We start from the raw sequence: 47,892 nt of genomic DNA, 5'->3' as shown, positions 1-47,892 counted from the left end.
TCGCCGATTTCGACGACAAAGGTGACCGCCGTCATGAACGCGACGCCCCGCATCGCCTGGTAGGCGGCCACAACCGGGGCCATTGACCAGGATGCTGCGGTCTCGACGACCAGCTTGGTCAGCCGATCCAGGCGCACGCTGGCATCCGCGACAGCCTGGCTATATTCCGCCAGCAGGATTTGGTGAGCGGGATGATCGAAGGCCTGGCACGTTAGCCATTTTCGATGGGCACGCGTCCATGGTTCGCGGCCGGCATAGATCCGGCCATGACGCAACAAGAAGGACTGAAGTTGCTGACGGGCCTGCTTCAGCGCGTCGCTGGCCGCCTCGCGCGCCCGCACCAAATCGCGGATCGCCTCGTGGCCTTCATCTGGGACCCAGACCGCGGTCAGTTCTCCCGCCCGGTGCAGGCGCGCCAGACTCATGGCATCCCGGCGGTTTGTCTTCACCCGATCGCCCGCACGCTTGGGTACCAGTGACGGCGCCACGACCACGCAATCATGCCCCAGTTCGACAATCTGGCGGTAAAGACCGTAACCAGTGGGGCCGGCTTCATAGCAAAAGTGAAGCTTAGCTCCGCGCTCGGAAAGCTTGCTGACCATCGATGCTACTGATGTCGGCTCCGAGGAAATGTCGCCGAAAAACCGCACCTCGCCGTTGCGGCTTCCATCGGCTATCGCCACAGAAATCTTCAGCTTCGACGTATCCAGGCCGATGAAAATTACGCTATCTTCTTTCATGGTTCGCCCTCGCTAAGCATGGGGCAAGGCTCCGGCCTATCCAGAGCAACCCCCGATTTAGCTTACCGCGGGGGCGGGCCACCTTCACCCCGCGAACATACAGTCTAATCTCTCCCTCACTCGCGCTCGTCGAGGTCGATCTGGCCTTTCTCAGCCAGGATCGGCAGGGCGATGTTGTGCTGCTGCTCGTTCACCTGCACGGTCACCAGCGTTCCGCCGCGTTCGAGAGCTGTGGCATAGGCGGCGCGCTGCTCCTCATGGAAGAAAATTCCCGTCAATGCGTCGAGAAAGCCGAGATGGTCGATAGGGTCCGTGTCAGGGCGGTTGCCCGGCGTCATGGTGACGGCATCCTTAGGTATGCCGGCATCCATCAATGCTTCGGCCGCAGCCTCCGCATCATATTCATCGTCGAAGAACGCGGTCAGCGTGTAGGAGCCGGTCTTGCCTTCGCTGCTCATGATATCTCCTCCATGTGCATGATTTCTTCGTCATAACGAAGATCGGAGGTGAGGGTTCCCGAGTGAGGAAATCGGCCGGCATGGAACAAAAAGAACCTCGATCAGTTCGTCTTGCGATAGCTTTTAAAACCGTTGCGAGCCCCCAATGCTCGAAAAACTTCCTTTGTCCATCACTGGCCCGTCGCTCGCGCGTGCTCATGCCGAAGCGGCGACGCTCGATGATCTGCGCCGCGATGCAGATGCCTGCATGCGCTGCGATCTCTATCGCGATGCGACGCATCTTGTCTTCGGCGAGGGGCCGCAGAATGCGGAGATCGTACTTGTCGGCGAACAGCCCGGCGACAAAGAGGATCTGGCAGGCAAACCGTTCGTCGGGCCGGCTGGCCGTCTTTTGGATCAATGTCTGGAAGAGGCTGATGTCGATCGGGGCCGCTGCTACGTCACCAACGCCGTCAAGCATTTCAAATACCAGATGCGCGGCAAGAAGCGTCTTCATGCAAGGCCCAATGCCGGGGAGGTGCAGCGTTGCGCCTGGTGGCTGGGGGCTGAACTTGAGCTCCTGAAGCCGAGGCTGGTAGTGGCGCTCGGTGCAACAGCGGTATCCTCGCTGCTCGGCTCGAAGATCAAGGTCATGCGCGACCGCGGTCACATTATTCGCCCAGCAGGGGAGGTTGATATTCTGGTGACCATTCATCCCTCGGCGCTCTTGCGGATCAGGGAGCCGGACGAGAAGGAAAGAAGCCGGCTCGCCTTCATTCGAGATCTGAAGAAGATCCGAAGTTTTCTGCGGCATTGACCACCGCCATCTGGAACCGAACCGTGCAGGACAACAATCAAAGGTCATGTTATGGCTGACAATCAACCCAATATCATGGAAACCAAGCCAAATCGGCCCAAGCAGAAGATCCCCGCGAATGCGGATAGTCCAACCCCTGCGCCGGAAACGAAGCGGCCGTCTTTCATCCGTCGCCACCCCTTCTGGGTTTTGTTCGGCATTGTGGTGCTGGCGGCCTCGATCGTTGCCTCGTGGTTTGCCTGGCGGGTCTATTTCTATCCCTACGAATCGACGGATGACGCGTTCGTCGATGCACGCAGTTTTTCGGTTGCCGCCAAGGTCTCCGGCTATGTGGCGGATGTTCCGGTGACCGATAACCAGCATATGCAAGCTGGCGACGTCATCCTGAAGATCGATCCGCGCGATTACCAGATCGCACTCGATCAGGCGAATGGGCAGATTGAAGTCGCCAATGCCTCGGTCCAAAGCACCAGCGCACAAATCGACGCGGCCGACGCTGCTATCGACGTGGCAAGAGCGCAACAAAATTCGGCAACCGCCGCCCTTCAATATGCGCAGCAGGAAGCCAATCGTCAGCAGCAGCTGGTCAAGAGTGGATCAGGCAGCGTGCAGTCGGTGCAACAGGCAACCGCGACTTTGCAGCAGGATCAGGCGAGCCTCGCACAGATGCAGGCGAACGTCACGTCGGCGCTGAAGAACAAGGCGGTCTCGGAGGCCCAGAAATCCAGTGCACTTGCCAGCCTCAAGCAAGCCCAGTCGCAGGCCGAGGAGGCGCAACAAAACCTGAGCTATACGACGATCACCGCAGCCCAGCCGGGTCGCGTCGTTCGCCTCACCGGCGCCAAGGGTCAATATGTCGAGGCGGGGCAGGCGATCTCGATGTTCGTTCCTGACGAAATCTGGATCACCGCGAACTTCAAGGAGACACAGCTGACGGACATGCGGCCGGGCCAGCCGGTGGATGTGACGCTCGACGCCTATCCCGATCACATGCTGCACGGCAAGGTCGCCTCCGTCCAGCCCGGTTCCGGCACGGCGTTCTCGCTGCTACCCGCTGAAAACGCCACCGGCAACTATGTGAAGGTTACCCAGCGCGTGCCGGTCAAGATCATCGTCGACACATGGCCTGCCGATGTCGCCATCGGTCCCGGCATGTCCGTGGTCCCGACGGTTACGGTTCGCCCGAGGAACTGAGATGAGCGGGGCAAGCTCAGCCGCCGGCGGGACAGGAGTTGCCGCCCACGCCACCAATCCGTGGCTGATCGCGATCGTGGTGTCGCTTGCGACCTTCATGGAGGTGCTGGACACCACGATTGCCAATGTCGCGCTGCGCTATATCTCCGGCGGTCTTGCGGTTAGCTCCGACGAGGCATCCTGGGTGGTGACGACCTATCTGGTGTCCAACGCCATCGTGCTTGTTGCCAGCAGCTATCTTTCCGAGCGGTTCGGGCGGCGACGGTTCTACCTCCTGTGTCTCGCGACATTCACGATCGCCTCTATCCTGTGCGGTCTTTCCTGGAACCTGCAGACATTGCTGATTTTCCGGGTCATCCAGGGGTTTGCCGGTGGCGGTATGATCCCGACCTCGCAGGCCATCCTCGCCGATGCCTTTCCGCCGGCAAAGCGCGGCCAGGCCTTCGCGCTTTTCGGCGTGGCCGTCGTGGTCGCACCGGTCGTGGGTCCGACGCTTGGCGGCTATCTGTCGGACAACTTCTCCTGGCACTGGTGCTTCCTTATCAACGGTCCTGTCGGCGTTTTCGCCTTCGCCCTTGTCTATATTTTGTTGAAGGAGAGCCCCGAGACGGCGCAGAAACGTCAGGAGTTCCGAAAGAAGGGAGTCCGTTTCGATCTCGTCGGCTTTTTGCTGGTCGCGACCTTTCTAGGCTCGCTCGAACTTACCCTCGATCGTGGGCAGACGGAGGATTGGTTCGGTTCCGGCTTCATCATTGCGACGACGGCGATATGTATTTTGGCGTTTGCTCTCGCAATTCCCTGGGTGCTGACGAAGGCCAACCCGATCGTCGATGGATGGCTGCTTGGCACCCGGCAATTTGGATCCTGTTTCATCGTGATGATGGCAACCGGCGCGATCCTGATCGCTACCACACAGTTCATTCCGCAGGTCGTGCAGCAGAACTATGGATACACGGCAACCTGGGCCGGTTTGGCGCTGTCGCCCGGTGGCCTCGTCACCATGGTGATGATGTTCGTCACAGGTCGCCTGAATTCGTTGATCCAGCCGAAATATCTGATCGCCGTCGGCGCGGCGATTATCGCGGTGTCGATGTGGCAGCTGACGCGGCTTTGTCCCGGCCTGAACTTCGGTTTCTTCGTCTGGTCTCGCCTCTATATCGGCCTCGGACTGCCGCTGATCTTCATCCCGATCACCTCGGCCTCCTACTATGGCCTGAGACGGGATCAGACCAATCAGGCGTCTGCCATGATCAATGCTGCCCGCAACATCGGCGGCTCTATCGGCGTCTGTATCGCTTCCAACGTGCTGGCGCATCGCCAGCAATGGCATCAAAGCCGGCTGGTGGAACATATCGTGCCGTCCTCGCCCGCCTACCACGAAACGCTGCAGACAATGTCGCGCTATTTCGCGGAAAGAGGAGCAACGACGGCGAATGCCACAGCCCAGGCGACTGCCTGGATCGGCCAGCAAGTGCAAACCCAGGCAAGCTTCCTGGCCTATATTGATGTGTTTCACGTGCTGATGCTGGTAGTACTCTGCGCCATCCCGCTCGCTCTGATCCTCAGCAACGTCAACCTGAAGGAAGGCGGCGGTGGAGGAATGCATTGAGGCTGTAAGCTCACCTTTGTGCGCCGAGAAGCGGCCGCAGCGCGTCCACCAACTCAATCTTGCCACGGCGGATCTCGCCTACATCGCTTTCCGCATCTATCCTGCCGGCATTGTGGGCGACATAAAGTTCTATCAGCAGCCTTGCATAGTCCTCGGAAAGACCCGCTCGTATCAGCACGGTCCGCCATTCCGTTTCGGGCAGCGGCTGGGCGACGACGCTGCGGCCGGCCAGAAGGCCAATGGCGGCGGCGACGTCATTTGGCGTGTAGCGTCTCGGACCCTCAGCGTGGACGATTCTGAGTTTTGCGTTACTGTTATCCAGCAGCAGTTCGGCTGATATCGCCCCCACGTCGAAGGCAGAGACGGTGGGGAGCAGCTTGGTCAGCGGATGATAGAAGCTCGGCAATCGGCCGCTCTCGGCGGCGGCTTTCGCAAGACGTGACCAATTCTCCATATGTTCGGCCGATCGCAGGAGGATAAGCCTGGAAGGCAGCTTTCGCAGCCGCGCCTCCAACGCGTGAAAGATCAAGGTGACGCCTGTGCCGGAGCTTTGCTCCGCGCCGTAGTCGGAGATGGCGAGGACGAGCTGAGGGTTGGCTGCCGCCAAAGCCTCGCCCAGTGAATCGATCAGTTGCGACATTCGCGAATGCGCATGCTCCGCGCGAATATCGACCGGACAGATGACTTGGACGGCGCGGGCGCCATTCATTGCCGTGGCCAGGGCCCGGCGATCATGCAGGTCGGCAATGGCGATCTCGCAGCCGAGGTCGGAAAACTCCCGCGCTTGCGAGGGGTCGCGCAGCACGGCGCGGATCGGCGCCCCGGCTTTGCGCAGGGCGGCAATAGTCGTGCGGCCGATTTTCCCGGTGGCGCCTAGAATGACGTGCATCGTGTCTTCCTCTTCTCCTGTTCGTCTGCCAGCAAACCTATCCATTGGCGCACGCTGGTTCGCGCAGGTTCGGACAGCCTATTGCAGGTTCGGACGACAATCGATGTCAGGAATGCATTCGGGTTATCATGCCGGGCGTGAGCCCGAGAATGCGCCGCATCCAGTGCGCCATGTGGCTTTGGTGGGCAAAGCCAGTCTCCAATGCGACCTGAGCGACGGGCATGTTTGCAGCCATAAGAAGCAATCTGGCGCGCTCGACCCGGCGCGTCAGGACATATCTATGGACCGGCATGCCGAAGGTGGCGCGAAACAGTGGTTTCAAATGCGATACACTGAGCCCTGCGACCGCGGCGAGATCGGCAAGAGACAATGATTGATCGATATGATCCTCGATGAATTCCGTAAGACGTCGTTGTTGTCGGCTGGTCAATGTCGCGCGTGCGTCGGCCGGCTCGAACCGCTTTTGCCCGTCGCTTTCCACCAGTCGGATTGCGAGTGCCATGCCCAGCATGTGCGCATAAGTCCTGTCGGACGGTATGATCGCCTCGATCTCCGCCTTGATGGCCCAGGCTATCGACTCGATCCGTGGATCACGAAGCTGGAATTTAGGTGCCAGCGAAACGGTTTCCGGATCCCGGCCGAGCTCGCGGGCGGCGGCATTGAGGAGTTCCGGCCGGATGTTCAGCCGCAGAATGGTGCAATCGCGATCATCTTCCCACCAGCCATCCAGTCCCGCGGGAACGACGTCGATATCGCCGTGTTTCTGCGGTCGGCGATAATACCGGCCATCGCACTGGCAGTGGGCATTCACGGCGCGTCCAAAATGAATGCCCAGCCGGTGCGTTCGCGATCCGGGCACATGTGTGCGGCCGGCCTGAATATGCAGGAACTCTGCCTCCAGACCTGTCCAGCCGCGATCCCTGCTGGAAAGAAGGGTACTGGCGGCATTGGCGTTGCTGAGCCGATCCATGATGTCGTCTTCCGGCTAGATCCGACGCCCACAGTCTGGGGCGACCTTATTCCCCGAATATAGGGACGCCCGCGCATCCGGTCGAGCCGTGTTCTAGCTCCTATAGATCTTGGAGAGGTTGCCGATCGGATGGGTGAGAAGCTCGCCTGCCATTTCGTTGGCTATGGAGAGAAAGCGGAAAAATCTCCATATTCTTCGGTGCCATCGCGTCCGCTTGGCACGACCCGCAACCTCATGAGGCTAACGTCGGACTGAGCGCGATGTTCCGATTTGAGCATGTAGGGATCGGTGAGCTCATCCTTGGTGACGATCCAGGGCCCGAGCACATTGACACCGCCGAAGCTCTTGCCCTTGGAGCCGCGCCTTTACGAGGTAACGCGGGCACTCGGGTTTTCACGCGCAAAACCGCGGCCGCGAGCGAAGTTCAGCCCTCGAAGCCAAATCTTTCGCTGTCGAATTTATCCTCGGCAACCGCGGAAGCACTGTGCCCGGCGTCTGTTGCATCTGCTTCCATGGGGAGCGGCGCACCGACCAGATCGGGAAGCGTCATTTCCATCGCAGTGCCCGGAGGCTGCAAGGCCCATGCGACAAGGGCCCCTGTGGATATGGCACCGACCCCGGCCGATACCTCCTGTGCGGCGGTGGTCGGCAGATCCGCCATGGGCTGCATCCTCGCCATGGCATCGTTCAGCGAAGCTCCCGAGCGATCCGCAACGAGCAGATTGCCCGCATCGTTGCGTCCCACCACCAGGCTCGCAAGGGCCGTGGGGACGGTTCTTTCAGGGGCAGATGTCGGGATCACCACGATGCTGTTCGGTCGCGAAGCCGGCAGTGGGACGGTATAGGATGCGAGGTCGGCGAAGGGTCGAATTTCATTCTCTTCCGCTATCCGTTTGCCGAGTTGAAGCTCCAGTCCGTTGCCGGCCCGGCTTCGAGGCGTCGGCAGCATGGCGGTGACAAGGCTTCTGCCGGCCAGAGGGTCGGAGGAGGTCGCCGGGGTTTCGGCGTCATCGTCTTCATCCGCAACGGCCGCAATCCTGCTTCCCGCCAGGCGGACGCGTTTCTTTGATTCCGCGACCGCGACTTCGTAACCCGGCAGCGGCCTTCCATCTGCTGGCAGATGCATGGTCTGCCCCGTTGGAAAGAGCCGCGCGAGCTCCTGGCGCGACATTCTGGGCCAGGCACGGACATTGCCGACGTCCAGATGCACGAACGGCGATCCGGATGTCGGATAGAAGCCGACGCCGCCGACCTGCATCTGCATAGCCACTGCGCGCAGGGTCGCAAGCTTCACGCCCGGTATGTAGAAGTCCATCGCCTTGCCAAGCGTGTGCTGGCTGTGTTTCGCGACACCGGAACTCCGCGACCGGTTTCGCAGCATGCTGTTTGTCGAAGGCGAGCGATAGGCCGAGACGACGTGAATGGGTTCCCTTGCGCCACTGCGGCGATAGACTTCCCAGACCAGATCGAGCAAGTCCGGATCGATCCTGGTCGGCTCGTTCTTCCGCCAATCGCGCAGGAAGCGGTTGATCTGCGCCAAGCCCTTCGGATCGAATTTGCCACCCCGCTTGAAGACGATGGTCGCGCGTTCGCCGGTATGCGTGAAGAAGAGCTTGAGCACTCGGTCGTCGGCCGCTGCCTGCGCAGTTCCGGCTAAAGCGCCCAGCACCAGCACTGCAATCAGCGCCACTCTGCAAGCGACGAAGGACAGGGCCATTGCTAAAGTTGTCGTCGGAATGGAAAGGATCGCTAGGTGCACGGATACGACTTTCGCCCTTGGTAAAAGACACAGGAAATCAGAGGCGCCGCATCTGCGACATCGCTTTCGCTCCAATTATGGTCAACAAATGCCTAACGGATGGTTTATGGCGCATAGACGCGACGTGAACCGTCGGCCTGGCGCTGCGGAAGCAGGCTGGTTCCGGCCCGAGCAGCATCGGCCTGCGCGGCTAATCGGGCCTAAAGGTGACTGCGCTTACTCGGCGGGCAGCCGCGCGTCAGGCCGGCGGGCGGCCGATATCAGGAGCCGCCTTGCGCGGATTGCGGTCCATTGCTGGTCGATCAGCACCCCGATCAGGATAACGCCGCCCATGACCGCGAAGTTGAGCGAGGAGGGGATGCCGAGAAGATTGACGAGGTTCTGCAACTCCTGCAGCAGGATCGTGCCCAAGACCACGCCGATCAGAGATCCTTCGCCGCCGCGCAGCGAAAAGCCGCCCAGCACCGCCGCTGCAATGGCGTAGAGCTCGTAGAACTGCCCATGGCTCGCCGGCGAGATCGAACGGGTGTACATCGCGAAATAGATCGCGGAGAGCGCCGTCAGCACGCCGCATATGACATAGGCGATCATCACCATCTTGGCGGTGCGAATGCCGGAATATTTCGCGGCTTCCTCGTTCTTGCCGATGGCATAGAGATAGCGTCCATACACGGAGCGATGAAGGACGATCCACATGACGGCCGCGATAATCACCAGCGCGATGAAGGTGTTTGGCACGCCGTAAAATCGGCCGGCGGTCAGGAATTCCAAGTCGGGAAAGTTTTGGCCGAAGGCGAAACCTGCCGTGCCATCAGCCGTATAGAAACGCGCCGCCCCGCGATAGATCAACAAGCCGCAAAGAGTGACGACGAAGGGCTGGAGGTTGAGCCGCGTAATGAGCCAGCCGTGGATTGCACCGAAAATGCCACCGAGGATCAGGATCACCGGCAGCGCGATGGGCCAGGGCATGTTCTGGACGGCGACGAAATCGATGAAGAGTACGCCGAGGAAGGCAACGAGGGAGCCAACGGAGAGTTCGATCCCGCCGGTGATGATCACGAAGGCTTGCCCGATCGATAATATCCCGAAAAGGCCGATGAGATTTGACGTATTGGCCAGGTTGATCGGCAGAAGGAAGCGCGGATTGATGATCGCGACGACAATGCCGACGGCGATGATCAACAGGAGCAAGCCCAGATCTTTCTTACTCATCGTATATCCATTCGATTTGGCCGCAGCCGTTAGTGTATCGCCTTGCCGACGGCCAGCAAAAGCACGTTTTCCTGACTGAACTTATCTTTCTCGAGGATCCCGGCGATTTGCCCCTCATGCATGACCGCGATACGGTCGGAGACGCCGATGACCTCCTCCATGTCGCTTGAGATCATCAGGATCGCTACGCCGGCGTCGGCGAGTTTGCGCATCAGGCCGTAGATTTCATTCTTCGCCCCGATATCGATGCCGCGGGTCGGTTCGTCGAAGATCATCACCTTCGGGTTCATCGATAGCCACTTGGCCAGGACGACCTTTTGCTGGTTGCCGCCCGAAAGCGTACCGGTGCGGGCCGACACGGAAGGCGCCTTGATACCAAGCCGCTTGCCCTGGATTTCCGCGGCGGCATTTTCCCGCTCCGACGAAACCATGAACCGAGGCGCGTGAACGGGAAGATTGGGCAGGGATATGTTCTGCGAGATCGGCAGATCGAGAAGGATGCCGTTGAGCTTGCGGTCCTCCGGCACCAGGAAAATGCCATTGGCGACCGCTTTCGTCGAAGAGGTAAGCTTGACGTCTTTGCCATCAAGCGCCGTGGAGCCGCCATAGTTTTTGTCGATCCCGAAGAGCACACGAGCGAGCTCCGTTCGGCCCGATCCGACGAGGCCGGCCAACCCAAGGATCTCCCCATAGTTGATGGCGAGATCGACCGGCCGGGTCGGATAAGCGGCGGTGCGAATGGCCGTGACCTTCAGCGCGACATTGCCCGGCGGCCGGTGGGCTTCCGCAACACGCGCGGTCAGTGCCCGACCGATCATCAGCTTTACCATCCGGTCGTGATCGATCAGGTTTTTGGGGAGCGTCCCCGCGAGCGTTCCATCTCTCAGAACGACGACGCGATCGGCGACGCGCTCGACCTCATGCAGGCGGTGGGAAATGAAGATGACGCTGATGCCATCTGCCTTGAGCGCGGAGATGACGGCAAGAAGCTTTTCGGTCTCGGCAAGCGGCAAGCTGGATGTCGGCTCGTCAAGGATCACAAGGCGAGCGTTGATGGACAGCGCCTTTGCGATCTCGACCATCTGCTGTTGAGCAAGCGACAGCGAGGCCACCGGCGTGTCCGCCGAAAAATTCGCGCCGACGCGCTTCAAGAGCGGCGCGACCATCATGCGCAGGCGGCGTCGGTCGACAAGCTTCAGGGCGCCGCCGCGCAGCGGCTCGCGGCCGAGGAAAATATTGGCTGCAACGTCGAGATTTTCGAACAGGTTGAGCTCTTGATGCACAAAGGCAATTCCAGACGCGATGCTGCTTTCAACGCTAAGGGCAGCATGTTCCGCTCCGTCGAGCAGAATGGTTCCGCGGTCGGGCTTTACGACGCCACCCAGGATCTTCATCAGCGTCGATTTGCCGGCGCCGTTCTCGCCGACGAGCCCGATCACTTCGCCGGGGCTGACATCCATCGAGAAGTCATCAAGCGCAACGACGCCAGGATAGGTCTTGCCGATGCCCGAGAGGCTGAGAAAGGGCGCCGTCGTTTCTGTTGATACCAGTGTGTCTGATCGTTGGTTCATAACGGATATAGAGCCTGCAGGATATGCGATGCGGCTTGAATGCCGATCTCAGCTTCGCGCGCGATCAAGGTGTAACAGCGCCGGATCAATGGCCGGCGCTGTTACAGGAGATGATCTTCAGTTGCCGGCCATCGCCTTCAAATTTGCGGCATAGGCGTCGACGTCATCCTTGCCGATAATCTTCGTCGGGATGATGATCAGCTTTCCAGCAGGAATACCCGATTTGTCGCCCTTCAGATAGGCGGCCATCAGTTTCATGCCCTGATAGGCCCACAGGTAGGGCTGCTGCACCACCGTGGCGGCAATCGTGCCTTCCTTGACACCGCCGAGCGTGATCGGATCGTCATCGAAGCCGACGACGGTGATCTGGCCGAGCTTGCCCGCTTCGCGCAGCGCCTCGTAGATGCGTGGCGTATTGTAGGAATAGAAGCCGACCATGCAGGTGACGTCAGGGCTGGCAACAAGTGCATCCTCGACGTTCTTCTTGGCTCTGGTCTGGTCGATATCGTCGCCGCGCACGTCTGTCAGCTCGATCTTCGTGCCGGCGATACCGTCCTTCATGCCCTTGATACGCTCCTTGGCATTGTCGGCACCGAGCAGGCCGACGAAGCCGATGCACTTGCCACCGTTCGGCATGGCCTTTTTGGCGATTTCGGCAGCTTGCTTGCCGGCATCGACATTCGACGAGCCGATATAAGCGACGCGGTTCGTATCCGGCGCATCGCTATCAGTCGTAAACAGGGCGGTCTGCGAGCCGATCTTGTTCAGGCCATCCGTCGAGGTCTTGGGATCGACAGCCGAAACCATGATGCCCTTGACGCCAGCTGAAACCAGGTCTTCCATCAGTCGCTGCTGAATCGCGACGGAAGACTGCTCGGGATATTTCAGTTCCAAGTTGAAATCCGGCAGCTCCGCCTGTGCCTTCTTGACGCCGGCTTCGGCGGCCTTCCAGAAGTCGGACGCGCCGTTGACGACGAATGCCAGCGTCGGCTTGTCGGCAGCATAGGCGACCGTGGCCGTTGCATAGCTCAGCATCAGCCCTGCCGCAAAGGCGGCAGCACCACGTGTTACGTATTTCATGATAATCCTCCCATAGACCCGTTAGCAGGATCCAGTTGCAACTCGCGGCAGACCGGTCCTGAACCCCCTCCTAGGGCCTCTCGCAAGCGAGACACGGCACGTCCAACCACGCGGTCAACGGTATACAACTAATTTCAATTAGTAAATAGTATTACCTTAATGACCATGGGGCATTTCCTCCGACGTTGCGACACAAGTGTCGTTTTCCATCAAGCTTTTGGGCAAAGGACGGCTTTGATACGTTGACAATTCGCTATTCTACCCTTCGACAGTTGCCGAAATCCTCTCAACAGTGCTAATAAAAATTAGCGCGGGGCAAGGCGGTGGGGAAATGTCCGCCAGTTTCGCTTCAGGGGAGACGAGATATCGCTATGAAAAGAACAATCGCCGCAGACGGTGGGCAAGCGGCCGACGGCAACACGGCGCCGAAGCGGAAGGGCCGCCGTCTGGGCAGCAGGGTTACGATGACAGACATAGCCAAGGCTGCCGGATGTTCGCAGGCTGCCGTCTCTTTCGTCCTCAACAATACGCCCGGCATGCGCCTGTCACAACAGACCCGCGACAGGGTCATCGAAGCGGCCCGTCAGCTCGGCTATGTCGCCCCGGTGTTTACCACGCCGCCGGCGCTTGCATCCCAGTCGAAACTGGATGGCGTCATCGGCTTTGCGGTCGACCAGCTTGCAACCAGCCCGGAGGCGGTCGTTGCCATAGAAGGCGCGCGTCAGGCGTCGTGGAATGCCGGCAATGTCCTGCTCGTCGCCCAGACGATGAGCGATCCGGTCATGGAGCCGCGGGCAATAAAGGCGCTTACCAATAGCGGGATTTCGGCCCTTATCTACATGACGATATTCACCCGCGAGGTGGAACTCCCCGACTATTTGTACGACCTCAATATTCCGCTTGTTCTCCTTAATTGCTACACCTCGGACTATGCGTTTCCGGCGGTCATCCCGAGCGAAATCGCGGGCGGCCAGACGGCCACCCGGCATTTGATCTCGCACGGCCATCATCGGATCGCGACGATCACCGGCGAGCCATGGATGCAGGCGGCTCAGGACCGGCTGACGGGCTATCGCAGGGCTCTGGCAACGGCCGACATTCCATTCGACCCCGAACTGGTGATCGAGGGCGACTGGTCGGCGAGTGCCGGCTATTCCGCGACGATGAAGTTGCTCTCGCTTGCCGAGCGCCCGACTGCAATCTTCTGCCAGAACGACCGCACCGCCATCGGATGTTATGAGGCTCTCAAAGAGGCGGGGCTGCATATCCCGAAGGATATGTCAGTGATAGGTTACGATGACGAAGACATTTCCCGTCATCTCGTGCCTCCTCTGACGACCTCCGTCCTTCCGCACATGGCAATGGGCCAATGGGCGATCGAACATCTTGAGACAGCGATATTGCCGCGGGAGCGCCGTTACCAGATTACCAAGCTGGAATGTTCGCTTGTAAAACGGGCGTCCGTCGCTGCCCCCGCCGGTGTGCATGCGATTGCTGGCGCAAGGGCGGCCAATCGCAGAGCGCGAAAAGTCTGATGCGTGGCGCGGCTTCGCGGAAAGACGAGATCGCTCTCCACATCGGTAGATTGTCTAGGGGCTAAGCCCATTGGCCGCCAAGCCACAGCATCGCTTCATCGGCAATCCTGAACTGCACGGCGACTTCTTCAGCATATGCCATCGGTCGAAAACGGGCTCGAATTGGCAGGAACCGCCCCCTCGGATCGATTGCCGAGGGCGGGTGCCGACTGCCATGTTGCGGCCAACGAGACGGTTCGCCCCGCAGCCTTTTCAGCACCCGGCAACCTCGATCTCGGTATCGTTCAATCTTTCTCAAAGGAACCCATCGATGGCAGACGAACCGAAGATGATCGCGGGCATCGCTATCCCGGACAGCGCAATGACAAGGGCCGCAACCGAGCTGGTACGGGATACGGAAACGGATCTCCTCTACCACCACTCGCGTCGCGTTTTCCTCTTCGGCGCCCTGGCGGGCAATCGAAAGGGGCTCGGTTATGATCCGGAGCTTCTCTATATCGGCGCCATGTTCCATGACATGGGCATCATGGACGAATATGCCAGCGAGACGGACCGCTTCGAGGTCGACGGCGCAAATGCAGCCCGAGCGTTCCTGACCTCCTATGACGTCTCCGAGCGCGATGTCGATGACGTCTGGGATTCGATCGCGCTTCATACCACTCCCGGGATCCCGCAGCACAAGAGACCAACCGTGGCGCTCGTGACCGCCGGCGTGGAAATGGACGTGCTGGGCATCGGCTATCATGACGTCAGCGATGGCCAGCGCGAAGAAGTTTGCCGTTGCCATCCGCGCGGGCTGAAGTTCAAGCACGGCATCCTGACGTCCTTCTGCCTTGGCACGATCCGTAAGCCTGAAACGACGTTCGGCAACGTCAAGGCCGATGTGCTTTCCAAGATGGACCCGACCTACAAGCGCGGAGATTTTGTCGAGATGATCCTCAGCTCTCCGTGGGAAAGTTGATCGGGCTTCACTTCGGAGCCTTGAACTGATCTCGGTATTGCACCGGCGAGATGCCGAGATTTCGTGCGAAGACCTGACGCATGCGCTTCGGGTTGCCGAAGCCGCATTCGTACGCGATCACTTTGAGAGGGTCGTCCGTTCGCTCGAGCATGTTGCGCGCGGCGTCGATGCGGGCCTTTTCGACGAATTCGGCTGGGGGATGTCCCGTGCCGGCAACGAATGCCCGCGCAAAGCTGCGGACGCTCATGGAGGCGGCAGTGGCAAGGTCCGCCACCGAGAGCCGCTCTCTCAGGTTGGACATGACAAACGCAGCCGCAACGGAGATCGGAGATTTCTCGTCCGAGAGCGTTTCCACATAGGGGCTGAACTGCGATTGGCCGCCCTGACGCTGGGCCACGACGACCAGTCGCTTTGCGACAGAAAGCGCCAATGCTGATCCGTGATCGTCGCGGATCAGCGACAGGGCAAGGTCGATGCCGGCCGTCACTCCGGCGGAGGTAATCATCGGCCCGTCGCGCAGATAGATCCGGTCGACTTCAACATCCGCCTTCGGAAAGGTGGATGCAAGACGCCGCGCATTTTGCCAGTGCGTGGTAACCTTGCGCCCATCGAGAAGCCCCGCCGCTCCCAGACAGAATGCCCCGGTGCAAACCGAACCGAAGATCCGACTGGCGGCGGACAGGCGGCGGACGCAATCGATCAGGTTTTGCGGGAACTTGGTATCCGGAAGGGCGGGGCCGCCCGCGATCAGGAACAGGTCGTAGGGCCCGGCTGCTTCGTCATAGGATAGATCCGCGACCAGCGTCATGCCATTCGATGCGCAAAGGGGAGCTCGGTCGGGACCAATCAATGTCACCTGGTATCCATCGTCGCCGGTGAGAAAGACGGTCGCCTCGGCGAAGACATCGAGAGGTCCGGCCACATCCAGCATCTGAACGCCGGGAAAAATCAACATTGCTACCGTACGCATCCGCATCCCCATCACGCCCCTTGGCCACTTTTGGGTGCGTAACGCCAATGTAAAATCGGCCACGGCTAAAATGCCAGCATATTCATGATGATCCGCTCAAGGCAGCCGCTTGCCGCGTACCGGCTCGAACAGATGCGCTTTCTTCACATCGATCTTGAGCGAGACGGACTGGCCTGGCGACACCGAGGGGCGGTCCCTGACGGCCGCGACTCCTGGGATAGAGATGTCAGCATACTCATCGCGCATCATTCCCGTTCGTTTCAGCGTGTTGAAAGCGCTGGCGGTGGTGGCGCAGTGGTCGTGCCGGAGCCGAGCGAGCGCTGGACCATCACGCTGTCGGCCCAGCGGCCGTAACGATAGGCGACCCCTGGCAATAAACCAACGCGCGCGAAGCCGAACCGTTCGTGCAGGGCGAGCGAAGCAACGTTATCGGCATCGATATAACCGATCATCTGCCGGAAACCGGCGGCTGCGCAGGCGTCGATCAGCCCGCGCATGAGCAGGCTCCCGACGCCCTGGCCGATATGGTCGTGATGCACATAGATCGAGTGCTTGACGGTGTAACGATAGGCCGGGCGTTTGCGGAACAACACCACATAGGCGTAGCCTACCACCACTCCGCCTTTGATCGCGACGACATGGGGGAAGCGGCGGTTCTTCAAATTCTTGCGCCGCTCCCGCAGATCGTCCGGTTGCGGCGTGTCGCTATCGTCCACCCCATCCTCGATGCCGCGGCGAATATGGCGGCGATAGATCGCCAACATGGCATCAACGTCGGTTTCTCGGGACGGGCGAATGACGATTGCTTTGTCCTGCTCCATGATCGAACCTGAATTTCCCAGACTATTCGGCAACGACATAGGTATAGAGCCGGACGCGGCCAGATGCATCGGTCTCGCGATAGAGCCCTTGGATCTCTACCTCAAATCCGGGGAAGGTGTTGAAGCTGGTCTCAAACATCTTGAGATAATCGATCATGGGTTGTGCCTTGTCCGTCAACCGTTCGCCCGGTACGATGGTGGCGATGCCCGGGGGATAGACCACGAACGGCGTTGTCGCGATGCGGCCGGCGATGGCGTCGATCGGCAGATACTCCACATCATTGCGCACCAGGCAGCGCGCCGCATCATGGGGCGAGAGGACGATCGGCGGTAGGTGTGCAGCGGAAAACTGCATTGCCTGAAGCGCGCTGACATTGGCTTGGCGGAAGAAGCGGTGCATTTCTCCGCACAGATCGCGTAGCCGCATCCCTGCATAGCGGTCCGGCCGGCGGCGATAGAATTCGGGGATTGCCTCCTCCAGCAGCGCATTGTCGTCGTGGAGTTTTTTGAAGGCGACGAGGCCGCTGATCAATGTACCGGCTTTACTGGCTTCCACGCCGGGGGTGAGGAGGAACAGCAGGGAGTTGAGGTCGTTCTTCTCCGCCACGATACGGTTTTCCCGCAGATATTGCGCGACCACAGGCGCTGGAATGCCATGCTCGGCATAGGTGCCGTTCGCCCGATCAAAGCCCGGGGTGAGCAGGGTGAGCTTGTTGGGATCTGTCATGGCGAAGCCCGGTTCCATCCCGGAAAACCCGTGCCATGCCGCGTCGGGAGTCAGGTGCCAGAAGGCAGGATTGGTGGCGAGTTGGTCGGTGGTGACGCTCTCCCAAGGCACATCATGCACCGCACCGGGGCTGGACACATCCGGGATTGCCACCCGGTCGGGCACGAAAGGTTCGAAGAACCAGCGACGCTCGGGGCGATGCTCCTTTTCCTCGAACTCGCGTCGCACGGCCCGGATCTTCTTGCGCAGCTCGATGCCGAGACGGATCGTGTCGTCCCACAACACCACGCCCGAGCGACCCTTCATCATCTGCGCCCCCACGTCGAGCGAGGCAAACAAGGGGTAGAAGGGCGAGGTCGAGGCGTGCTGCATGAAGCTCTCGTTGAACCGCCGATGCTCCACGCGGCGCTTCTGGCCGGAGATATGCCGATCCTTCATGTGTATCTGGGACGCCTGCGAGAAGCTCGCGAGCTGTTTGTGGGTAGATTGCGTGGCGATGATGCCCGGCGCGTCGGGGCCAAGATCACCAAGGCCCATGGCAAAGCGTCCGGCATATAGCGGGTGAAATTTCATGAAGCCCGCCCATGCCTCGTCGAAGAGGATATAGTCGCACAGGTGCCCGATGCGCTTGAGGATCATCTCGGCATTGTGGATCGTGCCGTCATAGGTGCACTGCTCCACCACCGCGACGCGGAACGGACGTGGCTTCTTATAGGCATCGGGATCTTTCACCAGCGGATGAGTACGGATGCGCTCTCGCAGGGCCTCCTCGTCCAAGGCTGAGAAATCTATCGGACCGATCAGCCCATGGACGTTGCGTTTGGTCGGCAGGTAGACCGGAATGCCGCCGGAGATCATCAGAGCGCCATGATGGGCGGCTTTGTGGTTGTTGCGATCGAACAGCACCAGATCGCCGTCGGTCACGAGTGCGGAGAGCGCAACCTTGTTGGAGGTGGAGGTGCCGTTCAGTACGAAATAGGTCTTCTCGGCGCCGAAGATCTTGGCTGCCTCCTTCTGTGCAGCAAGTGCCGGCCCCTCGTGGGTCAGCAGGTCGCCGAGGTCGAGCACCGAATTGTCGAGATCGTCGCGGAACACCGCTTCGCCCAGATGCTCCATGAACACCCGACCGATGGGGCTGCGGCTGTAGAACACGCCGCCATTGTGCCCAGGGCAGGTCCAAAGCTGGTTGCCTTCCTCGGCATAGTCTACCAGCGCGCCGAAAAACGGTGTCTTCAGCGTCTCGGCATATTGCTTGAGCCGGCTGATAAGGTTCTTGGCGATGAAGGCAGGCGTTTCCTCGGAGAGGAAGACATAGCCGTCGATGAAGTCGAGCACCTCCACCGGCACGTCCTCGAAGCGTTTACGGCGGATAAGCAGGATGATCGGGAATTCGAGGCCGCGGCGGCGCATCAAATTGATGAGAGAGGCAGTCTTGCCCTCGAGCCCCTTCTTGCCCCAGTCGACCATCATGCAGCCGATGGCGGCGTCCGTCTGTACTGCGATCTCGGCGTCTTCCAGATTGCGCGCGCGCACAACCTCGAAACCTGAGCGTTCGATTTCCTCAACGATCTGGTTATAACGGGTTCCTTCCAAATCCTCGTTGTCGAAGGCCGGCGTCGCGAACAAAAAGTTAAAACGTCTGAAATATTCCATCTGGCCACCCGTTCTTGATTCGGCACGAGGTGTCGACGCATTTCATGACATGGTTGTGACAGGGTACCGAATGTCCGAGAGACCGCAACAGTCTTTTCGGAGACAGCTGTGAGGACTGCAAATCTCCGCACTTGGCGCGAAGGGACAGCTATCTCTGTGAAAAAGCATCGAAGAAAGACCCCGTCGAGAGGGCGCTTAAGCTATTGAAATAGATTCGTCTTTCCAGACTGATAGGGATCACGACAGGCGTCGGTCACGATCTCGCAGATGACCTGATTTTGCTGTCAATTTCAAATCGTTGTCGAGATTTTCAACGGGTCGGCGTTCCGAGCCTGTTTACACTGATGTGTGGCGGGCAAGCGCTTTATGCTGGTCCGGGGCTATGAAGGGTCTTGTAAACAATCAATATATATTATATGAAATTATATAATGATTGTTTGGAGCCGTGTTATGAACCTTGTTAACGTCAGCGACCTGGTGACGGTGTCGGATCAACCAGACCCTACTGCCTTCGTTTCCCTTGTCGAACAGGGGTTCGCCGCCGTCATTAACACCAGGCCGGACGGTGAAGAGGCAGGCCAACCGGGGAATGCCTCGGAATCCGCCGCTGCGCGATCGGCCGGCCTTGGCTATGCGTTCGTGCCGGTCACGGGTCGGACCATCACCGAGGCCGATATCCGCGCCTTCCAGAAAGCGATAACCGATGCGAAAGGACCGGTTCTGGCCCATTGCAAGAGCGGGACACGGGCGCTCACGCTCTACGCGCTTGGTGAGGTGCTCGATGGGCGGATGAAGAGCGAGGATATCGAACTTTTCGGCAAAGGCCACGGCTTTGACCTGTCCGGCGCGGCAGGCTGGCTTAAGCGGCAGGCCGGGAAAGCGCCGCGCGTCAAGGGTTTCTACGATGCACGCACCGGCAGCATCCAGTATGTCGTCACCGATCCGGCGACGAGAGCCTGCGCCATTATCGATCCCGTGCTCGACTTCGACGAGAAGTCCGGCACGACCGCGACCGTTCATGCCGATGCGATCCTGGACTATGTGCGGGCCGAGGGGCTTACGGTCGAATGGATTCTCGACACCCACCCCCATGCCGACCACTTCTCGGCTGCACACTATCTGAAGCAGAAGACCGAAGCGCCAACGGCGATCGGCTCCCGCGTGGTCGACGTGCAGAAGCTCTGGAAGGGCATCTACAACTGGCCGGAGTTGGCCACGGACGGCTCGCAATGGGACAGGCTTTTCGCGGATGGCGACACATTCAGTGTCGGTAGCCTTGAAGGCCGCGTGATGTTCTCGCCCGGCCACACACTCGCCTCCGTCACCTATGTCATCGGCGACGCCGCCTTCATCCACGATACGATCTTTATGCCAGATTCGGGTACGGCACGCGCGGATTTCCCAGGCGGCAGCGCCAAGGCTCTTTGGAACTCGATCCAGCGGATTCTGGCGCTTCCCGACGAAACGCGGCTTTTCACCGGCCACGATTACCAGCCGGGCGGGCGAAATGCGAAGTGGGAAAGCACGGTGGGCGAACAGAAGCGCGACAACGCGCATTTGTCTGGCATGACGGAGGACCGATTCGTCGCGCTTCGCGAAGCACGAGACCGGACGTTGCCGATGCCGAAGCTGATCCTCCATGCGCTTCAGGTGAATATTCGCGGCGGTCGGTTGCCGGAACCGGAGGATAACGGTTGGCGCTACCTCAAATTTCCGCTTGACGCGCTGGAGGGGGCCGCATGGTGACGGGAATCGAAAGATCGGCGCCCGCCGCTTTGGCGCCTGAGGAGATGGCAGGCCGGGCAGGCGAGGTCGCGACACTTTTGAAGACGCTGGCGCATCCCGTGCGGCTGATGCTCGCCTGCGCGCTCGCCGAAGGCGAATATTCGGTTAGCGCGCTGGAGGAGAAACTTGGCATCCATCAGCCGACACTCTCCCAGCAACTCGGCGTGCTGCGTGAGGCGGGCATCGTCGAAACACGCCGGGAGGCCAAGCAGATCTTCTATCGTCTGACGGAAGAGAAGGCGGCGCAACTCATCCAAGCGCTCTACGCTATTTTCTGCGGACCGGAGGGGCGGAGATGACGCCTTATCTACCCTCACTTTTCGGCGGGATGCTCCTCGGTGCCTCCGCCGTTCTGCTGCTCGTTGTCAACGGTCGGATCGCCGGCATCAGTGGTATTGTCGGCCGTCTCCTCGGCGGATATCAGGTTCCAGCCAACATCGCGTTCGTCGTCGGTCTCCTGGCCGGCCCGCTCCTTTACGCCGCAGCCTATGGTCGTTATCCGGCAGTGACGATCGCGGCCCCTTGGTACCTTGTGCTTGCCTCCGGGCTGCTTGTCGGCATCGGCACCCGCATGGGCTCAGGTTGCACCTCCGGTCATGGCATTCTCGGCCTCGCCCGTTTCTCGAAGCGCTCCTTCGCGGCGACCGCGACCTTCCTGGCCGCGGGAATCATCACGGCGACCACCATGGGGATACTGAGATGACAGGTCTAACCTACGCGCGCCTCGCTGTTGCCTTCCTTTCGGGGATGATCTTTGGCTTCGGCCTGTCGCTCTCCGGAATGGTCGACCCCGCGCGCGTCCTCGGCTTCCTCAATTTGGCCAGTGGCCATTGGGATCCGAGCCTGATGTTCGTGCTCGGCGGTGCGGTACTCATCGCGGTGCCGGGCGTCATGCTCCAGCGCCGCATGAAAAAGCCCGCCCTGGACACGCGGTTCCACCTGCCTGAAAAGTCCGCCGTCGACACGCGCCTCATCGTGGGCTCTGCGATCTTTGGCATCGGCTGGGGAAGTGCCGGCTTCTGCCCGGGGCCGGCTGTCTCCGCGCTTTCGATCGGGCTGCCGTCCGTCCCGCTGTTCGTTGTCGCCATGGCGGCGGGCATGATCCTCCATGACCGGCTCTTGATGAGGAAGCGGCTGTGACGACCGTTTCCATTCTCGCAGCAATCGGCTCGGCCGGCTTCACCGCTCTTTGAGATCAGGCAAGGACGTCGCGCCGCTTTCTTCCGACCGACTGGACATCGATGAGGTCAGATCGGCATCCGACGCAGAAGGAACTTCTGAATCTTGCCGGTGGACGTCTTCGGTATCTCTGCAAACACGATGCGCGTGGGGCATTTGAAGCGGGCGATGATTGTTTTGCAGTGGTCTATCAGCTCCTGTTCGGTTGCTTGCCCGCCGGGCTTGAGCTCCACATAGGCAACCGGAGTTTCCCCCCATTTCTCGTGAGGCTTGGCCACAACAGCTGCTACCGCTACGGCCGGATGCTTGTAGAGCGCATCCTCGACCTCGATCGACGAGATGTTCTCGCCGCCGGAAATAATGATGTCCTTCGAGCGGTCCTTGATCTGGACGTAGCCGTCCTCGTGCATCACGCCAAGATCGCCCGAGTGGAACCATCCACCGGCAAAGCACTCGTCATTCGCCGCCGGATTTTTGAGGTAGCCCTTCATCACCATGTTGCCGCGAAGCATGACTTCGCCAATGGTCGTTCCATCCGCCGGCACAGGGGTCATGGTTTCGGGATCGATGACATTCAGTTCGGAGAGGGCGATATAGGCAACTCCCTGCCGTGCTTTCTTGGCAGCCTGCTCGGCGCTGCTAAGGTTATCCCAGGCAGTGTTCCATTCATTGACCACGGCCGGACCATACGTTTCAGTCAGTCCGTAAAGGTGTGTCACTTCGAAGCCTGCATTGGCCATTGCTGCCAAAACCGCTTCCGGCGGGGGTGCAGCGGCCGTATTGAAAACGACCTTTTGGGAAAATGCGCGCCTATCGCTGTCCGGCGCGTTGACCAGCGAGGACATGACGATGGGTGCGCCACACAGATGCGTAACGCCGTGATCGGCAATGGCATCGAATATCGGCTTGGCGCGCACCCATCGCAGGCAGATATGCGTGCCGGCCTGCACAGCGACCGTCCAAGTGAAGCACCAGCCATTGGCGTGAAACATCGGCAGCGTCCAGAGATAGACGGGATGCTTGCCCATGCCGGCATGAATGACATTTCCGAGCGATGCGAGTGCGGCACCGCGGTGATGGTAGACTGCGCCTTTGGGGTTTCCGGTGGTGCCGGATGTGTAATTCAGGGAAATGGCATCCCACTCGTCAACGGGCTCGGCCCATTCGAATGCCTCGTCACCACCAGCTCGAAACGCCTGATAATTCATGGTCCCTATTGGCGCACCCTTCTTGAACGGTGCGTCCGCAGGAAATTCGGCATCGTCGAAGCCGATCACCAGCGGGGTGACCGCGGCTTTCTCCAGCGCCTGCCGCATGACGTCGGAAAACTCGGTATCCACGATGACGACCCTGGATTCGGCGTGGTCGAGCTGGAATGCGATTGAGTCCGCATCCAGCCTTGTGTTGATGGAGTGCAGCACGGCGCCGCCTGCCATCGGGACGCCGTAATGCGCTTCCAGCATCGGTGGCGTGTTGGACAGCATCACGGTCACCGTATCGCCTTTTCCAATGCCGTGACGTGAAAGCGCGGAGGCGAGCTTCCGGCAATTCTTCCAGAATTGCGAATAGCTTATTCGCTGGCTTCCGTGAATGACTGCCGTTCGCTCGGGAAATGTGCGGGCCGCCCGCTCCAGATAGGATATAGGCGTCATCGGGCTATGGTTTGCCTCGCGCCGACCCAGATTGTCGTCATACTTGTTCACTGTTGCGCTCCTCCCAGATTGCAATGAGACTAGACGGCCGCTGTACCCCTCATGATATTTTGTGATGGCGACCGTCGCCCCTCCACCCCCAATCATATGCAACATCTTCGCTTCGGGATGATATCTTCCGCAAGCATGTTACGATTGATTGTAGCGTCGATCTTAGTGATCACGCCCGAAGCCTTTTAAATCAAGGTTTTTCGTGAAAGATCGCCAAACGCTTCCGCTGCGGTCAATGCCATTCGAGGCCAGCGTCGAAAGCTCCGGCACGCTTTATCTGGGGGCTTCCGCAATCTCGCTCTAAGCGATGTCGATAGGTGCTGGCATTGCAGGCGCGGTCGGTGGCACCGTCCATTGCCGTAGGAGCGCTCCCGAAGCACCCTTGCTTGATCGCTCTCGATCCGTCGATCATCGATCCCTGCCTCATCCCGATGCGATCGGGATGAAGGCGAGAGGGCCGGACAAGGATAATCAGGCCGCCGCCATTGTCATCAGTGCGTGCTGCTGTTGCCGGCGGCCGGGTGGCTGTCGACGATCCAGCGGCGGTGCGGGCCGAGCGCCAGCAGGAGCACTACGGACAGGAAGCAGCAGCCGGCGAGAATATAGAAGCCGATATCGCCATTGCCGGTCGCGGCATCGACATAGGCCTTGATCTGCGGCGAAGCGAAGCTGCCGAGATTGCCGAGCGAGACGATGAAGGCGATGCCGCTTGCGGCACCGACGCCACCGAGATAGCGGGTCGGCAGGCTCCAGAACACCGGCTGCGATGAGGCGAGCCCCGGCACCGCGATGCAGGCGGCGATTACCATGACCCAGGGGTTCATGGTGAGCCCGATCATACCCAGTGCAATGGTCCCGACCGTCAGCATGGCGATGCAGACGATGCGGTGATTGTCGTGCCGGTCGGCATAAACAGTGAAGAAGCGCGTTGCGATCAGGGCGCAGAGCCACGGCAGACCCAGCAGCACGCCGACCCAGGTATTGACGCCGCCGCCCATGGCCTGCGCCAGCCGCGCCGGCAGGTAGAAGGTGATCGGGCCGACGCCCACCTGAATGAAGAGATAGATGCCGATGAAGGTTAGGACCCGCCAATCCCTAAGCACGCTGAAGACGGAATGCTTCACCTCGGAGAGCTTGCCGCGCTCTTCCGATTCGATAACGGTGACGAGCGCCTTTCTTTCCTCTGTGGTCAGCCATTTCGCTTCGCCGGGGCGGCTCGTCAGGAAGAACAGCGCCAGGATGCCGACGATCGTGGCCGACAGGCCTTCGACCGCAAACATCCATTGCCAGTTGGTAAGACCCAGCACGTCGTGATGGGTGAGAAGCCAGCCGGAAAGGGGCGCGCCGATCACCAGCGCCAGGGGCACGCCGAGATAGAAAAGACCGGTCGCCCGCGCCCGTTGCTTGGCAGGGAACCAGTAGGTCAGATAGAGCAACACGCCCGGATAGAAGCCGGCTTCGCAGACGCCGAGCAGGAAACGGACGATGTAGTAGCTCGTCGCCGTGTGGGCAAAGACCATGCAGGCCGAGACGATACCCCAGGTGATCATGATCCGACTGAGCCAGAGACGGGCGCCGACGCGCTGCATGATCAGGTTGCTCGGTACTTCGAAGGTGGCGTAGCCAAGATAGAGAATACCGGCCCCGAATGCATAGGCCGCATCCGAAAGACCAGTGTCGGCCTGGTAGGCCGTCTTGGCGAAGCCGACATTCGATCGATCGAGAAAATTAAGGATCAGCATCAAGCCCAGGAAGGGCAGAAGACGGATGGTCGCCTTGCGGACGGCGCTCTGCAGCGCCGGATTGTCGTCTGTCATGTCACTCCTCCCGGAACGCGGTGCCTCCTGCCCGAGACCGCTTTCCGTCCTCACACCGGACTTGACAGGTCCGGCACCTCCACATCGGCTCGCCATGGCGGTTTGCCGGTTTGCATATACGCAGACTATATTCATCTGTGAAAAGGTCAATAGGAGTCGTTTCGCGTGATCGAAGCACCGGGGAAAGCCGTGAAACAAGGACGCAGCGCCGTTGCGATGCTCCCAAATCCACCAATGTTGCTTCTCGAGGGGGTGTGATTGACTGGTTTTGATCGTTCACATAGGGCTTGCGACGAGCGACCAGCATCTGCATGCGGGCAGGGTCAAAGTCCTTGGGTATGTCATCCGTCCTGCCGGAATCGAACGCCCGCTTGATGAAGGCGACGGTCGCCGACTAGCCTATCGGCCACCAAAACAGCGTCCCGAATACACAAATGTACAACGCGATGCGGACGAGACCCTCGTTCACGTTGCCTTTTCCAACGATGAATGTGGACCAGTCTTCTTGCATAATTGTCCCGCCTTGCTTGACAACGCTCTAACGAAATTTCCGTCGTGGCGGTCGCGCCTCAGTCGGCGTCTAGTGCGGCGAAATGCGATAAGCGCAACGGCGAGCGCCGTGAAGAATGTGCTCCTCACGTTCTACCGTGCAGCCGTCGCCAAGGACATCGCGAAACACCGCCAGTTCCGATCTGCAGAAGCCCTGGCAGGTCGTTGCGGCCGCGCATATCGGACAGTGGTTCTCGATCAGGAGCCATGCGTCGCCTTCATTCGTCCGACGCCATTCGGCCATATAGCCTTCGGCGGATCGTTGCGCCGCAAGGGCTGCAATGCGCGCCTCGAGATCATCGACGCCTTCGAGGACGGCCGAATAGGTGGCTCGCGTCTCGCCTTCTCTTGCGGCAATCAATTGGTCAAGCGCGGCTTCACCGAGCGTGTTGCGAACCGCCTTGATCAGGCTGACGGCAAGCTCTCCATGCGTATCGGGAAAAAATCCGTGCCCGCGCTCCGTCAGCTCCCACTCCTGTTGCGGCCGGCCGACGCCCTTGGCTTGAGAACGAGCCTCGACGAGGCCATCCGCTGCCAGCTTGACAAGCTGCTGGCGCGCATTCTCCCCGGTTGTTCCAAGAGCAGCGCCGAGCGCCGATGAGGTTTGCGAACCGCGCATCTTCAAAAGCGTGAGAATCCGCTCGGATGCGGGCCGCCCCTGGCGCTTCTCCGCTTCCGTGTCAGTCGAGCCAGCGAGGTAATATTCCAAAGCCATGCTTGGTATATAGTCGAGCCTCGAACAGCCATCAATCCCGATGGGCGCCTCTAACTCGACTTTGGATGATGATTCAATTTCACCGCGCACGGATGCCTGACCGGATTGCCTCTCCATCAACTCGATATTCGAGCCTGAGCGATACCATTGTATCCGGAAAAATATAATGCCAGTGGTTGGACCTCTTCCAGGAGAATCCCATAATCAGACTCCACCGCCCGATCCCTGTCGGGAAAATCGCTATTGAACTCGGCAGCATAGTGTTCTCGACGCCCGCCTGGGCTGACCGTGTGGCGACCGATCAGATCGACCGTCAGGTGCATATTCCGGATGTCGTGAACCGCGTCATCATCCTGCAGCACCAGACCCTCAACATCGCCGTCCAGCTCGAAGCGCTCTGCGGCATCGCGGTTCGTTCGGCGAAACTCGGCAGCGGTCAGTGGGAGGAAACCGCTTTCGCGCCGCTGTTCCGGCAAAGGGACAGGAAAGGAAGCTGTCGCGACAGGGGCAGTAGATATTGCGAGACGCCGGATTTGTTTCGATCGACTGATCCGAATAGCCTGCCTATGCATCGAAATGCCCGCTGGTGGGATCAAGCCCTGACGATGTGGATCCCGTAACTCCTCACGCTCTCATCTCCTACGATGTCCCTCATATGCAAGGGCACGTCCGATTCCACCGACCAGCGGTCTTTTACAACAAGGTGCTTTGGAAGATGGTCGACGATGCCCGAGATGACCTTTTCGTAGTCTACAATGATCGCTTCGCGACCGATCAGGCGATCGATCAAACTGGCATCGCTCGCCACGTGGCCGTTTTCGCAAAACCAATAGGATATGAGGTCCAGCTCCGAATTCGACGGCAAATCGGGAGGCAGGGTCTGGTTGAGAAAGCTGAAATTGCCGGCGCAACCGGAATCCGTCAGCACCGTTTGCGCGATGTTCAAGTGTAAGGGCGATTGATCGACGAAGGTCAGGTGCAGCCTCGGGTTCGTAGCGAGAAATGCGAACGTCAATCCGAAGACGCCCGAGCCGCAGCCTAGGTCGCGCACGTTTTCGTATTTCACCGGGTCGATATTCGCGGAGAGCAAAGCCAGGCAGCATTTGAGAGCGTTTTTAATTCCATACGCCTTCGTAAAAGTCTCAGCCTGCGTCTTGTGGTCAAATATGAAAATTCTTGCTGCGCTTTCGACTTCTTCTCTGAGCGCCAAAGCCTCTTGATCGGCTTTGAAGATTCCCGACCTTGCCTGTAACGCCGCTGCCAATTCAGCCAGCTCGACCGGAAACGTCCCCTGTTGCATTTTCATCCATCATTTTGGTTAGGCTCACGCCGTCTGGTGAGCAGTGATAATGTCGATATATTGGCCCGCAGGGCGTTTTAGATATGAATTCTATTATGCAGATCGATAAATGAACTTCGCCGGATGTGAACGCATCCATTTCATTCTCATACAACGAGACGAGCGTGTTCTTCAATGTCGAGCAACTCGTCGTCGAGGTGGAGAAGAGAAGAAACATTGCGCGGCTTTTGTCGATGGATGTGCTTGACGGCGAGCGGTCGTCCGACATAACTGGATGCGACGGTTCCCCAAGGAAGACTCTACGGGGATTAATAGGGAACACGGTGAGGGCGACCCAAAGGGGACCTAGACCGTGGCTGCCCCCGCAACTGTAAGCGGATTGCCGGTCATCCCGGAGCGACCAGCTTGCTGGTCATCTCCCAGGGTCTTCGGACCATGCCACTGCGCGGAAACGGCGCGGGAAGGCAGATGATTGTCAGACATCCGCGAGCCAGGAGACCTGCCGTCAATCACGATCCAATCAGCCGGGCGGGGATGCCCGGAAAGGGACAGAGAATGATTGACCTGAGCCTTCGATATTACCCGGCACTCTTCGTTCTTGATTGGGATTTCCGCGACCGGCTGCGGTGTGCCTGAGCGCTGTTGCGCTGACGTCACTCAGTTTTTCATCCCTATCGAGATCTTTCATGCGCCATTTTCTGACGACCATTACATTTGCGCTCGGCCTTGCCGGCTTCGCAGCTCCCGGTTTTGCAGCGACCCAGTATCCCCTCACCATCAACAATTGCGGCCAGCAGGTCACCTTTAAAAAGGCTCCAGCTCGGATCCTGTCCATCGGTCAAGGCATGACCGAGATCCTGCTGTCGCTCGGCCTTGCCGACAAGATCGTCGGAACGGCCGTCTGGGTCGGGCCTGTTCTGCCACAATATGCCGAAGCCAACGGCAAGATCCCGCGTCTTGCCGATAATGACCCGAGTTTCGAAGCGGTTGTCGGCAAGGAACCGGACCTCGTTGCCGCCGAATTCGAATGGCATGTCGGTCCGCAAGGTTCGGTCGGCAAGCGCGAGCAGTTCTCCGGGCTTGGCATCAACACCTACATCGCGCCGACCGACTGCGTTGCCAAGGTCAATGCCGACGGCGGTGACGGCGTGCGCAAGGAACTCTTCACGATGGACCTGATCTATCAGGAGATCGATGAACTCGCGCGGATTTTCGACGTCAATGATCGCGGCGATGCGCTGATCGCTGACCTCAAGAAGCGTCAGGCGGAAGCAGTGGCTTCAATTGCCGGCGCACAGGCCAAGAACCTGCCGATTGTGTTCTGGTTCTCGAGCAAGGAAGTCAACGGCGATGCCTTCATCGCCGGCAAGAACAGTGCGCCGGCGTATATCCTCAAGACACTCGGCGCCAGGAACGTCGTGACGACGGAGGAGGAATGGCCGCTGGTTGGATGGGAGACGATCGCGCAGGCCAATCCGGCCGTGGTCGTCATCGCGACGATGGATCGCCGGCGCTACGCGGCCGACGATCCCAAGGTAAAGCTCGATTTCCTCGAGAAGGACCCGGTCACGAGCCAGCTCGATGCAGTCAAGAACAAGCACTTCGTGATGATGGACGCGCAGTCGATGAATCCCACCATCCGGACCATCGACGGCATCGAGACCCTGGCCAAGGGCATCAAGTCCTTCGGCCTGGCGCAATAGATGCGCGGGATCGCAAGACGGCAGAAGCGGTGGGCGCTATTGGCGCTCACCATCGCCGCAATCGTGCTCCTGGCGCTCATGATCAGCCTTGCCGTGTCGATCGGCGAGATTTCCATCCCGCTGGCCACAACAGCCAAGGCCGTTGCGAACCGGCTGATGGGGACGGATTTCGAGTTGAGCCGGATCCATCAGGGTATCGTCTGGGACTACAGGCTGAGCCGAGCGCTCGTAGCCGCCAGCGCCGGCGCCTCATTGGCGCTGAGCGGCGTGATCCTGCAGGCCATGCTGCGTAATCCGCTCGCCGAACCCTATGTGCTCGGCATTTCAGCAGGCGCCTCGACCGGCGCGGTCTGCGTCATGATCCTCGGTCTCGGCTCGGGAATCCTGGGCCTTTCGGGCGGGGCCTTCCTCGGCGCGATCGCGGCCTTTCTCTTCGTCGGCCTCCTGGCTACGGGCGTCGGCGGCACAAGCGAGCGGATCATCCTGTGCGGCGTCGCCGGCTCGCAGCTCTTCAATGCACTCACCTCCTATATCGTCACCACATCGGCGAATGCCGAGCAGGCAAGGGGTGTCATGTTCTGGCTGCTCGGCTCGTTGAGCGGCGTGCGCTGGCCGGATGTCTATCTTTCGGGGCCGGTTGCCATTGTCGGCTTTGCAATCTGCATGGGACATGTCCGGGTTCTGGACGCCTTCGTCTTTGGCACCGATGCTGCGGCTTCGCTCGGCATTGCGGTGCGGCGCGCGCAGATCGTCCTGCTTGGGACGACGGCGCTCATGACGGCTGCGGTCGTCAGCATCGTCGGCTCGATCGGCTTTGTCGGTCTCGTCATCCCGCATGCGGCCCGTTTTCTGGTTGGCCCCAGTCATGATCGGCTGCTGCCGGCGGCGGCGCTTACCGGCGCGATCTTCATGGTCGGCGCCGATATCGTCTCGAGGATCATCATCCCTCAGCAGATCCTGCCGATCGGCGTGGTCACCGCCTTGTTCGGCGCCCCGGCCTTCGCAATCATTCTCTATCGCGCCCGGAGGACGGCATGAGCATCGCGGTCGACAAGGTAACCTTCGCGGCCGGCAACACGCTGATCGTCAACGGCATCAGCTTGACGGTGGAGAAGGGAAAGGTCCTCGGTCTGCTCGGACCGAACGGTTCCGGGAAGTCCAGCCTCCTGCGGCTGATCTGCCGCTTGAGAAAAGTACGCAGCGGTATCATCCGGCTCGGCGGCAACGATATCGCGGCCATCCCGCGCGGCGATATCGCCCGCCGGATCGCGCTGGTCGAGCAGCAGGCGACGACGGAGACGCAGGTGACCGTGATGGACGTGGTTCGCCTTGGTCGCACGCCGCATCGCGGCCCATTGTCGGCCTGGAGCGCTCGTGACGATACGGTCGTCCTCGATGCGCTTGGGCGTGTGGGCATGCAGGGCAGGGCGGCGCAGCTCTGGCAGACCTTGTCGGGTGGCGAGCGCCAGCGCGTCCATATCGCCAGAGCCCTTGCGCAGACCCCCAGCGAACTGCTCCTGGACGAGCCGACGAACCATCTCGATATCCAGCATCAGCTCGATATTCTGGGACTGGTCTCGAAGCTCGACGTCACCTGCATCATTGCCCTGCACGATCTCAATCTGGCGGCCATGTTCTGTGACAGCCTGGCCGTGCTGCAGGAGGGCGAGGTGGTTGCGGCCGGAGCTCCCGAAGATGTTCTGACGGAGGAACTGATCGGCCGGGTCTTCGGCGTGCGCGCCCATGTCCAGAAATCTTTGGTCCACGGCCGCTGCAACATTCAATACATGACGGGTTGAATGTATTCGCACAGTCACGATACCGCGTGGTTCCACGCGAATGGAGTTCGGGCCAATGTTCGACTTTCGCAGTGTCGTCTTTGCACGCCGCCCATGTCGTTTTCACCGGCGCCGTGCGCGTGTAGAAGGATGCTGGCTGATGTGCATGGAGCGCATTCCTTGAGCTGCATTTGAACCGACCGTGATGGCTATCTCGAGCATGTCGTGTCGGAATCTCGTTTAGCCAATCGTCTTCAAGACAGACAAGCTATGGAGAACGGCGATGACGATTACTATTACCGCCTTTGAACGGTCGCCCGATCGCGGCAAGGGTCTGGCGCGTGACATGCGCGTTCGTTGGGCGCTCGAAGAAGTCGGTCAGCCTTACGACGTTCGTCTTCTTTCGTTCAAAGCGATGAAGGAACCCACACACCTCGCGCTTCATCCTTTCGGGCAGATTCCGACCTATGAAGAAGGCGATCTCGTCCTGTTCGAGTCGGGGGCGATCGTGCTCCATATCGCGGAGCACTATCAAGGCCTGCTGCCGGACGATGCCAAGGCCCGGGCGCGCGCCATCACATGGATGTTTGCCGCGCTTACCACGATGGAGCCGCCGATCGTCGATCGCGAAGTCGCCAAGCTTCTGGAGCGTGACGAGACCTGGTACGAGCAGCGCCTGCCCATGGTCGAGGAACGCATCCGCAAGCGGCTGAGCGAACTTTCTGGTCACCTTGGCGATGCCGACTGGCTTGGCGGCAAGTTCAGCGCCGGTGACCTTCTGATGGTGTCGGTGCTGCTCAGGTTGAAAAGCTCGGGTCTACTGGACGAATATCGGAACCTCTCCGCCTATGTTGCTCGCGGTGAGGCGCGGCCCGCATACAAGCGTGCTTTCGAGGCTCAATTGGTGGTTTTTACCGCCGCGTCGACTGGCTGACGAAGCTCAGCTTTCGACCGGGTGTCGCCGTTAGGGGCGCTTGCTGCATAAGACCGGAACGATATAGCGTCCGCCTATGCGCGCGCCCGCGTTGGTGCGGTAAAGGCTGCGATCGTCGTTTCGTCATGGCCCGCTTCGCCGAGGAGGCGCTTTGCAAGTTCCGTGGCGGGGCCGCTCAGGGCATTGTCGGGCCGGATCAGGTGAAACGAGACGTGGTAGTCTATCGCCCTGTCGGAAACCGGTACCAGCCTGCCGCTTTCAATTGCCGCATCCGATAGCGGCGGTCGTGCCAATGCAACGCCCACGCCCTGAACGCAGGCATCGATGACGAGATTGTAGTCCTCGAACCGCCGGTCCTGTCCGCGCGGCAGGTATTCGACGCCCTCCGGAGCGAGCCAGCGCCGCCAGCCCTCGATGTTCGAATCGTGCAGGATCGGCATGGCGAGCAGCGATTGCGCATCGCGATTCTGCCCAAGCCTTTCCGCCAGCGAAGGCGCCGCGATCGGAAAGGATCTTTCGTGCCAGAGGGGCAGAGCGCGCACACCGGCCCACGGCCCCTTGCCGCAGCGGATGGCGAGATCCGTTCCCTCGCCAAAGTCCGCCAGACGATGTTCAAGGATCAGCTCGAGATGAATGTCGTTGCCTTCGAGCTTCGGCAGGCGGGAGAACAGCCATAGCGACGCGACGGAAGGTGTGAGGGAAAGACGAACCGTCGCCTTGTTGCGCCGGGGAAGCCAGCGCTCGCCGCTGTCGCTGAGAAGGGCAAGGGCCTCCTCAGCGCGGGCAAAGAAGCGCATGCCCTCCGGAGTGAGGCTTACGCCGCGCGGCTGCCGCGCAAAGAGCCGCACACCGAGCCAGCGCTCCAACCGCGATATCTGTCTTGAGACGGCGCCATGGGTGATGCCGCCTTCTTCGGCAGCTGCCGAAAAGGAGCCAAGGCGGGCCGCGCGTGCAAAGGTTTCAAGTGTATCGAGCGGCGGCAGTGCTTGCGAGCTGTGAACCATAAACACAGCTGATCATTGATTGCGGTGCTTTTCAAGCACGTATTGGGGGCCTATTCCACTCCCATGCAAATGGATGGGAGGCGAGCATGAGCATGTTGACGAGCGACGTGGGGGTAAAGGGCAGGTTTGATCTGGTGGCCTTTTCGGCTGTTGTCGTCACGATCATCTTCTGGGCTTCTTCATTCGTCGTCATCCGCATCTGTCTCGGGCCCCTGACGCCGATAGAACTTGCGACGGCCCGCTATGTGACGGCGGGCGTCATCGCTCTTGGCTATCTGGCATTCAGATGGAGCGTCCCGACAAGAGGGGATCTCCTGCGGATCTCGATTGCCGCAATCCTTTTCATTGCCACCTATGCGGTGCTGCTGAATACAGGCGAACAGACCGTGCCGGCGGGGCCTGCGAGCTTCATCATCAACACCATGCCGGTGTTCACGGCATTGATCGCCATGTTTGCTCTCGGAGAGCGCTTCGGCTTCTGGGGGTGGATCGGCACGGCGGTTTCCTTCGGCGGCGTGGTGTTGATCGCTGCCGGAACGGGCGATGGGTTCAGCTTCGATCCAAACGCCATGCTGATCCTCGGCGCTGCTCTTTGCTCGGCAATCGCCAGCGTCCTGCAAAAGCCCGTTCTCGGGCGGCTGCCGGCATTGACGGTGACTGCCTGGGTGCTGTTCATCGGCTCCATTCCGCTTCTTCCGGCCGTGCCCGCCACCCTCAGAGCCTTGGCCGCCGCGCCGGCAGATGTGAACTGGGGCGTTGCCTATCTCGTGATCTTTCCGACCGCGGTCGGCTACGTTACCTGGGCCATCGCCCTGAAGCGGCTTTCGGCTGCACGGGCATCCAACTTCCTCTACGGGGTACCGCCGACAGCAACGCTTATCGGCTTCCTCTGGCTGGGAGAAACTCCCTCGACGATCGGCGCGATCGGCGGCGCCCTGGCGATCTTTGGGGTCGTCGTCGTCAACATGAGACGGCGGAAGTAGAGAGCGTGGCGTAGATGACAGCCGGCACCATGCTGCATGTCTGCCGTTTTACCGTTGCCGTTTCGGCAATGAAAGAGCCGCAAATCAGCGCTTCTTCAGAACGCCTTTGTTTGTCATAGTTTGGCTCAAGGCGGCCGCAGAGCGCGCCGCGAGGCGAATTTCATGGCTTATGTCATCACCGAACCCTGCATCGATATCAAGGATGGCGACTGCACCGTCGCCTGTCCTGTTGACTGCATCTACGAAGGCGGCCGGATGTTTTATATCCAGCCGCAGGAGTGCATCAATTGCGGGCTCTGTCTTTCCGTCTGTCCCGTCGACGCTATTCTGTGGGATCAGGAAATGCCGGCGGAGCGGCTGTTCCTCCGTGACGTCAACCGTGATTTCTTTGCCGACGAAGTGACCGGCTGGGGTGCCCCCGGCGGCTGGGACAAGAGCCGGACGACCAGCCAGGACCATCCCTTTGTCGCCGCCTATCGCGGACCTTCCGAAAACCGCTTGTGAGACCATGTGAGGAGCCTTCTCGTGACGCAGACCCGGATAGCCGGCGTGATTGCCGCCGTGCCAACTCCTTTTGACCATCACGGCGATATCGATGGCGATGCTTTCATCGAGCATGCTCGCTGGTGCCTGGATAATGGCTGCGATTTTTTGAACGTGCTGGGGACGACCGGGGAGGCCAATTCCCTCTCGGCCTCTCAGCGCAGTGCGCTGATGGCGACCGCGGCCCGTGGGCTGGACGGCGGCAGAATGATGGTCGGCACCGGTACACCGGATCTGGAAACCACGGTCGCGCTGACGAGGCGGGCCTTCGACCTCGGCTTTGCCGCCGCTCTCGTCCTGCCGCCCTATTATTATAAGCCCGTGGACGAGGATGGGCTGTTCGCCTGGTTTGCCGAACTCGTGAGGATGACGGCCGAGACGCCGATCGCGATCTATCTCTATAATTTTCCGCAATTGACAGGCATCGAATTCTCGCCAGCGCTTTCGGCGCGGCTCGCACAGGCCTTTCCGGAGCGGATCAATGGCGCAAAGGACAGCTCCGGCAATCTCGCCTATGCGCGCGAGCTTGCAAGGATCAGCGATTTTGCCGTCTTTCCCAGCAGCGAGGCGGCGCTTGCCGATGCCGATCGCGATGGCTATGCCGGCTGCATCTCGGCGACGGTCAATATCGACCCTCGCTCGTCGCAACGGCTATGGCGTGATCAGCAGGATGCGTTGCTCTCCGAACGCGTTCGCAATCTGCGGCAAGCCATTGCTTCCCACCCCCTTATTCCCGCCGTCAAATATCTCGTCGGCAAACGGAGCGGAAATGCGATTTGGAACAAGGTGCTTCCGCCGCAATTGCAGATCACCGATAGGGTCAGGCTCGAGAGCCTCGATGCATTGCGGATTGGAGCGTCGGTCGATGCATGAGGCTCCAGTGGAGCAACATCAGGAGACACCAGGCCAGGCCGCGTAATAGGCTCTCGTCGCTTCGGACAAGGCGCGGACGAGGGGGCGTTGCTGCTCGAGCCTAGGCAAATCGGTCTTCGCCTGTGCTTTCAACTCCCGCAGGGCGGCATCGAAATCGACGCCGGTCAATTTCCCGTCGCGCATCACCTCACGTCCCGAAACGATCAGTCCCTTGGCATATGCGGCGCTCATGCGCGTCAGCAGGACTTCCGCCTCGTCGATGTCGTCGAATAGCGCGTCAGCGATCAGGGCCTGATAGTCCACGACGGTAAAGTCATCGGCGTCTTGTGCATTGATGACCTGGGCGCCGGTCCGGATGGCGGCGTCGAATAGCTGTCCTGCCGTTAGCCGGCGGATCAGTCCGCGGCCTTCATGCAGGAGATGGAGCAGCCGCATCTCCCGCCAGAGGTCCTGATCGTCGTCAAACCCGGTGCCGTCGAGGCCGATGGCGAAGGCAGGGCCGCCGGCTTCGGCGATCGCAGCGACCGGCGCCACCCCAGAACGCAGGCGCAGGTTGGCTGTAGGATTGCTGACAAGCTGGACGCCGCGCTCGGCCAACAACGCATATTCGTCGGGGCGCAATTGCACACCATGCGCGACTGCCAGGCGCGGCGACAGGAAGCCGATCCTGTCGAGATAGTTGACCACGCCTTCAGGAAAGCGCCGGTCGAGCCAGATACGTTGGCGCGGACTTTCCAGCAGATGCATGTGGATGCGCCTGTTATGGACGGCGGACGCCTCCGCAATCGACTCAAGCAGCGCGTTTGAGCACCATTGCGGCCCGATGGGTCCATATTGCACATCGACCAGCGAGCTGGAGTTTGCTGCCGCAACTGCCTCGACCGCTGCAAGCTGCGCGTGGATCGGTGCATAGACCGGAATGGTCGGCTCCAAGGCCTGCCAATCGCTTGCCGACAGGAAGGATTTGAGCCGTTGCGGCCCTCCGTCATAAGCCCAGGCATCGTGGTCGAGCAGCGGGCAGGACAGCGCAAGCCGGATGCCGATATCGCTGGCGGCGCGCATGACATCCTTTGCCTCGCCGACAAGGCGGTCGACATTCAGAGAATTATGGCAATGCATGGTGGCGCCGACGCCGGTTCTGGCGAGCCGGCCGAAGGCGACGAGGGCCTCCATATAAGGGTCCGTGCGCGGGCGCAGTCTCAGACCCGGTATCCATACTTCCAAAGCATCGTCGAGGGTGCTGAAATCCAGTGTGCGGATACCGTAGCCGTGATCATGCGCGTTGACCGGCGAGGGCAGCACCAGATCGCCCGATCCGACGTTAGCGGCTTTCAGCGCCGGCGGTAGCTCCGCCTCGTTCTCGATCCTTCGGGCCGGCGCATGGCCGGGATTGAGCAGCAATCGCACCGATATCACCGCTTTCTTTTATCTTCCGACCACGGCATTGATCTTTTCACCGAATTTCGCCAGCTCCTCGCCCATCGCCTTGGCGACGACCTCGGTCGCGTGGGTGAGCTGGCGCCTGCGCGACACGACGATGCCGACCTCAAGATTGTGCAGTTTCGAGCCGGCGATCGGGATCGCGACGGCCTCTCCCGCCTCCAGCTCGCGCAGGAGGCCGAGCGGCGTAAAGAAGGCGACGCCTTCGCCGGAGAGGATCAGGGGCTTGAGCATCATCTGATTGTTTGTGGCGACCAGCGTGCGGCCGACTCGGTTGAGCGCGCCGAGCTCCACCGCGATCATCGAGCTCATGACTTCGTTGTCGAGCTGCAGCAGCATGTTGAACTGGGCGCATTCCTGCAAGGTCACCGACCTTTGCCGCGCGAGCGGATGGGTTCTGGAAACGATCACCATCAACGGCATGGGCACGCCATGGATGAGCTTCATGTCATGCGGACGGGCGAGATCGAAGGTCACGCCGATATCGACGTCTCCCTCGGCGAGGAAGCGGAAAATATTGTTGTAATTGTCGGTGCGGATCCGAAAATCCACAGCCGGATGCTTCTTGTGGAAGCTGGACACGAATTCCGGCAGGAACTGAATGGCGAGGCTGTCGAGCGCGGCGATGTGGACGCGGCCGGTGCTTTTGCCGTGGAGATCGCCGAGATTGGATTTCATGATCTCGTATTCATGCAGCGTTTCCTTGGCGTGCCGCAGCACGATTTCTCCTGCCGACGTCAACCGCAAACCATCGGAGAAGCGCTCGAACAGCGGTGTGCCGAGCTCGTCCTCCAACTTCTTGATCTGGCGGCTGACGGCGGAGGTTGCGACATGCAACTCGTCGGATGCCTTGCGGATCGATCCGGAGCGCGCGACCTCGGCGAAATACTTCAGGATGCTGGCATGCATGAAAAGCCCTCGGCAATCTCGAAGCTATAGCATGCCTACTTGCCGCGCCAAATCGGAGCACGCTTCTCCTTGAAGGCAGCGACACCCTCCATGGCGTCCTCGCTTTTCAGTGCCTTGATCAGGGCCGGTGTTCTCAGGGCCTGTGCTTCCGCCGGGCTCAGATGGGCGGTGCGGTTCACCGTCTGCTTGATGGCGCGCAACGACAGCGGCGCGCAGGCGACGATATCCGAGACCCAGCGATCGACGGCGGCGTCAAGCTCTGCAGCCGGCACGACCTCGTTGACGATGCCGAAGCCCGCCATCTCGTCGGCGCTGAATTGCCGTCCGGTCAGCATGACGGCCATGGCGCGATTGAAGGCGATCTTGCGCTGCAACAGGATCATGCCGCCATCGAGCGGCATGCGGCCGACGCGCGCCTCAGGCAGGCCGAAGCGGGCGGTTTCCACGGCGACGACGATATCGCAGCCGAGCACCATCTCGAAGCCGCCGCCAAGCGCATAGCCGTTGACGCGGGCAATGACAGGCACGTCGAGCGAGCGGCGAAAAGCGAGGCCACCAAAGCCGTTCTCGCGTCCGACAGCCCAATAGTCGACCCCGGAACTGCCGCTGCCGCCCTTGAGGTCGGCGCCGGCGCAGAAGGCTTTCTCGCCGGCACCGGTCAGGACAACGCAGCTGATATCGTCGCGCCGTTCTATCTCGGACCAGATCGCCTCAAGCTCCGCCTCGGTCTCGGCGTCGACGGCGTTCATCCGGTCCGGCCGGTCGAGCGTCACGCGCGCGACCCGATCCTCGACTGAAAAGGCGACGCTCATGCCGCGTCTCCCTGGAGTTCGGAGAGCGAAGCCAGGATTTCGTCATTGTGCTGGCCAAGTCGCGGTGGCGCGATCCGCACGGTCACTTGCGCTGAAGACATATCGATCGGCGAGCCGATGAGGCGGATCGGGCCGGCCGCCGTCTCGCCGGCCTCGAGGATCATCTTGTTGATGACGGTCTGCTCGTCCTTCAGCGCTTCCGGCAGTGAGCGCACCGGCGCGCAAAGGATATCGACACCCTCCAGCCGCTCGATCCAGTGCGCCGTACTGTTTTTGGCGAAATTGTCGCGGAAGATCGCCTGCAATTCCGGCCGCCGCGCCATCTGGGCGTCGAAATCCTTGTAGTGCGGATACTGCGACAGGTCCTCAATTTCGAGCGCCTCGCAGATATCGCGCAGCGGATTTGGCTTGAAGGCCCCGACCATGACGATGGCGCCATCCGTGGTTTCGAAAACGCCGGTCAGCGGGAAGGCGCCCCAGTTCAGGTCCTTCTGCCGCATCAGATGCGTCGTGCCTTCCTGCATCTGCATGGCGATCATGGAATTGTAGAGGCTGACGGCCACCTGCTGGCCTTCGCCTGATTTGTCGCGCTGCAGGAGAGCGAGCAGAATCCCCTGGACGAGATGCATGCCGGCCGAATAGTCGGCGAGCGGCGTCGCGTAGATTGACGTCGGATGGCTGCTGTCGGACTTGCGGCGCATGACGCCGGAGACGGCCTGCGCCAGCACGTCCTGGCCGCCCTTGTGCTGGTAGGGGCCGCTCAAGCCGAAGCCGGTGCCGACGGCATAGATCAGGCGCGCGTTGATCTTTTTCAGGTCTTCGTAGCCGAAGCCCATGCGTTCCATGACGCCAGGGCGGAAATTGTTGACGACGACATCGGCCGTCTCGATCAGCGTCAGCACGGACTTTTGTGCCGCCGGATCTTTCAGGTCCAGCGCCAGGCTCTTCTTGTTGCGGTTCAAAGAGCAGAAGACGGGATTGTTGAGGCCGTCCGGATCGGAGCCGAGCGACCAGCGGGAGAGATCGCCGATCTTGACTTTCTCGATCTTGATGACCTCGGCACCATAATCCGCCAGGACCTGCGTGCAGGATGGGCCAAGCATCACCTGCGTAAAATCGATCACGCGAATTCCGTCGAGTGGCAAAGTCGTCATTCTGCAGCCTCCAAATATGTCGCGTTCTCCGAGGGAATGTCGCCGGGATCGGCTCCCTGAGCCCGCATCTGCTTCTGTATTGCACTGACATCGGCCTTGCGGACGGTCGTTCCCGCATTGAGGGCAATCGTTGCCGCCACGCCCGCCGCTTCGCCCATCGCCATGCAGGGCGGGATTTCGCGGCTGGCCTTCTGTGCCTGCGGGGTTGCAGAATAATGCCGGCCGGCGACGATCAGCTGATCGATCTCCTTCGGCAACATCGCCCGGTAGGGCGTGTAGTAGTCGCGACCACGGCAGACCGTATCGGCGAAGTGACGGCGCGACATGACGTCGTCCTTGGTAACGACGTAGGCGCCTTCCAGCTGTCGTGTCTGACGCACTCCGGTCTGCGGTGCGAAGTCGACGACATAGGCATTCTCGAAGCCCGGCATCTTCTGGCGGGCAAATTCGAGCAGCTTGGCTATGCGCGAGCGGCCTTCGATCTCGGCCTTGGTCAGATCCGCCACTTTCAGGCCGCTCAGTGTCGGCATATGCGGGCAGTTCAGCCAGACGATGCCCGGCAGCGGGGTTTTCAGCCACCAGAAGGACCAGCAGCCGCCGATCAGCCGCTTGGCCTCGTGATCGAGCGCCTTGAAGGCTTCGGGCTCCTGCCGCTCGAAGCGCTCGGCGGCCTCCGTATCGACGCCGCCCCAGCGCGAAACCGTCGTCAGGATGAAATTGGATTCGATATGTGCAGCGCCGGCGCTGGCGGCCACATCCAGATCGCCTGTCGTGTCAATGACGACGTCGCCGAGGATGGCCTGCATGCCTTCCTTCGTCTGGCAGATCACGCCCTTGATCGTCCCATCCTCGACGATAGCCGAGGAGAACCAGCTATGGGTTCTAAGCTTGATCTTGGCTTCACCGATCATGTCGTAGGCGGCGCGCTTGAATGCGTCGGGATCGAATGCCGCCGAAAAGCAGATCGGATGCGGCATCGCCTGGGTGTGGAAGTCGAATAGACCCCAACGCGCCCAGCGCTGCCAGGCCTCCGGCGTCTCCCTGAACTCGATCAGGCGGTCGCGATCGGTCGGCGTGACGCAAAGGCCCCAGACCTTCATCCGCTCGATCATTTCCATGCAGATGCCGCGCACGGTAATCTCAAGCTCGTTGATCATGTCGTCGAGCACCAGCACCATGCCGCCGGCGGCAAGGCCGCCGACATAGGGATAGCGTTCGAGAAGCGTGACGCTTGCGCCGTTCCTGGCGGCTGATACCGCTGCGGCGATCCCGGCCGGGCCGCCGCCGACCACCACCACATCGGAGCGATCGACGACAGAGATATCCCGTGCAGGCTGATGAATAACCTGTGTCATTGGTGTTTCCTTGATGTTGTTCTTGAGCGCTCAGTGCTGGCCGGCCGGTTTCCAGCGGACCATCTTCGCCTCGGCGATCGACACGATGAAAAACAGGATCACGGCGAGCAGGGCGGCAATCACCACCGTTGCGTAGAGAAGCGGCGAGCGGAAATTATAGGTCGCCTCGATGATGAGCGCGCCGAGCCCGAAACTGGACCCGATCCATTCGGCCACGATCGCCCCCATGACGCTGCTGGTCGCCGCGATCTTCAGGGCGGCGAAGAGGAAGGGCAGCGAGCTTGGAAGACGAACCTTCCAGAGGATTTCGGAATTGCTGGCCGAAAGAACCCTCATGAGATCGAGCATTGCGGGGCTCGCCGAGCGAAGACCCTGAACCATGTTGACCAGCGTCGGGAAGAAACAGATGAGGCCGGCGATAATGATCTTGGGCGCGACGCCATTGCCAAAGATCAGGACGAGGATCGGCGCGACGGCGATGATCGGGATCGCCTTGATGAAGACAGCAATTGGATAGAAGGCCTTCTCCGCGGTGGCGCTGTGAACGAACCAGATCGCCAGCAGGATCGCGACGAGATTGCCGAAGACGAAACCGAGGACGGCTTCGAGCAGCGTCGGCAGGAGGTTGCGTGTTAGTGTCGCGGCATTGTCGCGAAACGCATAGAGGACATCGACCGGCGCTGGGGCCATGAAGGTCGGGATCTTGAAGATCCAGATGACGGCCTGCCACAGCACGATGCAGCCGAGTGCGGCGAGGATCGCCGGCATGTTCGAAGACAGGACGCCGATGGTCGCGTCGAGGAGAGCCACCTTGCGCGGCGCCTTGGTAACCCCACGGATTTCGGAGTGCACGGCGTTGCTCATATGCATTCCTCCAGCAGCGCGCGCAGATGGGCTGTAACCCTGATGAAATCCACGGTGTCGCGCATGGAAAGCGCGCGAGGATAGGGGAGGTCGACCTTCATGAATTCCTTCACCCGGCCGGGATGGGCCTGCAGCATCAGCACATGCTGGCCGAGGAAGGCCGCTTCCGGGATGGAATGGGTCACGAAGATGATGGTGGTTCCCGTTTCCCGCCAGATGCGCAGCAGTTCCTCGTTGAGCTTGTCGCGGGTGATCTCGTCCAATGCGCCGAACGGCTCGTCCATCAGCAGGATGCGCGGCTTTGTCACCAATGCGCGGGCGATCGCCACACGCTGCCGCATGCCGCCCGACAGCTCATGCGGCAGGGCGTTCTCGCGTCCTTTCAGGCCGACCAATGCCAGCAATTCCATCGGATCGGCATAGGAGCTCTTGTCGTGCCTGCCGACTTCGAGCGGCAGGCGGACATTGTCGATGACGCTGCGCCATGGCAGCAGCGTCGCCTCCTGGAAAACGAAGGCGAAATCGCGGCCTTCGCGTGCCTGGCGCGGCGGTCGGCCGAACACCGAAACCGAGCCGTTGCTGATGTGAACGAGGTCGGCGATGCAGCGCAGCAGGGTCGACTTGCCGCAGCCCGATGGTCCGAGCATGGTGACGAACGAGCCCTCGGGAATATCGACTGAGACGTTGGACAGGGCGGTGACCTCATTGCCCCTGTCTCCGAAGCGGATGTCGAGATCGCGAACGGAGACCGCAAGCCGTGCGGTTTCGACACGCGGCATCGGCTCCTTGATGGTGGCGGCACTCATCATCGTATCACCCGATCTGTTTGCGAATGTCGGTCGTCGCATCGAGGATCGCCATCGTGGCAACATCGTCGACGGTCGGAACCGTGCCGGCAAACTGTTTCAGGTCGGCATAGGCCTTGATCTGAGCCGTCCAATTATCCTTGTTCATCGCGCCCCAGCCAGTTTGCTTGGTGCTGTCGCCGAAGGAGAAGTCGATGACCGAATGGACTGCCTCCAGTTCGCTTGCCTTGTCGAGATTGGGATAGGCTTCCACCAGCATGCCGACGGCTTCTTCCGGATGGTCGCGAACATAGCCCCAACCCTTGGCGGCTGCCGTCGTGAAGCGGACCAGCACGTCGGAATGCTTGTCCAGCTGCTCGTCGGTCGTGTAGTAGACGTTGGCGTAGAGCTGCAGGCCGGCATCCCAGAGCATCATGTCGACGCGATCATCTCCCAGCACCTTCAGCGCATTGGTATTCGTCACCCAGCCGGTCACCGCATCGGCCTGGCCGGTGATCAGCTGGTTCATGTCGGAGCCCATGTTGACCATCTTCACCTTGTCCTCCGGAATGCCGTTCTTGGCGAGAAGGGCGCGCAGCAGGATGAAAGCGGTGGGCTGAGTGGCGATCGTCTTGCCGATCATGTCCTTCGGCTCGCGGATCGGCGCCTTTTTCAACGAGAAATAGGTAAAGGGGTGCTTGCGATAACCAGCAAGAAACGCCTTGACCGGCATGCCGGCCGAGCGCGCGAGCATGACAGAGGGGCTCGAAGAAATCTGGCCGATGGTGGATTGGCCAGCGGCCACGCCGGCCACGCCATCGACATTCGGACCGCCGGGCACGATGGTGAGATCGATGCCCTGTTCGGTGAAGAAGCCCTTCTTCTGGGCCGCGACTTCACCGATCAGGCCGTTGGAAGCGAGCCAGCCGAGCTGCATGCGGACCTCGGCGACATCAGCAGCCTTGCCGGCGCGAATACCGATGAAAGTCTGCGTCGCGGCGAGACCCCCGACCAACGCAGCATTGGATAGGAAGCGGCGCCGATTCATCATGAATTGAGACATTCTGATAGTTCCCCTGTTGATCGGGCGATCGGACTTTTCGTCTCGTTATCCACCGATGGAGCGATGATGGGGGAATTCAGCGTTCTAATAAAGAACAATTATGCGGATTATTAATTGCCGAAAAGGCAACGCAAAGGGCAAGCGCGTCAGCCGGCGTTTTACGTGTACGAAGTCGGCAGCATGTCGCCAACGCGCTGCGTCACCACGCGCCGCGCAGGCGGCGAATAGGCCCATAAACCTGGGCGCTCGTCAGGCCGAGCGTTTGAGTTCGTCGGCCTTTGTCTGATCGACGCGGCCGCTATAGGGCAGAATGCGGCGCAGAACTTCCTGGGCGAGAGCCTGGGCATTTTGCCGGGCCTTGTCGAGATTGCTGACGCTTTCCGGATCGATCGAATAGAGGGTCTGGCCATAGCCGAAGACTTCGCGGTAAGCGGCGCGCTCGATGATTGGCGTGGAGAGCACATGGACCCGCCGGCTCGAGAGCAGTTCTTTCACCGACTGTAGTGCGCGTGTGGTGACCATCGGATTGACGCGGGTCAGCACGACCGAGTGCGGGATACGAATATCGGCGCGATCTTCCAGATACTGGAGAAGCTCGATGACATTGGTGGCGCCCTCCGCATCCATGGCGGATCCCTGGACGGGGATGAGCACATAGTTCGAATAGCCGAGCGCCTGTGCGAGCAGGGGGCTGCGGGCGCCGGGCAAATCGATGAGAAGGAAATCGACCTCGTCGCGCAGCTTGCGTGCATGCTGGCCGAGATTGGCGGCTGTCACATAGGGAATGGCGGATAGCGAGGATGGCGCCCTGTCGCCCATCCGCTCATACCATTTGGAAATCCATAGCTGCGGGTCGGCGTCCAGCACAGCCACCGAAAAGCCCATTCTGACGAGCTCGCAGGCGACGATGACGACGGCGGTGGTCTTGCCGGCGCCGCCTTTCGTATTGGCAAAGGTCAGAACGGCCATGGGCACTCCGTGGGGTGATCGGTCGGGCAACGCAATGGGATGGGCGAGGGGCTGTCATGGCTTGTGGAGATGGTTACGCATTTATGGTTAACAAACCATTTTGAATGAGGCTGCAATCCGCCCCGGCAGCGGCTTTGCGCACCGTTACCATCAATGCCGTTTATCGGCAGCCAGGATCTCGCGGGCGATCTGATCGAGCGCCACGGTCCTGTCGACACCACCATGGGCGATCGCTTCCTTGGGCATGCCGAAAACGACGGATGTCTCCTCGTCCTGGGCGACGGTAAAGGCCCCGACCGCGTGCATTTCCTTCATACCGCGGGCGCCGTCGTCTCCCATGCCGGTCATGATGATGCCCATGGCGTTGGCTGCAGCCGATCGTGCAGCGGAGCGAAAGAGGACATCGACGGACGGCCGGTGCCGGGAGACGAGCGGACCTTCCTTAATGGAAACGACATAACGAGCGCCCTGCCGCTCCAGCAGCATGTGCTTGCCGCCGGGTGCGATCAGAACGTGGCCGCGCAGCACAGGGTCGCCGTGTTCGGCTTCCTTGACCTCGACTTCGCAAAGGCTGTTCAGGCGTTTGGCGAAGGCGGCCGTAAATTTCTCCGGCATATGCTGCACGATGACGATGCCGGGCGTGTTGGCCGGGAGTGCCACCAGCAGTTCGCGCAGCGCCTCCGTGCCGCCCGTGGACGCGCCCACGCAGACGATCATTTCCGTGGTCTTGGCCATGGCCCTGCCGCTCGGCGGCGGCAGCACCGCATCGGCTGTCAGCTTGGCAGTCGGTCCGCTTGCGGCAACCAGGCGCCGACGCGTGGTTCCAAGCCGGGCTGCTGCGGCGCCCTTGACGGTTTCCCGGATCATCGCGGCCGTCTCCGCCAGATGATCGGCGGCCGCGATCTTGGGTTTCAGGATGACGTCGACGGCGCCGGCCTCCAGCGCCTGCATCAGGGTTTCCGAACCGGCCTCGGTCAGGGAGGAGCACATGACGACCGGAATGGGGCGCTGCGCCATCAGCTTGCGCAGGAAGGTGATCCCATCCATGCGAGGCATTTCGACATCGAGCGTGATGACATCGGGAATTTCTTCCTGAATCTTCTTCGCGGCCACGAAGGGATCGGCGGCGACCCCCATGATCTCGATGTCCGGATCCGCCGAGAGCACCTGTGTCATCACTTGGCGCACGCTGGCGGAGTCGTCGACAATAAGAACGCGGATCTTTCTGGCCATGTGTCAGACCTTTCTGAAAACCGTGTTGGCGACCTGCTTCACCGGCAGGTTGAGCCCACTGATAGTTTCGGAATGACCGACATAGAGAAAGCCGCCCGGAACCAGCTTGTCGCAAAGCCGGGACAGCACCTTTTCCTGGGTCGGCTTGTCGAAATAGATCAGGACGTTGCGGCAGAAAACGATGTGAACCTTGTCGCCGATATCATAGGCCCGATCCATGAGGTTGAGACGGCCGAAGCCGATTCTTGCGCGTAATGTCGGATGGATGCGCACTTCGCCGCGTTGCGGGTCGCGGGCCTCCATCACATAGCGTTCGCGCCTTTGCGGATCGACCGGATCGACCATCGCGATCGGATAGACGCCCCTGCGGGCCGCCTTGAGGACATCTGTGGAAAGATCGGTGGCGAGAATGCTGTAGTCCGGCGCACCGTTGGCTTCGCGATAATCCTCTATCACCATGGCTATGGTGTAGGGCTCGGCTCCGATGGAGCAGGCTGCACTCCAGACGCGCAGCCGGCGGTGGCCGGCTGCCAGAAGCTCAGGCAAGGCGGAGCTTTCCAGATGCTCGAAATGCTTCGGCTCCCGGAAAAAATCGGTCTTGTTGGTTGTGACCGCATCGATGAGGTGTATGGCCTCGCGATCGATGCCGCCGCGCTTGAAGAGGTAGTCGCAATAGTCGTCAAGATCGATGATGCCGGTTGCCCTCAACCGGCGCCTCAACCGCCCCTCCAGCATGGTGCGCTTGCCGGGTGGCATCTTGATGCCGCTATAGTCGTAAATGTAGCGGGCAAGCTGGTCGAAGTTCCGCCGGCTTAACCCGTTGTCACCGTAGTCTCTCAGATCCTGGGCGGGCACTTTAACTCTCACTCAAATGACGGCGGATCCGGCAACGGTCCGACCGGCGTCCGTGCTGACCAGCGAAACCGCGTCGGCCGGCGAAAAGAGTTTCGCCAGGTCGATGATGACAACGAATCCAGTTTCCCGGCGCACGACGCCCGCAATATATTCGGACGGCCAACGCACCCCGATATCGGGGGCGCTTTCGACCGATTGATGTTTGAAGGACGTGACCTCGAAGACCCGGTCGGCAACGAGGCCGAGCGTCAGCGCCTTGTCAGCGATTTTCACATCGATGACGAGGATGCGGGTATGCGGGGTCTTTGTCGTTCTGGACATGCCAAGGCGCAGGCGCAGGTCGATGACCGGGACGCCTTGGCCTCGCACGTCGCGCAGGCCGAGCAGATAGTCCGGCCCATGCGGAATGCGGAAGGCATCCTGATGATCCAGGATCTCTCTGACCACCTCGACGGGAACGGCAAAGCATTCGTCGTCGAGGCCGAAGGTCACATATTGGGCTTCTGAGTCGGGCACAGCCATTTACGCGCTCTCCTTGAATTCGGCATCATCGGCGTCAGGCCCACCCATGGACATGTCGAGGGAGAAGCCTTTGAGGCGGGCCTGCTGCGCGGCGACGCTGTTGTCGGCGCGGGCAGCCGG

46 protein-coding genes, 1 pseudogene and 1 riboswitch are annotated in these 47,892 nt (G+C 60.6%); of the genes and pseudogenes, 17 read left to right on the top strand and 30 right to left on the bottom strand.

Annotated elements, in window-relative coordinates:
• Together FHT28_RS33570 and FHT28_RS33565 are read right to left on the bottom strand one after the other, a co-directional pair.
• Positions 1-740, bottom strand: a 740-nt coding sequence (locus FHT28_RS33570) for an IS110 family transposase (protein ID WP_168598612.1), incomplete at its 3' end; no start/stop codon positions are given.
• Positions 741-856: 116 nt separating this feature from the next.
• Complete coding sequence (locus FHT28_RS33565; protein ID WP_168598611.1) at positions 857-1,198, bottom strand: hypothetical protein; 342 nt, start codon at positions 1,196-1,198, stop codon at positions 857-859.
• Between the two features lie 145 nt (positions 1,199-1,343).
• On the opposite strand from FHT28_RS33565, the gene FHT28_RS33560 reads away from it, so the two are divergent.
• The 3 genes from FHT28_RS33560 to FHT28_RS33550 are packed head-to-tail and all read left to right on the top strand — an operon-like array spanning position 1,344 to position 4,797.
• Positions 1,344-1,994, top strand: coding sequence for a UdgX family uracil-DNA binding protein (locus FHT28_RS33560; protein ID WP_168598610.1), 651 nt, complete (start codon positions 1,344-1,346; stop codon positions 1,992-1,994).
• 51 nt (positions 1,995-2,045) lie between these two features.
• The gene (locus tag FHT28_RS33555; RefSeq protein WP_168598609.1) at positions 2,046-3,188 is read left to right on the top strand and encodes an HlyD family secretion protein; all 1,143 of its coding nucleotides are present in this window, start codon (positions 2,046-2,048) and stop codon (positions 3,186-3,188) included.
• A 1-nt stretch (position 3,189) separates the two neighbouring features.
• Positions 3,190-4,797: a DHA2 family efflux MFS transporter permease subunit gene (locus tag FHT28_RS33550; protein ID WP_168598608.1), complete on the top strand. Its 1,608-nt coding sequence runs from the start codon at positions 3,190-3,192 to the stop codon at positions 4,795-4,797.
• A gap of 10 nt (positions 4,798-4,807) precedes the next feature.
• On the opposite strand, the gene FHT28_RS33545 is transcribed toward FHT28_RS33550, so the two are convergent.
• The 7 genes and pseudogenes from FHT28_RS33545 to FHT28_RS33515 form a co-directional block, all read right to left on the bottom strand.
• The gene (locus FHT28_RS33545; protein ID WP_168598607.1) at positions 4,808-5,686 is read right to left on the bottom strand and encodes an NAD(P)H-binding protein; all 879 of its coding nucleotides are present in this window, start codon (positions 5,684-5,686) and stop codon (positions 4,808-4,810) included.
• A 106-nt stretch (positions 5,687-5,792) separates the two neighbouring features.
• Complete coding sequence (locus FHT28_RS33540; RefSeq protein WP_168598606.1) at positions 5,793-6,656, bottom strand: AraC family transcriptional regulator; 864 nt, start codon at positions 6,654-6,656, stop codon at positions 5,793-5,795.
• A 272-nt stretch (positions 6,657-6,928) separates the two neighbouring features.
• Positions 6,929-7,012: pseudogene (locus FHT28_RS36935) on the bottom strand (2-hydroxyhepta-2,4-diene-1,7-dioate isomerase); the annotation flags it as partial.
• Between the two features lie 68 nt (positions 7,013-7,080).
• Positions 7,081-8,373, bottom strand: a complete 1,293-nt coding sequence (locus tag FHT28_RS33530) for a DUF882 domain-containing protein (RefSeq protein WP_168598605.1) — start codon at positions 8,371-8,373, stop codon at positions 7,081-7,083.
• A 258-nt stretch (positions 8,374-8,631) separates the two neighbouring features.
• Complete coding sequence (locus tag FHT28_RS33525) at positions 8,632-9,627, bottom strand: ABC transporter permease (RefSeq protein ID WP_037191819.1); 996 nt, start codon at positions 9,625-9,627, stop codon at positions 8,632-8,634.
• Between the two features lie 29 nt (positions 9,628-9,656).
• The gene (locus FHT28_RS33520; RefSeq protein ID WP_168598604.1) at positions 9,657-11,198 is read right to left on the bottom strand and encodes a sugar ABC transporter ATP-binding protein; all 1,542 of its coding nucleotides are present in this window, start codon (positions 11,196-11,198) and stop codon (positions 9,657-9,659) included.
• A gap of 117 nt (positions 11,199-11,315) precedes the next feature.
• Positions 11,316-12,278 carry a sugar-binding protein gene (locus FHT28_RS33515; RefSeq protein WP_037191814.1) on the bottom strand — a complete coding sequence of 321 codons (963 nt, stop codon included), beginning with the start codon at positions 12,276-12,278 and terminating at the stop codon, positions 11,316-11,318.
• Between the two features lie 464 nt (positions 12,279-12,742).
• Between FHT28_RS33515 and FHT28_RS33510 the strand changes: the two genes are divergently transcribed.
• On the top strand, positions 12,743-13,813 hold the full coding sequence (locus FHT28_RS33510; protein ID WP_244655298.1) for a LacI family DNA-binding transcriptional regulator: 1,071 nt from the start codon (positions 12,743-12,745) through the stop codon (positions 13,811-13,813).
• A gap of 310 nt (positions 13,814-14,123) precedes the next feature.
• The gene (locus FHT28_RS33505) at positions 14,124-14,774 is read left to right on the top strand and encodes an HD domain-containing protein (RefSeq protein ID WP_037191811.1); all 651 of its coding nucleotides are present in this window, start codon (positions 14,124-14,126) and stop codon (positions 14,772-14,774) included.
• A gap of 7 nt (positions 14,775-14,781) precedes the next feature.
• On the opposite strand, the gene FHT28_RS33500 is transcribed toward FHT28_RS33505, so the two are convergent.
• The 4 genes from FHT28_RS33500 to FHT28_RS33485 form a co-directional block, all read right to left on the bottom strand.
• Positions 14,782-15,744, bottom strand: a complete 963-nt coding sequence (locus FHT28_RS33500) for a GlxA family transcriptional regulator (RefSeq protein WP_168598603.1) — start codon at positions 15,742-15,744, stop codon at positions 14,782-14,784.
• A gap of 96 nt (positions 15,745-15,840) precedes the next feature.
• The gene (locus tag FHT28_RS33495; RefSeq protein WP_197072723.1) at positions 15,841-15,993 is read right to left on the bottom strand and encodes a hypothetical protein; all 153 of its coding nucleotides are present in this window, start codon (positions 15,991-15,993) and stop codon (positions 15,841-15,843) included.
• A gap of 11 nt (positions 15,994-16,004) precedes the next feature.
• Positions 16,005-16,565 carry a GNAT family N-acetyltransferase gene (locus tag FHT28_RS33490; RefSeq protein ID WP_168598602.1) on the bottom strand — a complete coding sequence of 187 codons (561 nt, stop codon included), beginning with the start codon at positions 16,563-16,565 and terminating at the stop codon, positions 16,005-16,007.
• A gap of 22 nt (positions 16,566-16,587) precedes the next feature.
• Entirely contained in the window at positions 16,588-18,945 is a 2,358-nt protein-coding gene (locus FHT28_RS33485) for an Orn/Lys/Arg decarboxylase N-terminal domain-containing protein (RefSeq protein ID WP_168598601.1), read from the bottom strand.
• A 450-nt stretch (positions 18,946-19,395) separates the two neighbouring features.
• Here FHT28_RS33485 and blh point away from each other — a divergent pair, with 450 nt between their 5' ends.
• The 4 genes from blh to FHT28_RS33465 are packed head-to-tail and all read left to right on the top strand — an operon-like array spanning position 19,396 to position 21,870.
• Entirely contained in the window at positions 19,396-20,691 is a 1,296-nt protein-coding gene (gene blh, locus FHT28_RS33480) for a bifunctional sulfur transferase/dioxygenase Blh (RefSeq protein ID WP_168598600.1), read from the top strand.
• Positions 20,685-21,029, top strand: coding sequence for a sulfite-sensing transcriptional repressor BigR (gene bigR, locus FHT28_RS33475; protein ID WP_037191802.1), 345 nt, complete (start codon positions 20,685-20,687; stop codon positions 21,027-21,029). The genes blh and bigR overlap by 7 nt, the downstream gene beginning before the upstream one ends.
• Complete coding sequence (locus FHT28_RS33470; RefSeq protein WP_168598599.1) at positions 21,026-21,433, top strand: YeeE/YedE family protein; 408 nt, start codon at positions 21,026-21,028, stop codon at positions 21,431-21,433. The genes bigR and FHT28_RS33470 overlap by 4 nt, the downstream gene beginning before the upstream one ends.
• Entirely contained in the window at positions 21,430-21,870 is a 441-nt protein-coding gene (locus FHT28_RS33465) for a YeeE/YedE family protein (protein WP_168598598.1), read from the top strand. The genes FHT28_RS33470 and FHT28_RS33465 overlap by 4 nt, the downstream gene beginning before the upstream one ends.
• 107 nt (positions 21,871-21,977) lie before the next feature.
• Here FHT28_RS33465 and FHT28_RS33460 read toward each other — a convergent pair whose 3' ends face one another.
• The 3 genes from FHT28_RS33460 to FHT28_RS33450 all read right to left on the bottom strand — a co-directional run bounded on the left by FHT28_RS33460 (position 21,978) and on the right by FHT28_RS33450 (position 26,597).
• Positions 21,978-23,612 (bottom strand): acyl-CoA synthetase, encoded by a 1,635-nt coding sequence (locus FHT28_RS33460; protein ID WP_348645054.1) that lies wholly within the window; start codon positions 23,610-23,612, stop codon positions 21,978-21,980.
• A gap of 491 nt (positions 23,613-24,103) precedes the next feature.
• Positions 24,104-25,429 (bottom strand): MFS transporter, encoded by a 1,326-nt coding sequence (locus FHT28_RS33455; protein ID WP_168598596.1) that lies wholly within the window; start codon positions 25,427-25,429, stop codon positions 24,104-24,106.
• 580 nt (positions 25,430-26,009) lie between these two features.
• Complete coding sequence (locus FHT28_RS33450; protein ID WP_047561718.1) at positions 26,010-26,597, bottom strand: metalloregulator ArsR/SmtB family transcription factor; 588 nt, start codon at positions 26,595-26,597, stop codon at positions 26,010-26,012.
• A 356-nt stretch (positions 26,598-26,953) separates the two neighbouring features.
• Between FHT28_RS33450 and FHT28_RS36765 the strand changes: the two genes are divergently transcribed.
• Positions 26,954-27,313, top strand: a complete 360-nt coding sequence (locus FHT28_RS36765) for a hypothetical protein (protein WP_168598583.1) — start codon at positions 26,954-26,956, stop codon at positions 27,311-27,313.
• Here the strand turns inward: FHT28_RS36765 and FHT28_RS33440 are convergent.
• A complete protein-coding gene (locus FHT28_RS33440) occupies positions 27,286-27,993 on the bottom strand; it encodes a methyltransferase (protein ID WP_168598595.1) in 708 nt (235 codons plus the stop codon). The genes FHT28_RS36765 and FHT28_RS33440 overlap by 28 nt on opposite strands.
• A gap of 263 nt (positions 27,994-28,256) precedes the next feature.
• Positions 28,257-28,515: riboswitch (cobalamin riboswitch) on the top strand.
• Between the two features lie 164 nt (positions 28,516-28,679).
• On the opposite strand from FHT28_RS33440, the gene FHT28_RS33435 reads away from it, so the two are divergent.
• From FHT28_RS33435 to FHT28_RS33420, 4 genes are all read left to right on the top strand, one after another.
• Complete coding sequence (locus FHT28_RS33435) at positions 28,680-29,696, top strand: ABC transporter substrate-binding protein (protein WP_168598594.1); 1,017 nt, start codon at positions 28,680-28,682, stop codon at positions 29,694-29,696.
• Positions 29,697-30,734 carry an iron ABC transporter permease gene (locus FHT28_RS33430; protein ID WP_168598593.1) on the top strand — a complete coding sequence of 346 codons (1,038 nt, stop codon included), beginning with the start codon at positions 29,697-29,699 and terminating at the stop codon, positions 30,732-30,734.
• Positions 30,731-31,495 (top strand): ABC transporter ATP-binding protein, encoded by a 765-nt coding sequence (locus tag FHT28_RS33425; protein WP_168598592.1) that lies wholly within the window; start codon positions 30,731-30,733, stop codon positions 31,493-31,495. The genes FHT28_RS33430 and FHT28_RS33425 overlap by 4 nt, the downstream gene beginning before the upstream one ends.
• 262 nt (positions 31,496-31,757) lie before the next feature.
• A complete protein-coding gene (locus FHT28_RS33420; protein WP_168598591.1) occupies positions 31,758-32,408 on the top strand; it encodes a glutathione S-transferase family protein in 651 nt (216 codons plus the stop codon).
• A gap of 74 nt (positions 32,409-32,482) precedes the next feature.
• On the opposite strand, the gene FHT28_RS33415 is transcribed toward FHT28_RS33420, so the two are convergent.
• Positions 32,483-33,412, bottom strand: coding sequence for a LysR family transcriptional regulator (locus tag FHT28_RS33415; RefSeq protein ID WP_168598590.1), 930 nt, complete (start codon positions 33,410-33,412; stop codon positions 32,483-32,485).
• Positions 33,413-33,498: 86 nt separating this feature from the next.
• Between FHT28_RS33415 and FHT28_RS33410 the strand changes: the two genes are divergently transcribed.
• The 3 genes from FHT28_RS33410 (at position 33,499) to FHT28_RS33400 (ending at position 35,811) form a co-directional block, all read left to right on the top strand.
• Positions 33,499-34,395 carry an EamA family transporter gene (locus tag FHT28_RS33410; RefSeq protein ID WP_168598589.1) on the top strand — a complete coding sequence of 299 codons (897 nt, stop codon included), beginning with the start codon at positions 33,499-33,501 and terminating at the stop codon, positions 34,393-34,395.
• A 162-nt stretch (positions 34,396-34,557) separates the two neighbouring features.
• Positions 34,558-34,899, top strand: coding sequence for a ferredoxin (fdxA, locus tag FHT28_RS33405; protein ID WP_037191774.1), 342 nt, complete (start codon positions 34,558-34,560; stop codon positions 34,897-34,899).
• A gap of 21 nt (positions 34,900-34,920) precedes the next feature.
• On the top strand, positions 34,921-35,811 hold the full coding sequence (locus FHT28_RS33400; protein WP_168598588.1) for a dihydrodipicolinate synthase family protein: 891 nt from the start codon (positions 34,921-34,923) through the stop codon (positions 35,809-35,811).
• Positions 35,812-35,829: 18 nt separating this feature from the next.
• Here FHT28_RS33400 and FHT28_RS33395 read toward each other — a convergent pair whose 3' ends face one another.
• The 12 genes from FHT28_RS33395 to FHT28_RS33340 form a co-directional block, all read right to left on the bottom strand.
• Positions 35,830-37,224, bottom strand: coding sequence for an amidohydrolase family protein (locus FHT28_RS33395; protein ID WP_168598614.1), 1,395 nt, complete (start codon positions 37,222-37,224; stop codon positions 35,830-35,832).
• A 12-nt stretch (positions 37,225-37,236) separates the two neighbouring features.
• Entirely contained in the window at positions 37,237-38,160 is a 924-nt protein-coding gene (locus FHT28_RS33390) for a LysR family transcriptional regulator (RefSeq protein ID WP_037191769.1), read from the bottom strand.
• Positions 38,161-38,195: 35 nt separating this feature from the next.
• Entirely contained in the window at positions 38,196-38,972 is a 777-nt protein-coding gene (locus FHT28_RS33385; protein WP_047561651.1) for an enoyl-CoA hydratase-related protein, read from the bottom strand.
• Complete coding sequence (locus tag FHT28_RS33380; RefSeq protein ID WP_168598587.1) at positions 38,969-40,126, bottom strand: CoA transferase; 1,158 nt, start codon at positions 40,124-40,126, stop codon at positions 38,969-38,971. Before FHT28_RS33380 ends, FHT28_RS33385 begins: the two co-directional genes overlap by 4 nt.
• On the bottom strand, positions 40,123-41,481 hold the full coding sequence (locus FHT28_RS33375; protein ID WP_168598586.1) for an FAD-dependent oxidoreductase: 1,359 nt from the start codon (positions 41,479-41,481) through the stop codon (positions 40,123-40,125). Before FHT28_RS33375 ends, FHT28_RS33380 begins: the two co-directional genes overlap by 4 nt.
• 30 nt (positions 41,482-41,511) lie before the next feature.
• A complete protein-coding gene (locus FHT28_RS33370; protein WP_037191759.1) occupies positions 41,512-42,345 on the bottom strand; it encodes an ABC transporter permease in 834 nt (277 codons plus the stop codon).
• The gene (locus FHT28_RS33365) at positions 42,342-43,154 is read right to left on the bottom strand and encodes an ABC transporter ATP-binding protein (RefSeq protein WP_168598613.1); all 813 of its coding nucleotides are present in this window, start codon (positions 43,152-43,154) and stop codon (positions 42,342-42,344) included. Before FHT28_RS33365 ends, FHT28_RS33370 begins: the two co-directional genes overlap by 4 nt.
• Before the next feature lie 4 nt (positions 43,155-43,158).
• Complete coding sequence (locus tag FHT28_RS33360) at positions 43,159-44,193, bottom strand: ABC transporter substrate-binding protein (RefSeq protein ID WP_037191755.1); 1,035 nt, start codon at positions 44,191-44,193, stop codon at positions 43,159-43,161.
• Positions 44,194-44,442: 249 nt separating this feature from the next.
• Positions 44,443-45,162, bottom strand: a complete 720-nt coding sequence (locus FHT28_RS33355; protein ID WP_168598585.1) for a ParA family protein — start codon at positions 45,160-45,162, stop codon at positions 44,443-44,445.
• A gap of 150 nt (positions 45,163-45,312) precedes the next feature.
• A complete protein-coding gene (locus FHT28_RS33350; RefSeq protein ID WP_037191748.1) occupies positions 45,313-46,395 on the bottom strand; it encodes a chemotaxis response regulator protein-glutamate methylesterase in 1,083 nt (360 codons plus the stop codon).
• Between the two features lie 3 nt (positions 46,396-46,398).
• Positions 46,399-47,250, bottom strand: coding sequence for a CheR family methyltransferase (locus FHT28_RS33345; protein WP_037191746.1), 852 nt, complete (start codon positions 47,248-47,250; stop codon positions 46,399-46,401).
• 12 nt (positions 47,251-47,262) lie between these two features.
• Entirely contained in the window at positions 47,263-47,772 is a 510-nt protein-coding gene (locus FHT28_RS33340; protein WP_168598584.1) for a chemotaxis protein CheW, read from the bottom strand.
• Between the last annotated feature and the right edge of the window lie 120 nt (positions 47,773-47,892).

Origin of the sequence: Rhizobium sp. SG570, assembly GCF_012275345.1 — a bacterium.
Taxonomy (GTDB): domain Bacteria; phylum Pseudomonadota; class Alphaproteobacteria; order Rhizobiales; family Rhizobiaceae; genus Rhizobium; species Rhizobium lusitanum.
Note: the sequence above shows the minus strand (reverse complement) of the source record. Positions and strands in the feature narration are given on the sequence as shown.

Coding starts and splice junctions, on each gene's coding strand:
- FHT28_RS33515 (WP_037191814.1), bottom strand. CDS start 12,278: ATGAAATACGTAACACGTGGTGCTGCCGCCTTTGCGGCAGGGCTGATG.
- FHT28_RS33465 (WP_168598598.1), top strand. CDS start 21,430: ATGACAGGTCTAACCTACGCGCGCCTCGCTGTTGCCTTCCTTTCGGGG.
- FHT28_RS33415 (WP_168598590.1), bottom strand. CDS start 33,412: ATGGTTCACAGCTCGCAAGCACTGCCGCCGCTCGATACACTTGAAACC.
- blh (WP_168598600.1), top strand. CDS start 19,396: ATGAACCTTGTTAACGTCAGCGACCTGGTGACGGTGTCGGATCAACCA.
- FHT28_RS33540 (WP_168598606.1), bottom strand. CDS start 6,656: ATGGATCGGCTCAGCAACGCCAATGCCGCCAGTACCCTTCTTTCCAGC.
- fdxA (WP_037191774.1), top strand. CDS start 34,558: ATGGCTTATGTCATCACCGAACCCTGCATCGATATCAAGGATGGCGAC.
- FHT28_RS33375 (WP_168598586.1), bottom strand. CDS start 41,481: ATGACACAGGTTATTCATCAGCCTGCACGGGATATCTCTGTCGTCGAT.
- FHT28_RS33550 (WP_168598608.1), top strand. CDS start 3,190: ATGAGCGGGGCAAGCTCAGCCGCCGGCGGGACAGGAGTTGCCGCCCAC.
- FHT28_RS33420 (WP_168598591.1), top strand. CDS start 31,758: ATGACGATTACTATTACCGCCTTTGAACGGTCGCCCGATCGCGGCAAG.
- FHT28_RS33470 (WP_168598599.1), top strand. CDS start 21,026: ATGACGCCTTATCTACCCTCACTTTTCGGCGGGATGCTCCTCGGTGCC.
- bigR (WP_037191802.1), top strand. CDS start 20,685: ATGGTGACGGGAATCGAAAGATCGGCGCCCGCCGCTTTGGCGCCTGAG.
- FHT28_RS33485 (WP_168598601.1), bottom strand. CDS start 18,945: ATGGAATATTTCAGACGTTTTAACTTTTTGTTCGCGACGCCGGCCTTC.
- FHT28_RS33360 (WP_037191755.1), bottom strand. CDS start 44,193: ATGTCTCAATTCATGATGAATCGGCGCCGCTTCCTATCCAATGCTGCG.
- FHT28_RS33505 (WP_037191811.1), top strand. CDS start 14,124: ATGGCAGACGAACCGAAGATGATCGCGGGCATCGCTATCCCGGACAGC.
- FHT28_RS33520 (WP_168598604.1), bottom strand. CDS start 11,198: ATGAACCAACGATCAGACACACTGGTATCAACAGAAACGACGGCGCCC.
- FHT28_RS33495 (WP_197072723.1), bottom strand. CDS start 15,993: ATGATGCGCGATGAGTATGCTGACATCTCTATCCCAGGAGTCGCGGCC.
- FHT28_RS33410 (WP_168598589.1), top strand. CDS start 33,499: ATGAGCATGTTGACGAGCGACGTGGGGGTAAAGGGCAGGTTTGATCTG.
- FHT28_RS33380 (WP_168598587.1), bottom strand. CDS start 40,126: ATGACGACTTTGCCACTCGACGGAATTCGCGTGATCGATTTTACGCAG.
- FHT28_RS33350 (WP_037191748.1), bottom strand. CDS start 46,395: ATGGCCAGAAAGATCCGCGTTCTTATTGTCGACGACTCCGCCAGCGTG.
- FHT28_RS33435 (WP_168598594.1), top strand. CDS start 28,680: ATGCGCCATTTTCTGACGACCATTACATTTGCGCTCGGCCTTGCCGGC.
- FHT28_RS33565 (WP_168598611.1), bottom strand. CDS start 1,198: ATGAGCAGCGAAGGCAAGACCGGCTCCTACACGCTGACCGCGTTCTTC.
- FHT28_RS33455 (WP_168598596.1), bottom strand. CDS start 25,429: ATGACAGACGACAATCCGGCGCTGCAGAGCGCCGTCCGCAAGGCGACC.
- FHT28_RS33490 (WP_168598602.1), bottom strand. CDS start 16,565: ATGGAGCAGGACAAAGCAATCGTCATTCGCCCGTCCCGAGAAACCGAC.
- FHT28_RS33390 (WP_037191769.1), bottom strand. CDS start 38,160: ATGCATGCCAGCATCCTGAAGTATTTCGCCGAGGTCGCGCGCTCCGGA.
- FHT28_RS33370 (WP_037191759.1), bottom strand. CDS start 42,345: ATGAGCAACGCCGTGCACTCCGAAATCCGTGGGGTTACCAAGGCGCCG.
- FHT28_RS33510 (WP_244655298.1), top strand. CDS start 12,743: ATGACAGACATAGCCAAGGCTGCCGGATGTTCGCAGGCTGCCGTCTCT.
- FHT28_RS33340 (WP_168598584.1), bottom strand. CDS start 47,772: ATGGCTGTGCCCGACTCAGAAGCCCAATATGTGACCTTCGGCCTCGAC.
- FHT28_RS33365 (WP_168598613.1), bottom strand. CDS start 43,154: ATGATGAGTGCCGCCACCATCAAGGAGCCGATGCCGCGTGTCGAAACC.
- FHT28_RS33525 (WP_037191819.1), bottom strand. CDS start 9,627: ATGAGTAAGAAAGATCTGGGCTTGCTCCTGTTGATCATCGCCGTCGGC.
- FHT28_RS33385 (WP_047561651.1), bottom strand. CDS start 38,972: ATGAGCGTCGCCTTTTCAGTCGAGGATCGGGTCGCGCGCGTGACGCTC.
- FHT28_RS33500 (WP_168598603.1), bottom strand. CDS start 15,744: ATGCGTACGGTAGCAATGTTGATTTTTCCCGGCGTTCAGATGCTGGAT.
- FHT28_RS33440 (WP_168598595.1), bottom strand. CDS start 27,993: ATGCAACAGGGGACGTTTCCGGTCGAGCTGGCTGAATTGGCAGCGGCG.
- FHT28_RS33450 (WP_047561718.1), bottom strand. CDS start 26,597: ATGCGCGGTTCGCAAACCTCATCGGCGCTCGGCGCTGCTCTTGGAACA.
- FHT28_RS33430 (WP_168598593.1), top strand. CDS start 29,697: ATGCGCGGGATCGCAAGACGGCAGAAGCGGTGGGCGCTATTGGCGCTC.
- FHT28_RS33530 (WP_168598605.1), bottom strand. CDS start 8,373: ATGGCCCTGTCCTTCGTCGCTTGCAGAGTGGCGCTGATTGCAGTGCTG.
- FHT28_RS33355 (WP_168598585.1), bottom strand. CDS start 45,162: ATGGCCGTTCTGACCTTTGCCAATACGAAAGGCGGCGCCGGCAAGACC.
- FHT28_RS33545 (WP_168598607.1), bottom strand. CDS start 5,686: ATGCACGTCATTCTAGGCGCCACCGGGAAAATCGGCCGCACGACTATT.
- FHT28_RS33560 (WP_168598610.1), top strand. CDS start 1,344: ATGCTCGAAAAACTTCCTTTGTCCATCACTGGCCCGTCGCTCGCGCGT.
- FHT28_RS33555 (WP_168598609.1), top strand. CDS start 2,046: ATGGCTGACAATCAACCCAATATCATGGAAACCAAGCCAAATCGGCCC.
- FHT28_RS33425 (WP_168598592.1), top strand. CDS start 30,731: ATGAGCATCGCGGTCGACAAGGTAACCTTCGCGGCCGGCAACACGCTG.